Below are 57,671 nucleotides of genomic sequence, written 5' to 3'. Positions count from 1 at the left end.
TATTAAAGCCGTGTTTGCGCATAACGATGAAATGGCATTAGGGGCACTTGAAGCATTGAAGTCTGCTGGAAAAACGGATGTAGTCGTTGTTGGGTTTGATGCAACAGAAGATGCTGTAAAAGCGGTTAAAGATGGGCGTATGGCTGCAACAGTTGCTCAAAAACCGGAATTAATCGGGGAGAAGGCGATGCAAACAGCAAAAGAAATCACGCAAGGTAAAAAAGTGGACAAATCTATTCCGATTGAATTAGAGCTTATTAAGAAAAACAAATAAATATAAATTGAAAATTAGGAAGGAAGAATAACAAATGAAATTCTTTATTGATACAGCAAACATTAACGAAATTAAAGAGGCAAATGCATTAGGCGTAGTAGCTGGAGTAACGACAAACCCATCACTTGTAGCAAAAGAAGGCGTAGATTTCCATGAGCGTATTCGTGAAATTTGCAGCTTTATAGAAGGACCTGTAAGCGCAGAAGTAATTAGCTTAGAAGCTGATAAAATGATTGAAGAAGGAAAAGAATTAGCGAAGATTGCTCCAAACGTTGTTGTAAAAGTACCAATGACAACAGAAGGTTTAAAAGCAGTAAAAGCATTCTCTGATTTAGGAATTCGTACAAACGTTACATTAGTATTCTCAGCAGTTCAAGCATTACTTGCAGCTCGTGCTGGTGCAACATATGTATCACCATTCTTAGGTCGCTTAGATGATATCGGTCATAACGGTATGGACTTAATCCGCCAAATCGCAGAAATCTTTGCAATTCACGGCATTGAAACAGAAATCATTGCAGCATCTGTACGTCACAGTGTTCACGTAACAGAAGCAGCATTAAACGGTTCACATATTGCAACAATCCCAGCAAACGTAATTGCTTCATTAGTGAAGCACCCATTAACAGATCAAGGAATTGAGAAGTTCTTAGCTGATTGGGAAAAAACACAAGAGAAATAATAGAAAATCAAGAATCCTAGTTTAATTGACTAGGGTTCTTTTTTTATTTAAAAGAATTTTCATGCAATTTTGCATATTGTCTTTTAAATTTGTTATATAAACTATTTAATATATACAAATCACTCTTTATTTTTCATATTTTGATATAAGAAGATAGAGGGTCTGACCAGAAAACTGGAGGGCATGATTCTATAACAGAAAGTTTAACGTTTATAGAATTATGCCTTTTTGTCCCGCATTAACGGTCAGTAAGATTCCCACCTCAAAATTCAGCTAGAGCAAAGAAGTTAGGTGGGAAATCAACTGCCCGTAAATGCCCGATTGGTGTGGGCTAATAATCAGTGGGGATGGACAAACTCCCCACTGATTAAAGTTTCACTGTATATAGGGAGGGCAGAAAGGAGAGCTTTTGATTTAAATGCACTTATTTATCTGAATTTTAAGTTTTATAAAAGGAGAGAAATAGAATGAGAAGAAAAGCGCCATTTAAAGTGTTATCATCATTAGCAATTGCGGCAATTATCGGATGCACATCTGTAATGAGTGCTCCGCTAGCATACGCAGAAACGCCAGCAAAAGAGAAAGACAATGTATCTACAACACCAATTGATTACAATTTAATTCAAGAAGATCGTTTGGCGGAAGCGCTGAAGGAAAGAGGAACAATAAATCCAGCATCTTCTAAAGAAGAAACGAAAAAAGCTGTAGAAAAGTATATTGAAAAGAAACAAGGCGATCAGGCAAATAAAGAAATTCTTCCAGCGGATACTGCTAAAGAGGCATCTGATTTCGTGAAAAAAGTAAAAGAGAAGAAAATGGAGGAAAAGGAGAAAGTAAAGAAACCTGAAAAAAAGGTGAGTCCTGAGCAAAAACCAGAACCAAATAAAAAGCAATTGAATGGACAAGTCCCAACTTCTAAAGCAAAGCAAGCGCCTTATAAGGGATCTATTCGAACTGATAAAGTATTAGTATTACTCGTTGAATTTAGTGATTATAAACATAATAATATTGATCAAACACCAGGGTATATGTATTCGAATGACTTTAGTAGAGAGCATTATCAAAAAATGTTATTTGGTAATGAACCGTACACGTTATTTGATGGTTCGAAAGTAAAAACATTTAAACAATATTATGAAGAGCAATCTGGCGGTAGTTATACGACAGATGGATATGTAACGGAATGGCTAACTGTTCCAGGAAAAGCGTCTGACTACGGTGCTGATGGTAGTAGTGGTCACGATAATAAAGGACCAAAAGGGGCACGTGATTTAGTGAAAGAAGCTTTACATGCAGCCGCTGAGAAAGGGTTAGATTTATCTCAATTTGATCAATTTGATAGATATGATACAAATGGTGATGGAAATCAAAATGAACCTGATGGTGTAATTGATCATTTAATGGTAATCCATGCTGGTGTCGGTCAAGAAGCTGGTGGCGGTAAATTAGGCGATGATGCAATTTGGTCACATCGTTCAAAATTAGCAATAGATCCAGTAGCGGTTGAAGGTACAAAATCAAAGGTAGATTACTTTGGTGGAAAAGTAGCGGCGCATGATTATACAATTGAACCAGAAGATGGAGCAGTAGGTGTATTTGCGCATGAATTTGGACATGATCTTGGCTTACCAGATGAATATGATACGAAATATACTGGAACTGGTTCACCTGTCGAAGCGTGGTCATTAATGAGTGGAGGTAGTTGGACAGGGAAAATTGCAGGAACAGAGCCAACTAGTTTCTCACCACAAAATAAAGACTTCTTACAAAAGAATATGGGTGGCAACTGGGCAAAAATTTTAGAAGTAGATTACGATAAAATTAAGCGTGGAGTAGGAGTTCCTACATATATTGATCAAAGTGTTACGAAATCCAATCGTCCAGGCGTTGTACGTGTTAACTTACCAGGTAAAAGTGTTGAAACGATTAAACCGGAGTTTGGAAAGCATGCATATTATAGTACAAGAGGAGATGATATGCATACAACACTAGAGACACCATTCTTTGATTTAACAAAAGGAACAAATGCAAAATTCGATTATAAAGCAAATTATGAGTTAGAAGCAGAGTGCGATTTTGTCGAAGTGCATGCAGTAACAGAAGATGGAACGAAAACATTAATTGATAGACTTGGAGAAAAAGTAGTCCAAGAAGATAAAGATACAACAGATGGAAAATGGATGGATAAATCATATGATTTAAGTCAATTTAAAGGGAAGAAAGTGAAACTGCAATTCGATTATATTACAGATCCGGCTGTAACATATAAAGGTTTCGCGATGGATAATGTAAATGTAACTGTTGATGGACAAGTTGTATTTTCTGATGATACAGAAGGACAGGCTAAAATGAATTTAAATGGTTTTGTTGTTTCTGATGGGACAGAAAAGAAAGCTCATTATTACTACTTAGAGTGGAGAAACTATGCGGGATCAGATAATGGATTAAAAGCAGGAAAAGGTCCAGTGTATAATACAGGTCTTGTCGTTTGGTATGCAGATGATAGCTTCAAAGATAACTGGGTTGGGGTGCATCCAGGTGAAGGATTCATTGGTGTTGTGGATTCGCATCCAGAGGCATTTGTTGGCAATTTAAACGGAAGACCAACTTACGGTAATACAGGTATGCAAATTGCAGATGCTGCATTTTCATTTGATCAAACACCAGCATGGAGTGCAAATTCATTAACACGTGGACAGTTTAACTATTCTGGATTACAAGGTGTTACAACATTTGATGATTCAAAAGTATATAGTAACAAACAAATTGCAGATGCAGGAAGAAAAGTTCCAAACCTTGGACTTAAATTCCAAGTTGTTGGACAAGCGGATGATAAGTCTGCAGGTGCTGTTTGGATTAAGCGTTAATAAAATGGAACTTTAATCAGTCGGAGGTGTTCATCCCCAATGATTATTAGCACACACTTCCTCGTATTCGTCGAATTTCGAGGCGGGATTCTTACTGTCCGCAAATAGCGAGATAAAATAAAAGCACATTCTTCATTCGAAGGATGTGCTTTTTCTTTGTACATTAAGGTATTAATTTATCTATGTGTAGTGTATCAAATTATGTGGGGAAAAGAAGTATTTCCGAGGAAATTGTCGAAAGGATTTCTTTGTTTTTTATGAGAATTGACTCGAAGAACTTTCAGTATATCTGATGGGAATTAATTATTTTAATATGGTAAATGTTCTAATTGGAAAAAAAGTAAATACATATTTTTCAAGGTTTTACTAATTTAAGGGGTCGAAATTTAATTATTTAAAAAAAATAAAATTATATATTGCTTTTAGTTTTTGTTTTAAGTAAAATTCATAGGGAATTAATAAGATAATAGTTTAGTAGTTTAATGTAATATTCTTTCGGAAAAAGAAAAGTAGCACGTAGTAAATTTTTAATTTGTAAGTAAAGGGAGAGTAAAGTAATTGAAAGCATGGAAAAATGTATCGTTTGTTATGAAAAGTAGTATCTTTTTATTATGTTTAACTTGTATGTTTTTTATTGTGCCAAGTACAAATGCGAGTGCAGAAACAGTTAAAATTTATCTAGATCCAGGGCATGGGGGAACAGATACAGGTGCTATTGGAAATGGTTTGAAAGAGAAGGATTTAACATTAGATATTGCTTTGCGAATTCGTAATATTTTAAATTCTGAGTATACAGGTCATGAGATTAGAATGAGCCGTACAAGTGATGTGTATCCTACATTAGCACAAAGAACGAATGATGCTAATCAGTGGGGAGCAAACTTCTTCTTATCTGTGCATATCAATAGTGGTGGAGGAACAGGCTATGAGGATTACAGTTATCCGAATGTAGGTGCTCCTACTACAACGTATCACCAATTGATTCATCAAGAAATTATGAAAACAACTGATTTTGTTGATCGAGGAATGAAAACAAGTAATTTTCATGTGTTAAGAGAGACAAATATGCCTGCAATATTGACTGAAAATGGATTTATTGATCGAGCTGAGGATGCTGCAAAGCTTGCCAATGCGGATTTCAGAGAGCAGCTTGCAAGAGGACATGTAAATGGATTAGTAAAATCATTTAATTTACAAAAGAAAACATTCTTACTTCGTGTAAAGGCACCTGAATTATACTATTATAACCAACCTGATTGGAATGCAAAAGCAGGGACTGTGAAACAGGGAGATGTGTTTACTGTTGTAGAAACATTAACTGTGAATGGTTCGAAAATGTATAAATTAAAATCTGGAAATTATATAACTGCGAATCCAGCATATGTTGAAATTATAAATTAAAAGGCTATACATAGAAAGACAATGATGGAATTAACCCATCATTGTCTTTTTTACTTTGCTTTTTACTTTACTTTTTATTTTGCTTCTTACATAAATTATTCCAGCGAATGTTAATAAGAATGCAGTTCCGATAACGAAGCTGACGCTAGGGGATGCCCCGATTGCACCAACTGTAAAGGATCCAGCAACAACTCCTAATGAGAAGAAAGCATAAAACAATCCGAATGCTTTTCCGCGCTTATCATCTGTCGTATTTTCAACAAGTAATGCATTTATCGATGGGAAAAGGATAGCGAATCCAATGCCATAAATCATCATAACGATAAAGAGCATACCTTTTGTTGCGAATAATCCAAGTAAAGATAACGCGAATGCCATTACTGCAATACCAATTAGCATGAGTTTTGAACGATTAAATCGATCATAAATACGGTTTGTTGGCAGCAAGAAGAAGAGGATGGCGGTAATGCCGAATACACTTAACATCATGCCTGTTGTAGATGCTTTAAGTGCTAATGCCTCAACTTTCACTGGTAGCATATAAGTGACAATTCCTTGTGAAAACATTAGCGTGAAAGCACCAATATATGCTTGCAATAACGGTTCTGATTTCAATAGTTCAATCATATCCTCTTTGTTCATCATTTGTGTTCTTGAAGTATCTTTTCTTGATACGTTATTTGGTAAGAAGAATAGAGATACGATTGTACCAAGGACCATTAAAATAGAAATGGTAATGAACACCCACTCTATACCAGCAGTTGCTTTCATAATTCCACTGAAAGCCGGTCCTACAATTGCCGCTGTTCCAACAGCAGCACCAGATAGAGCCATTGCCTTACCTTGTCTTGCTGAATTTGTTTGTTTTGATAAAAACGTAAAGGCAGCAGGAATTAAAAATCCGTCACTAAAGCCGTGCATAAAGCGCACAACTAATAGTTGTCCACCACTTTGAACAACGGTGTATAACAAGACTATGAAACTCGTAAGTCCCATGCTTATATAAAGTATTTTTTTTGCACCAAATTTATCGACAGCAGCGCCAGCAATAATATTACCGATCATATTAGCGAATGAGTACATACCGACAACTAGCCCAATAATAAGGGGAGATCCTCCAAGACTTTGAGCGAACGTACTCATAATAGGTAATTGTGAAAATGTATCTAGAAACGCTACGATAACAATAAAGTAAATAAAATATTTCAAGCGATATTCACCTCTCCTATGCTATTATGGCATAATGCTAATTTCAACCGCAATGAAATTAGCATTCACAGATGTGGAAAAAAGTACAAAGTGACAAAATATTGAACGTTATTTGTTAAAATTTAGTGGAAATGAGATTGTTTTTTTGAAATATATGGATAGAAGTATTATAATAGATTTGTAAACTTCACCAGGTTAAGTATATACGTAGAGAGGGATGTATAAAATGAAAGCATTACTTTGGCATAATCAACGCGATGTACGAGTAGAAGAAGTACCAGAACCAACTGTAAGACCAGGAGCAGTTAAGATTAAAGTGAAATGGTGTGGTATCTGCGGAACAGACTTGCATGAATATTTAGCAGGACCTATTTTTATTCCAACAGAAGAGCACCCATTAACACACGTAAAAGCACCGGTTATTTTAGGTCATGAGTTTAGTGGTGAGGTAGTTGAAATCGGTGAAGGCGTTACTTCTCATAAAGTGGGAGATCGCGTCGTTGTAGAACCAATTTATTCTTGTGGTAAATGTGAAGCTTGTAAACATGGACATTACAATGTTTGTGAACAACTTGTTTTCCACGGTCTTGGCGGAGACGGCGGCGGTTTCTCTGAATATACAGTAGTACCAGAAGATATGGTCCACCATATTCCTGATGAAATGACGTATGAACAAGGTGCACTTGTAGAACCAGCAGCGGTAGCAGTTCATGCAGTACGTCAAAGTAAATTAAAAGAAGGGGAAGCTGTAGCAGTATTTGGTTGTGGTCCAATTGGACTTCTTGTCATTCAAGCAGCTAAAGCAGCAGGAGCAACTCCTGTGATTGCAGTAGAACTTTCTAAAGAACGTCAAGAGTTAGCAAAATTAGCAGGTGCGGATTATGTATTAAATCCAGCTACTCAAGATGTACTAGCAGAAATTCGTAACTTAACAAATGGTTTAGGTGTAAATGTGAGCTTTGAAGTAACAGGTGTCGAAGTAGTACTTCGTCAAGCGATTGAAAGTACAAGCTTTGAAGGACAAACTGTAATTGTTAGTGTGTGGGAAAAAGATGCGACAATTACGCCAAACAACCTTGTACTAAAAGAAAAAGAAGTTATCGGTATTCTTGGATACCGTCATATCTTCCCAGCTGTTATTAAATTAATTAGCTCTGGCCAAATTCAAGCAGAGAAATTAATTACGAAAAAAATTACAGTGGATCAAGTTGTTGAAGAAGGATTTGAAGCACTTGTAAAAGATAAAACACAAGTGAAAATTCTTGTTTCACCTAAATAATAGAGAATAGTAAAAAGTAGCTCTTTTCTAGAAATAGAAGAGGGCTACTTTTTTTCTATACAGAAAGGTGATAGACTTTCCTTTAACTACAGGTATTTTGTTTGGAAGGGGAAGTCTAATGCTTTCATTTATGTTGACATTGAAACGAATGCTAAAAGCTTGTTTACGAGCGTGGAAAGATAAAGAATTTCAAGTATTATTCGTATTAACATTTTTAACATTAACATCTGGTACGATTTTTTATAGTACAGTTGAAGGATTACGTCCTCTTGACGCTTTATATTTTAGTGTGGCCACGTTGACGACTGTCGGTGATGGGAATTTTAGTCCGCAAACTGATTTCGGAAAGGTATTTACAATCTTATATATCTTTATTGGGATTGGATTAGTGTTTGGATTTATTCATAAGTTGGCAGTTAATGTACAACTACCAAGTATATTATCGAATAGAAAAAAAGAGTAAAGCATGTGGATGCTTTACTCTTTTTTTACATTAGTTTAGACAATCATTCGTAGTAGCTTAACAATACTTTATTACAATATAAGTGCATTTATTCATTATATTCACTATGTATAAAGTTATAATGATATGAACATTTGCATATTTTAATTTATTGATAGAAATTTCATGAAAGGTGGGATATTCTAGTCATAGGTTAACCGGACGATATCATAGGATCCTAACAAAAGTTTACAATAATTCAATTATAAAATGGAGGATTTCAGATGAAAAAGAAAGTACTTGCTTTAGCAGCAGCTATTACATTAGTAGCGCCGTTACAAAGTGTTGCATTTGCTCATGAAAACGATGGGGGAAGTAAAATAAAAATAGTTCATCGCTGGTCTGCTGAAGATAAACATAAGGAAGGCGTAAACTCTCATTTATGGATTGTAAACCGCGCCATTGATATTATGTCTCGCAATACAACACTTGTAAAACAAGATCGAGTTGCACAATTAAATGAATGGCGTACGGAATTAGAAAATGGTATTTATGCTGCTGACTATGAAAATCCTTATTATGATAATAGCACATTTGCTTCACATTTCTATGATCCAGACAATGGAAAAACATATATTCCATTTGCAAAGCAGGCAAAAGAAACTGGCGCTAAATATTTTAAATTAGCTGGTGAATCATATAAAAATAAAGATATGAAACAAGCATTCTTCTATTTAGGATTATCTCTTCATTATTTAGGAGATGTAAACCAACCGATGCATGCGGCAAACTTTACAAATCTTTCGTACCCACAAGGATTCCATTCTAAATATGAAAACTTTGTAGATACGATAAAAGATAATTATAAAGTAACGGATGGAAATGGATATTGGAACTGGAAAGGTACAAATCCAGAAGAGTGGATTCACGGAGCGGCAGTAGCAGCGAAACAAGATTACGCTGGCATTGTAAATGATAATACGAAAGATTGGTTCGTAAAAGCAGCTGTATCACAAGAATATGCAGATAAATGGCGCGCTGAAGTTACACCAATGACAGGTAAGCGATTAATGGATGCACAACGTGTTACTGCCGGATACATTCAGCTTTGGTTTGATACGTACGGAGATCGTTAAGTATTAAAAAAAAGGTCAAATCTCACAATAGAGTATTTGGCCTTTTTATAACTAATACATGGAGGTATGAAACGTGAAAGGAAAATTGCTAAAAGGTGTACTTAGCTTTGGGATTGGTTTAGGAGTTTTATACGGAGGATCTTCAGCTCAAGCAGAAACGTCTACAAATCAAAATAATACTTTGAAAGTGATGACACATAATGTGTACATGCTATCAACAAATTTATATCCGAACTGGGGACAAAGTGAGCGTGCTGATTTAATTGGGGCGGCAGATTATATAAAGAATCAAGACGTTGTTATATTAAATGAAGTGTTTGATAATAGCGCATCAGATCGTTTGTTAGGGAATTTGAAGAAAGAATATCCAAATCAAACAGCGGTATTAGGTCGTAGTAACGGAAATGAATGGGATAAAACGTTAGGTAGCTATTCATCTTCAACTCCTGAAGATGGGGGCGTTGCAATCGTGAGTAAATGGCCGATTGTTGAAAGGATTCAATATGTATTTGCAAAAGGATGCGGGCCAGATAATTTATCGAATAAAGGATTTGTATACACGAAAATTAAGAAAAATGATCGTTTCGTTCATGTAATCGGGACGCATTTGCAGGCTGAAGATAGTATGTGCGGAAAAACTTCACCTGCATCTGTACGTACAAATCAGTTAAAAGAAATTCAAGACTTTATTAAAAATAAGAATATACCAAATGACGAGTACGTCCTATTTGGTGGTGATATGAACGTGAATAAAATAAATGCAGAGAACAATAGTGACTCAGAGTACGCATCCATGTTCAAAACATTACACGCTTCTATTCCATCTTATACAGGACATACAGCAACTTGGGATGCGACGACAAACAGTATAGCAAAATATAATTTCCCTGATAGCCCTGCCGAGTATTTAGATTATATTATCGCAAGTAAAGACCATGCGAATCCGTCATTTATAGAGAATAAAGTATTACAACCGAAATCTCCACAGTGGACTGTTACATCATGGCTTAAAAAATATACATATAATGATTACTCTGATCATTATCCAGTAGAGGCAACTATTTCTATGAAATAGTCCTAAAAAAGTTTCTTCTTAATAGGAAGAAACTTTTTTATTTTGTAGAGGAAATTTCAACTTTCTTTCCAATATGTATAAGACATATTGAAAAGAGGAGAGAAAAATGTGGATCGAGGAATTTTTAAAGAGGTTCCATTACCGTGTGCATTTTTGGATGAAGTGGCTTTAGATAGAAATATTCAATCGATTATAGAATTAAGTGGGAATAAGAAGATTCGTATAGCGAGTAAATCGTTACGTTCTGTTCCAGTTATGCAAAAGATTTTAGCTACAAATGATCGATTTCAAGGTATTATGTGTTTTTCACCTAGAGAGGCTTTGTTTTTAATTGAACAAGGATTCAATGATTTATTGCTCGGATATCCTGTTTATGATGAAAGAGCTTTACATGAAATAAGTTTACTAACCAAGAAAGGGCTTATTATAACTTGTATGGTGGATTGTGAAGAGCATGTTGTTTATTTAGAAAAAATTGCTGAGAAGTCTAATGGTTGTTTTCGTGTTTGTTTGGATATTGATATGAGTAGTCATTTTTTTCAATTTCATTTTGGGGTCAAAAGATCACCAGTAAAAGATGTGCAAAGTGCTTTGAAAATAGTGAGAAGGGTAAAAGAATCATCATGTTTAATACTAGATGGTGTAATGGGATATGAAGCCCAAATTGCTGGGGTAGGAGACAACATACCAAATCAACGAGTGAAAAGTAAAGTGATTTCGTATTTAAAGAAGAAGTCAGTGTTAGAAGTTAAAGGAAGAAGAGGACATATCGTAAAAGAAATACAAAACCTAGGTATTGAACTAAGGTTTGTAAATGGGGGAGGAACAGGAAGTATAAAAACAACTGGGCAAGATAATTCAGTTTCAGAGATTACAATAGGTTCTGCTTTTTATGCCCCGAAGCTGTTTGATTATTATAAAGAGGTGCAATTTCATCCAGCTGTCGGATTTGCTTTACCAGTTGTGCGTAAACCAGCCCCGTTTATTTACACTTGTTTAGGTGGTGGATATATTGCCTCAGGTGCAATCGGGAAAGATAAAGAACCTGAGATTTGGAGACCAAATGGTGCCAAACTATTAGCTTTAGAAGGCGCTGGCGAAGTGCAAACACCGATTTTTTATAACGGTGAGGAACGAGTAGAGATAGGAGACTCTATCTTGTTTCGCCATAGTAAAGCTGGAGAGTTATGTGAGCGTTTTCCTTTTTTATATCGTGTGAAAGAAGGAGAGATTGTTGGGGAGTATTCAACATATCGGGGGGATGGCCAATGCTTTCTATAAAGGGACAAAAATGGAGAAATTGGACAGGGAATGTAGAAGGAACGCCGCATTATACGATGTATCCAGAAAGTATACAAGATGTAGTAGAAGTTGTAGGGCTTGCTCGAAAAAAAGGGAAGAAAATTCGTGTTGTCGGTTCAGGACACTCGTTTACACCTCTTGTGCAAACGGAAGAAATTTTAGTTTCTTTAGATGAATTGAAAGGTATTTTGGATATGGATGCAGAGAAGATGGTTGCCGAAGTATGGGCAGGAACAAAGTTACATGATTTAGGGAAGTTGCTTGAAGAAAAAGGTTATGCACAAGAAAATTTAGGGGATATTGATTTGCAATCGATTGCAGGAGCGATTAGTACAGGGACTCATGGAACGGGTATTACCTTTGGAAGTTTATCAACACAAGTTATAGAGATTACCGCAGTTTTATCTACAGGTGAGAGTATAGTTTGTTCGGAAACTGTGAATGTGGAATATTGGAGAGCCTTTCAGTTGTCGCTTGGGATGCTAGGTATCATTGTAAAGATAAAATTGAAAGTTATCGGGGCGTATTCACTTGTGTATGAAAGTGAAAAACAGTCACTATCTACTGTAATGAACAAATTAGAAGAATATAAGAAGAATCGCCATTTTGAGTTTTTTGTTTTTCCTTATTCAGATGAAGTACAAGTGAAATTTACAAACGAAACAACGGGTAAAAAAAGTGACTTGAAATGGCATAAACTAAAGGTAGAGTTGCTTGAAAATAAGATGTTTTCTTTGCTATCTAAAGGATGTAAATGGTTTCCTTCTATAAGTAAAGGAGTAAGTCGATTATCGGCTAAAGCTGTACCGAATACAAAGATAGTTGGTCCGAGTTATGAAGTATTTGCTACGTCGCGTGCGGTTCCATTTTATGAAATGGAGTATAGCGTTCCTTCAAAGTATATGCGGACCGTTGTAGAAGAAATTTCAAACCTTATTGAAAAGAAAAAGTATAAAGTGCACTTCCCAATTGAATGCCGTTATGTGAAAAGGGATGATATATGGCTCAGTCCAGCGTATGGAAGGGATTCAGCGTATATTGCTGTTCATATGTATAAAGGTATGAAGTATGCGGCTTATTTTGGTGAGGTGGAGAAAATTTTTCTAAAGTATGAGGGACGCCCGCATTGGGGGAAAATGCATACGTTAACGTACGAAAAATTACAAAGTATATATCCAGAATTGCATTCGTTTCTAAAGGTGAGGAAGTTATTAGATGAAGCAGAAATGTTTTCAAACCCTTACACAGAAAAATTATTTACGATTATGAAAAAAAGCTGACAAAGTATTACTTGTCAGCTTTTTTTAGTATGATCGCATTTCTTGTTTGACTAATACGCTCGTAAAATAGTAATTTATCACGACTAAATACATGTAATAAAACATGAATAATAAATAGACCGTTAATTACAAATTGGAATAATAGTATAACTAGTAATACTAAAGGCTCTGTATGATTTAAGATAGAGCTACTCGAAAGAATATAATTGATTCCGCCTAAAATGAAATAGAATATCCCGTAACGAATGAATAATTCTTTTAGTGTAATATGCTCTGCTTGTCCTTTAATATAAATCCGAAGCAACGCTTTTCCTATTGTTCTTCCATTTGTAAAGTATGGAATGATAATAAAGTAAATTAAGATTGAACATGTAATGAAAAGGAGTTCGTATACATTTGTATAAGATTGGATGTTAGCAATAAATAGTGAATTTCCTTTATTTTTAATGAAAGGTACAACGATAGATAAGAAAATCCAATCAATTTGCATAGCGATGAGACGACGAATAAATCCAACTGGTTTCGTTTCTAAATCAATATGAATATCTAATTCACTTGTTTTCGGAAGGAAGTACGTAAATATTGGTGCAATGATAAAACCAATTACGCCGCCTAGCGTGTTTAAAAACAAATCGTCAATATCAAATAAGCGATAGGCACAATTATAAATACCATATAATCCAGTTACTTGTGTTAACTCAAAGAACAGTGAAAGGCAAAAAGAAATGCACACTGTTTGTAAGAAGCTACGTCGGAAGTAATAACGTAAGTACATACCGAACGGAACGGTTAGTAGAACGTTAAAAGCAACTTGTAAAAACGCAGATTCCTTTAATAAATAGAAGTAGGTAGCTGGCTTCGTTAAAATCGCCGAGGTATGATTACTAATCTCTTGTATGAAATAAAATGGTGATAGTTGCATATGTTGCGTATTAGCCGGTTGTAGGCTACAAGTATCATACGTTTGTGGTAACGGCAAAATCACAAGGAAATAGGCATTTAATAAGTAAAGTAATAATGAATATAAAATAAATGAACGCCATTTATTTAAATAACCGTATTTACGATAATTAAATATTAAAAAAGGGATTAATAGAAACATTGCTAAAATAGGAAATAAAATAAATGCGGTTTTTACTGGAAATAAATATGCAGTCAAAATGAAGCTCCTTTCAATGAAAATTCGTTTATCATTATAACGTTAAAAGAGTCTAAAAACAAAATTAAAATATTTCGAAATAGAAAAAATTACAAATCTCAACGGAATTAAGCTATACTAAATTTAATATAAGGATATTATGATTATCATAAGTTGAGAGAGGGTACAAGATATGCGATATGAGCTTTTTTCTGTAAGTGGGGATCATATTACAACTTTTGAAAGTGCGTGGCGTTTTCAAGAGGGAGAACAGATCTTTGTTCATGATGATCAAACAAAACGAAATTTTATTATTATCCGCCTAACGCATGATGTATTTCAACAAAATAAACATGTTATTCGTTTGTATTGTCAAGAAAAGAAAGTATACGCATAAGAGGGGCAAAGATATAAAAAAGCGAGTCATCCTAGTTTAATAGAATGACTCGCTTTTCGCTTTGTAAGTTTCACTTTATAAGAAAATAAGAGTAAGTACACCTACGATAATGCAATAGAAAGAGAAATATTTTAAATTTCCTTTTGCCATAATGTTCATAAACCATTTTAACGAAATATACGTCATAATAAATGTTGCGATAAATGCAACGACATATGGTCCGAATAATGTGTCTAGATTTGGATCTTTTGCAATGTCTGTAATACTTAGTAATAAACCACCTAAGCTAACAGGGATATATAGTAAGAATGAGAAACGAAGGGCTGTTTCTTGCTTCATACCAAGTAGCATCGCTGCTACGATTGTTGCACCTGATCGGCTTATTCCAGGAATTAGTGCGCAAGCTTGTGCTAATCCGACGATGATTGCATCTTTCATAGAAAGGTCGCCATCATTTTTACGCCCACGCAAGTTTCTAATAATCCAAAGGCCGACAGCAGTAATAAGGAGGGAAATCCCAACCATCTTCACACCTTTTAAGTACTGATCGATGTAATCTTTAAATAAAACACCAATAACACCTGCTGGAATGGTCGCAATAACAAGATAAATAATAAAGAAGAAATCTGATTTTGCGTCTTCTGCTCTTGTAAATATATAAGATAGACCATTCTTCGTTAGACGAATTAAATCATTTCTATAAATAAGTAATACAGCTAATAATGAAGCTGAATTAACAAGTAGTTCGAAGCTAAACCCTTCTATTTTTAGTCCTAGCAAATGCTGTGCTAAAACGAGGTGACCGCTTGAAGAAATCGGAATTGGTTCTGTTAGTCCTTGGAACAGACCAAGAATTAAATATTTTAAAATGTAATGAAATTGTTCCATAAAAACCTCCTTGTTTATTAGTCGAAAGAAACAACTTGTTCATTATAACAAAGATACGGATGAATATTGAGAAGAAATAAATATTCAAAATATAATAAAAACCCCTTATAGCGCGCTATAAGGGGTTTTTATTATTAATGAGAAGCCGCTGTTTCTTGAAGACCTTTAGTCAATTGAACATCGACTTTTTCGGCATCATGAATATGGTTCATAATAGTAGTATTTAATTTTTGGAACATTTGTTGTGTATTAGCGAATTCTCGTAATATATCATCATTACAAGATTTTTGGTTTTCGATAGCTTTAATAACATTTGTAGCACCATTTTGTAACGTTTGAATCATAATTAAAATATTTTCAATTCTAGCGTTTGTATCGGCACTCATTTCTACACCTTCATCGACTAAATGTAAATTATCTTTTGTGTTATCGTATGCTTTTTCAATTTCTTCTTGAATTTTTTTCGTTAAGTTGCCGATGTTTTTTGTACTTTCCGCTGTACTTTCCGCTAGCTTTCTTACTTCATTAGCAACGACAGCGAATCCTTTACCGTGCTCTCCAGCGCGCGCAGCTTCAATACTCGCATTTAAAGCAAGTAAATTCGTTTGTGCTGCAATGTTTTGAATGACTTCTACAATTTGCTCGATTTCTTTTGAACGTTCACTTAAATGATTCATACTGTTAGACGTACGCTGAGATTGTTCACCTAATTTGTTAATTACAATAAGTAAACGGTGAACAGATTCTTTTCCTTCATTAGAACAGTCAATAATTTCTTCAATAGATTGAATTAAGCTTTGTTCTTTTTGTAACATTTCGTTATTCAATTCATTGGAATGTGTAGTACGAGTTGAAACATTTTCGAAACATGAGTTTAATTGTTGAACTAAATTTTGAAGTGTATGGTGTTGATTATTTACAAGTTGATGCTCTTGAACGACGTTTTGCACACGGTCGTGAATAGAAGAAATGATCACTTGTTTTTCAGTATCTTTTTGTTTTAATTCTGCTTCTAGTTCTTGTATACGATTTTCTAATTGATCAATTTTATGTAGAAGTGATTTTTTTTGAGTAAACATATATTTATTTCAACCGCCTTTAGAAGTTATATTTTCTCTATATTTGGATTTTAGCATCTTTTATAATTTTTAAATATAGGAATTGTTAAATATTTAAGAATCTATTACATTTTATGCATAATTCCCTTTTTTTTGTCATGAAAAATAAACTGTATTTAATGGTATTGTAAACAAACTGTAAAATAAATCATGTATAACTGTATAAGAAGGGAGTCGGATTATGAACTATTTTAAGCGAATCAGTAGTCTAGTATTAGCAGGAATTATCGGTCTTTCTAGTACAGTCGCTGTAAAAGCAGAGTCAAACGACGAGAAACTTAACAACATGCAACAGCAATTGCAGCAAAACGATGCAGATATGCAAAAGAAAGAGCAAGAGAAGCAAGCTGTTAGTAAAGAAATTCAAGGTATCGAAAACGAACTACATAATTTAAATAATACAATTGCAAAAAATAAAGAGGATCAAGCTGCTATTCAACGTAAAATTGATGAAACACATAAGCAGATTGAGCAAAAAAAGAATGAAATTGTCGTTTTAGAGGATAAAGTCCTTGCTCGTAAGGATATTATGAGAAAACGTATGGTTTCTGTTCAAAACAGTTCAAATACAAGTTTAGTAGTGGAAGTTGTAGTAGAGTCAAAAAACTTTGCAGATTTCTTACAACGTATGAACGCAGTTTCTACTATTCTAGAAGCTGATAAAGAAATTTTACGTCTACAAGAACAAGATCTTCGTCAAATTGAAGAGGATAAGAAAACAATTGATGAAAAAGAAGCATCTTTAGTAGTAGACAAACAAAAATTAGCAAAAGCACAAGCTGAGTTGCAGGATAACTTGAAAAAGCGTCAAGATAACTTACAAACAGTTCAAGCTAAATATAATCAGATTGCAAGCCAACTTAATTTAGCAGCAGAAGAAAAAGCTAAAATTGAGTCAAATATGAAGGCAGTACAAGAAACGATTGCTCGTGAGCAAGAAGCAGCAAGAATTGCAGCAGAAGAGCGTGCGAAAGCAGAAGCGGCTGCAAAGGCTGAGCGAGAAGCTTTAGTGAAAGCACAAGCAGAAATTGCTGAAAAACAAAAGCAAGAGAAAGCTAATAAACCAGCTGAACCTGCTGCTAATAATAATTCGAAGGTAGAACCTGCACAACCTTCGAAGCCAACTGCTGGTGGAAGAGAAATCTATGTACATGCAACAGCTTATACAGCAGATCCAGCTGAAAATGGCTATGCGCCAGGACAACAAGTTTATTCTGCATGGGGAGGCTATAATCTAACTGCAAACCCAGGAATGAAATTAATTGCTGTAGATCCAAGTGTTATTCCATTAGGTTCTACTGTATATGTTGAAGGTTATGGACAAGCAATTGCAGCAGATACTGGTGGCGCGATTAAAGGTCACAAAATCGATGTTTTAATGCCGGATAAAGCTTCGTCTAGTAATTGGGGCAGAAAAAATGTTAAAGTTACAATTTTAAACTAAAACGTAATCCAACTTTACAAAACGTAAAGTTGGATTTTTTTGTGAAAATAATGTTAAGTTGAGTTTACATTTTGTTAAGGATAGCATACAATGATGGTAAGAGGTGGTAAATTTGACCATTTGCAATAAGGTGAAAGAATTAAGAGCTCGCTTTAATTTTACGCAAAGTGTATTAGCAGAAAAGGTAGGAGTGACGAGACAAACGATCGCTGCAATTGAAAAAGGGGATTACGTTCCTTCATTGTTACTAGCATTGACGATTTGTGATGTATTCGAGTTAAAGATGGAAGATGTGTTTGTTTTAAATAAGGAGGGGAAAGAGGATGAGTAGGATTGTTTTTTCTTATATCGTAAACGTGCTTTATACGGCTTTAGCATGCTGGACATTTGTTGAATTTTATAGTGTTATTACAGAGTTAGCAGATATAATTAAAAATGAGAAATTCCCATTTGAAGTATGGTTTAATGGGGTACCATTCATTTTATTATTTATTGGAGCTATTATAGTTACAATTTTTTATAGAATTCAAAAGAAAAAATACAAGAATTTATCTTTTTGGATGTATCCATTATTGTTTCCACTAGAAGATGAACGCGAAAAAGCGATTACGGATAAAGCTTGTCGAACAACATTTGTATCGTTATGGTTTGTGTTACCTTGTGCAGTTGGATTTTTAACTTTTTCGCCTATTATTAATGAATATCTTCCTGGATACCCATTGTATATTATATTTTCTATTTTCTTTATTCAAATGACAGTATTCCACGTATCACTATACAGAAATAAATTAGCTTAAAAAGAAACCTTCTTGCACGTGCAAGAAGGTTTCTTTTCAGCTTACACTTGTACATATAGCAATATTATCTTATCATTTTATAGAGAGTAAGATTTTGTAAGGGAAAGGAATTGTATATGAATAAGCAAAGAGTTTATAGTATAGTAGCAATCCTTCTATTTGTTGTAGGTGGTGTGTTAATCGGAAAGCCATTTTATGATGGATATCAGGCTGAAAAGAAACAGACTGAAAATGTACAGGCTGTTCAAAAAATGGATTATGAAAAACATGAGACGGCATTTGTAGATGCTTCGAAAATTGATCAACCAGACTTGGCAGAAGTAGCGAGTGCATCATTAGATAAGAAACAAGTAATTGGTCGTATTTCGATCCCGAGTGTTTCATTAGAACTTCCTGTTTTAAAATCTTCTACTGAGAAAAACCTATTATCAGGTGCAGCAACAGTAAAAGAAAATCAAGTAATGGGAAAAGGGAATTATGCATTAGCGGGACATAACATGTCTAAAAAAGGTGTTTTATTTAGTGATGTAGCCTCTTTAAAAAAAGGCGACAAAATTTATTTGTATGATAATGAAAATGAATATGAATATGCGGTTACTGGTGTATCTGAAGTAACTCCTGATAAATGGGAAGTTGTAGAGGATCATGGGAAAGATGAGATAACGCTTATTACATGTGTATCTGTGAAAGATAATTCTAAACGTTACGTTGTTGCTGGTGATTTAGTAGGAATGAAGGCGAAGAAATAAAAAAGAAGGTCAACTCTTTAAAGAGTTGACCTTCTTTTTTACTAATGTTGAGAAATAATAGAATATTTTAGTTAGTATTTAAGTATTTTTCTATTTATGTATAATAAAGTTAGAATTCAAGATTTTGGGAGGAACAAGAGTGAAACAACAGGTGAAGAAACTTCTTTTAACAACAAGTGTAGCGTTATTGGTAGCTCCAATTTCAGCCTATGCGCATCCAGGGCGTACAGATGCTAATGGGGGACATACGTGTCGGACAAATTGTGAAAAATGGGGATTACAGTACGGGGAATATCATTATCACAATAAGCCAGCTTCTAGTAGTGGTGCAACGAGTCCAACTCCTAGCCCAAATGATAATGGTGCTGTAGAAGCCGAAAGACAAGTAGAAGCGCAGCGCAATGCTGAGGCTGAAAAACAACGTGTAGCGGAGGAACAAAGAAAAGCAGAGGAAGAGAGACAACGTGTAGCGGAGGAACAAAGAAAAGCAGAGGAAGAGAGACAACGTGTAGCGGAGGAACAAAGAAAAGCAGAGGAAGAGAGACAACGTGTAGCTGAAGAGCAAAGAAAAGCAGAAGAGGCACGTAAGCGAGAGGAAGCACAGCGTCAAGCTGATATGGAAAAAGGGCAGCTTGAGGGACAAAAAAGTGGAGAGACTGATTTTAAAGCAGGGAAAAATGATGCGGAATCACATTTAGCTGGAAAATCAGATACATATAAAGAAGCATTCAAAACTGCATATGTTGCATCTTGGTCTTTAGAAGAGCAGAAGAAAACGCATTTTGAAAAAGGAAAAGAGCAAGGTTTAGCACAAGAGACGATGGAAGATAGTCAAATTGCTCCGGAGTTTAAGCCGAACTTTGCAGAAGGTTTCCAAGTAGGGAATAAAGAAAGAACAGAAAACATTGAAAAAGAGCAAGCTGAACTAGGGGAAAAGGCAGGTAAGGAACTAGCCGGAAAGAACCCTGGAAATAGAGAGAAAGATGTGTACGTGAAGGTGTATGAAACAGCTTATGAAAAGGGCTATAAGTCTACAAAAAAAGCAGTAGAAAAGGCTGGCTATAAGTATGCATTTGAAAACTATGATTTGAAAGTTCCTGCTAAGTATGAAAAAAATGAATCGTTAAAGAAATGGTTTATTGAAGGATTTAAATCAAATAAAAAAGCAGCAGAAATTAGAGAAGAAGGATATAAAAAAGGAGACAGTTGGCTTGCATTCTTCTATAAGAATTTTGTGCCAAGTGAATATAAAGAACATAAAGAGTTGTACGAACAAGCGATAGAAAAAGGTAAGAATGCATAAAAAAAGATGAGGGGAATCCCTCATCTTTTTTTAATCCATCCATTTCACTAATCTCTTAGAAATTAATAATAAAACAAAACCTAACACAATTGCTACAGCTCCGATTACTGTAAATACTTCAGCATATCCAAGTGAAGTTGTGAAGCTTGCAAGTTGTCCGCCTAAAATGTTAGCAATTCCTGAGCTTGCTAACCATACTCCCATTAATAAAGAAGCAAGTTTTACTGGGGCAAGTGCACTAACCATTGATAGTCCAACAGGTGATAAGAATAGCTCACCTAACGTATGGAAAAGATACGTAAAGACGATAAATAGTAAGTTGGCTTTTTCTGTAATGTTATGTTCATCACTACCTGTTTTTAATGTAGCGATAACGAGAATGATATAACCGATACCAAGCAAGATCATACCAAGTCCCATTTTAGTTGGGATTTTTAAATCCCCGCGCTTGCGAGTTGCAAGTTTTGCCCATAACGCTGAAATGACTGGAGCAAGTAAAATAATAAATAATGGATTGACCGATTGGAACCAAGATGTTGGAACTTCCCATCCGAACACAGAGCGGTCTACAAATTTGTTTGTATATAATGTTAAAGAGCTACCAGCTTGTTCAAAGCCAGCCCAGAAGAAGACAACGAAGCATGTTAAAATGACGATAACTGCGGTACGTTGTTTTTCTTTTTTTGTTAACGGTGTATCTCCTACTGATGGTTCTCCATCTGTTGTTTGCAAATCACGAGTTGGTTTTTTACCGATATCACCAAGGAAGCGATTTGATAATGTTGTAAATAAAATTTGTCCAATGATCATTCCGATTGAAGCGGCTAAGAAACCGTAACGGAATCCAAAGTGAACAACGCCATCCACTGTTGTTTTGAATAAATTTTCTGATAAAAATCCGCAAACGAGTGGAGCTAAAAATGAACCGACGTTAATACCCATATAGAAAATCGTAAATGCACTATCACGTTTTGGATCGTTCTCTTCGTATAATTCCCCAACCAGTGTAGAGATGTTCGGTTTGAAGAATCCGTTACCGATAATAATAAGCGCTAATCCGAGGTATAGGCCGACTTGGTTTTGCATGGCAAATAGTGTAAGGTTACCGATTGCCATTGTTATACCACCAATTGTGATCGCTTTTCGTCTACCTAGGAACCGGTCTGTTAAGTATCCACCAATCATTGGTGTGAAATAACAGGCTCCAGTGTAAAATCCGTAAATGGAGAGTGCCCACGCAGGACTAAACCCAAGACCACCGCTTACTAAAGCTGTCGTTAAATATAATGTTAATAATCCTCGTAATCCATAGTAACTAAATCTTTCCCACATTTCTGTAAAGAAGAGTAAGTATAAACCTGGAGGATGTTTCTTTTTTCTTTGTTGTTCTCTTTCTAGTTGTATCGTTGATTCCATGTTATTTTCCTCCTGACACAAACAAAAACAAAGTTAATAATTTTGTACATTTAATATTTTACCTTATTAACTATTATAAGTCAATAAAGGTTGATTTTTCAGAAGAAATTGGAAAAGAGGGATAGCTATAGAATGGGTGTTTCTTTTATGTTAGACTATGGACTATGTTTTCTTTGTTAGGAAGCGGATTATTGCACTTTTTTATATGTGAAATTGATTTCATAAAAGATGAAATTAAAGAAGGAGAAACAAATGAAATTGTTACAGAAAAAAGAAATTTTACTGATTAGCCTTATGTTATTCTCGATGTTCTTTGGAGCAGGGAATCTTATATTCCCACCTTTCCTTGGGTATGAAGCAGGAGAACATGTGTGGATTTCATTAATAGGATTTATTATATCAGCAACAGGTCTTCCTATATTGGGGGTTATCGCTATTGCGAAAGCGGGAAGCTTTCAAACGTTAGCGGGTAGGGTTCATTCTTCATTCGCCATTATTTTCCCCTGTATCGTGTATTTATTTATTGGACCAGGTCTTGGTATACCACGTGCAGGAAGTTTAGCTTTTGAAATGGGACCAGGTCAGTTCTTCACAGAATCGGGAAGTGTAGTTTTATTATGTTACACGGTTATTTTCTTTAGTATTGTGTACTGGTTAAGTTTATTACCGTCTAAATTAATGGGGTTGTTCGGAAAAGTTTTAACACCGTTATTATTAGGTATGATTGCCCTTATTTTTATAAAGAGTATGTTTACATCAGTAGGCAGTGTGAAAGAGGCTGCTGGAAACTATGGACAAGCTCCTATGTTCCAAGGCTTTTTAGATGGATATTTAACGATGGATGCGCTAGCCGCTTTAATTTTTGGGATTGTTATTGCAAATGCTCTTCGTGCAAAAGGTGTTGAAGATGATAAAGGTTTAGCGAAATATATGAGTATTGCTGGAATTGGTGCAGGACTATTATTATCTATTATTTATGTCATACTTGGATATGTTGGTTCAATTAGCGGTTCGTTAGGTACATTTGATAATGGGGCGAACGTGTTAGCGCAAGTGATGACTACATTATTTGGACAAGGCGGAGTCGTTTTATTAGGTCTTATTTTTACGATCGCGTGTTTATGTGTGTCAATCGGACTTGTTACGTCTTGTAGTCAATTTTTCGCAAGTGTATTTCCGAAAGTAGCGTATAAAGTTTGGGCATTTATATTGAGTTTTGTTAGTATGATTTTAGCTAATTTAGGATTAACACAAATTTTAAAAGTATCAGTACCGATTCTTGGGTTTATTTATCCAGTTGCATTAACGCTTATTATTTTAGGGTTATTCCATAAGTATATTGGAAAGTATGCATACGTATATGCAGTAACAGTTGGGATTGTAGCGGTATTTAGTGCAATTGATATTTTCAATAAAAATGTGATGATGAATCAGTGGACGCCAATATTGAAATACATTCCGTTTTATACAGAAGGTGTTGGGTGGATTTTTCCAGCTATTATAGGTGTTTGTATAGGCGTTATCGTGAGTAGCGTTCTAAATAAGAATAAATGAGTAAAAAGGTGTTTTCCTATTTTGGAAAATACCTTTCTTTTTTTTGGAAAAATGGTATTGAAAATGAATAGACTAAGAGTATGATAAAGATAATTGGTAATATATAGATTTTGAATGAATGATGAGGGGGGAGCGTATGAAGGAGGATTTAAATAAGAAAATAGAAGCGCTCGAAACGGCAATTGAAACAATTCAAGAAGCGCTTTTTGAATTGAAAGCAAAACAAAAAGAAATAGAAGTAGAAAATGCTCAGCGACATGTTAGTAAAGAAAAGAAAGAATATATTGAAACGGTGATGGAGGAAAAACCAAAAGAAGAAGTAGTTACAATAAAAGAGCCTGTGCAAGAACGTGAGGTAAAACAAGTGGATATATCTGCTTTTAAACCAGAACCATTTAATATTATTAAGTTTTGCCAAACTTGGTTACCACGCATATTTGTTGGCATTATGTTACTTGGAGTAATCTGGTTATTTAAAGCAGGGGTAGATGCTGGGTTATTAACACCTGCAATACGAATTGTGTTTGGTATTGTCCTATCAATCGGTTTTTATTATATAGGTGATATTCAAATTAAACGAGAGCGGCAAGCGTTGGGTTTAGTATTAGCAGGAGGAAGTATTACGGGTATAGTTTTAACAACATTTGCGGCGCATTATTTATATGGGTTTATTCCAGCAAGTGTTGCGTTTGTATGTAATATTGCATGGGTCATTTTAGGTATTTATGTAGCAAAGAGGTATCAATCGGAATATCTTACTATCTTCGTAGCGGTAGGAGCTTTCTTCGTACCCTTCTTATTAAATAGTACGACTCCTAATCCGTATATTTTCTTTGGATATGAGACGATACTGACACTTAGCTTATTATGGTATGCGTTGAAAAATCGTTATCAGTATTTATATATGATTTCTTATGCTGTTGCTGCTATTGTCCTTTTTGTCTTCTTTGCTATTATGTCAATGTTAGTAGAGGATTTGCAAATACAGTTAACAGTTGCTTATGGTTTAATTCACTTACTATTATTTTGGCATATGTTTACGGAGAGAAGTTTTATAGTAGAGCCACGCTTGGCGATATTTAGTGCGAATGCAGTTCTCTTTATATTAGCCATTTCAAAAATACCTGAATTTACAACATGGGGATTAATGATTAGTGCACTCGTGCACGCTACTATGTTCGTGCTTGAATATAGGAAGAATAGACATTCTACATTTACAAATCTTTTATTTGGTTTCGCAATGGGTGCATTTAGTTTAGCGATTTTATATGAGTATAGTCTAGTGAATGCAGCGATTGTATTATTATTACAAGGTTTCCTCGGTATGGTGACTGCTATTAAAGTAAAACAACAGATAAAATTGTATGTTAGTGCGACGGTTTACGCGATTGGAATGATACAAACTATTTTTAGTCCGTTTGATCATTTCATTTCAGCTGGGTTCGTTGCTCATATTATTTTAATAGGTACATTTTATTACTGCATGAAGCAAGCGAAAGATGTGTTAATGAGTTTTGGAAAATATGTTTATTCTATAACGCTCTATTGGTTTATGGTTATCGTATTTATTGTAATTACTAGAGTCGGTGAAGTGCTTTCTACAGATGGAAGTATAATAAGCGTATCGGTATCATTATTATGGATGGTATATGCATTATTTTCCGTTTGGCTTGGACGGAATAAAAATATGAATGAAATATTGTATGCCGGCTTAGTCGTGTTAGTCGTAACGATAGGGAAGCTATTCCTTCTGGACTTACCAGAAGTATCGATGATGATCAGGGCAGTGTTATTCTTAATAGTAGGTAGTATAGGTATCGTTATTTCAAGAATGTTTTTCTCAAAAGAAGAGAAGTAAAAAGAAGGCAATCCATATCCGGATTGCCTTTTTCATTATTTCTTATTAATTATTACAGCTTCATTGTATTTCGCTGTCGTATTTTGGCGTAGACGAAGCGTTGCTTGTCCAGCTGTATTTGAATCGATTTGTACGTTCACAATTTTCTCAGCAGTACCTAAGCTGTTTGTTGTGAAAGAGAATGCACTACTATATCCAAAAGTAGATGGCCAAGTACCATTTGTATTTTGAACCTTTGCTACTTGTGTTCCACCAGTCGAGAAGATACCTAAAGAATAGTTATTATAAGTTGTATTAGGTAATAAGTTGTTTACTTGAATCTTTATTTGGAACACTTCATTGTTTGGTAGAATGCTAGGGCGTGTAATCACATAATCATTTGCTGTTACGGCGCCGTTATATCCGTATGAACCAGATTTAAATGTATTTGTATTAAACCATTGGTAACCCGCGTTTGGTGCACTCCAAGGTTCAGGTTGTGGTTCTGTTGATAAGCTTGGTTGTTCGAATGTTTGTAAAGCAGTAGGTAGATCAAGTTGTAAACCATTAACTTGATCTAAACTTGTAAATGTCTCTTTTTTCGATAACCAATTTACGATATTTTCTAGTAAGATAGCATCGTTTTCTTCTTTATATCCATCGTAAGTTTTCTTTGTTTGGCCAGAATCTTCACGAACGTATTTTGGCGATGCATCTTCAACTGGAGAAGAATCACCGATAAAGGCAGCTTTTCCAAGTCCTACTTTTGCGATTGCAGCATATGGACCTTCTGCAACGCCACCGCCGTTATAAACACCACTATCAACAGCGTTATTCCATTTTGACGGATTTTCTGGAAGATAAACAAGTCCTTTTGCTAGTTTTGGGTTTGTAATTGCTAGAGTAGAACCAGCGTGCATTGCTACAGATGAAACACCTTTTGTAATTCCAAATGATTGTTCAGGCGACACAATATTTTTAGCTGCAACATCACCGATTGCATTGTAGCGGAAGCGAATACCGAAGTTGTCAGATAGCCAATCAGAGCTTTCTACTCCTTGCATAGCTTGTGAATTTACTTCCTCACTAGACATTCCTTTTGCAGGATTATCCCAAGCACCGCGTCTGTATCCATTAAATACTTCAGAAGAGTCCCAGCGATTTTTATTACGATCTGCATTATAATGATCAGCAATGAAGAAGATACTACCGCCATTTTTCACGTATTGTAGCATAGCATCTTGTTCAGATTTTTTGTAAGGAATATTTGCCTCTGGAACGATAAACACGTTGTAATTTTTTAAGTCGTCGTATGTAATAGGTGTTGATTTACGAAGTTCTTTTACATGATATCCATTTTGGGCAATGCCGTTTCCGAAATCAGAAAAGCCACCATCAATAACCCAGTCAGCAGTCCCGGCCGTTTGACCGTGTGTATTATCGAATAATACTTTCTTCCCGCTATTTTGATTTACAACCTTTGCAGCAATTTCAGGAGCTGGGTCTACAGAGCTTTCTGCATAAGTAGACGGTATGAACGAACTCCCCATACTAAGTGTAATTGCTGTTGCTAAAGAAAATGTAATCCACTTTTTATTCTTCATAGAAGAATCCCCCTAATAATAAATATATGTGCTTTAATAATGTAATTTATTTTTCTGAAAAAATAAAGACGGAAAACGTAAAAAATATTAAAAAATTGTAAAAATACCGTGAATTTTGTTGAGAAATATTTATATAGACAATAAAAAATCCCTTCCAATTAATAAGGAAGGGATAGCTTGTTTAACTAATCTTTGAATTAGGTGTTTCATCAATCTTATGAAATCCTTTCATGTAATACACAATAGCTAAACCAATAAGCCAAATTGGGCCGACAATCAATGCGATTCTTGTATCTTCTGAATACGCCATTATACCTAATACTAGTGCAAGGAAAGCGAGTGAGAAATATGAACTTAATGGATGTAAAGGCATTTTATATGTTAGCTTGTCCTTTTTATCAGTTTGCAATCCTTTACGGAATTTAATTTGAGCGACTAATATGATGCCCCAAGTCCAAATTGCCCCGAAAGTTGAAATACTAGTAAGCCATGTAAATACCTTTGCAGGTACGAGATAGTTTAATATAACGCCAATGAGTAAAACGATAGCAGTTGCTACAATTCCTTGACTCGGAATACCGTTTTTATTTAAACGACCGAATCTTTCAGGTGCTTTCTTTTGCTGTGCCAATGTAAATAGCATACGGCCTGTACTAAATAGACCGCCATTACAAGAAGAAAGAGCTGCTGTTAATACGACAAAGTTAATAATACCTGCTGCTTTTGCGATACCGATTTGCTGGAATGTTAATACAAATGGACTTCCTTTCTCACCAAGTTCGTTCCATGGATAAATTGCCATCATAACGAATAGAGCCCCAACGTAGAACAGTAATATTCTCCAAAATACGTTATCGATTGCTTTTGCGAGTGTTTTTTTCGGATTTTGAGCTTCACCCGCTGTAACACCGATTAATTCAACGCCTAAATAAGCGAATAACACCATTTGTAAAGAGAGCAGTAACCCAGAAAAACCATTTGGGAACCAGCCACCATGTGACCAAAGGTTTGAAATGCCGGTAGCGATACCGCCGTTTCCGAATCCGAATAAAATAATACCAGCTCCAACAATTATCATACAGATAATTGTGACAATTTTGATGAGAGCGAACCAAAATTCAAGTTCCCCAAATACTTTTACGGATAAGAAGTTAAAAGCACTCATTAATAATAGAGCGAGTAAAGCCCAAGTCCAGCGTGGGATATCTGGGAACCAGTACTGCATGTAAATGCCAGCTGCCGTAATTTCAGCCATGCAAGTAACAACCCATAGGAACCAGTAGTTCCAACCGGTAATATAGCCAGCTAGTGGTCCAAGGTAATCATAAGCATATTTACTAAAAGAACCGGCAACAGGTTGTTCAATTGCCATTTCTCCGAGTGCTCGCATAATGAAAAAAATAACGAGTCCAGCGATCATATAACCTAGTAGAATAGAAGGGCCAGCTAGCTTAATAGCAGAAGCAGATCCTAAAAATAGTCCAACGCCAATAGCTGAACCGAGTGACATTAAAGTAATGTGTCGTTCTTTTAAACCACGGTTTAAAGTTCCAGATTTGTTTGTGTGCTGCATAAGAAGAATCCCCCTTGTAGAATGAGCTGCCTAAATATTTAACTATTTCAAATTATAAAACATTTTTATCTGTTATGCTACAAAAATAATCGTGACGAGCTGTACTACATCTGTACTTGTCAGACTTAAACTTAAAATTCGAACTATTAGTGAATATATTGACTCTTCTTTTTATTGATTGTTAAGATTAAGTATTATATTTTCTCACATACTAGTAAGAAAAGAATGTGTGATAATAATTCAGATGTAGGAAGGGTACATAACCATGTTTCAATTACAAAAATATAACACTTCTGTGAAGCAAGAGCTTTTAGCTGGCATCACAACTTTTTTTACATTTGCGTATATTCTTGTCATCAATCCGAAAATATTATCTGATGCAGGTGTACCATTTGATCAAGCTTTTACGGCAACTATTATTGCGACGGTTGTAGGGACGCTATGTATGGCGTTTTTAGCTAACTATCCAATTGTTATTGCTCCAGCTATGGGAATGAATGCGTATTTTGCTTATTCTGTTGTTCAACAGGCAGAGGGGATTACATATGTCATTGCGTTTTCAGCAGTATTTGTAACAGGTATTATTTTTCTTTTATTATCTTTCACTTCATTTAGGCAAAAGCTAATTGTCGCAATTCCTGACAGTTTAAAACATGCGATTGCAGGTGGAATTGGGTTATTTATTGCTTTTATTGGATTACGTCTATCTGGAATTATCGTTGATCATCCATCTAACTTAGTTACGATTGGTGACTTCCATTCTCCAGCTGTTATTTTAACTCTAATTGGTTTAATATTAGCGGCGGTATTAATGGCATTGCGTGTGAGCGGTGCATTATTTATTAGTATGATTGTGACAGGAGTTATCGCCTTCTTTACAGGGCAACTGAAGTTCACGGATAAAATTGTTGCGATGCCTCATTTACCAGAGGGTATTATCGTTTCAAATCCAATCAACGCCTTTTCAGATGTAATTGAATACGGATTATATGGCGTTGTATTCTCATTTTTACTTGTACTGTTATTTGATACAACAGGTGCATTACTCGGTTTAATTAAACAAGCAGGTTTAATTACAGATAATACAGAGAAACGTTTTGGTAAAGCGTTTATTGCAGATGCAATCGGCGGGACTACAGGCTCTATCTTTGGAACAAGCCCAACAGCAGCGACGATTGAATCGTCAGCTGGTATTGCCGCGGGTGGTAAAACAGGATTAACAGGTATTGTAGTTGTCGGTCTAACGATTATAACGGCATTCTTCAGCCCTGTAATTGCTTCTCTATCAAGTGTAGCCGCTATTACAGCTCCTTCATTAATTATTGTAGGTAGTTTAATGGCACAAAGTCTTCGTGATATTAATTGGAATGAATTTGAAGATGCATTACCAGCATTTTTAATTTTCGTTGGTATTCCGTTAACGTCTAGTATTGCGAATGGAATTGCGATTGGATTTTTAGTGTATCCAGTCTTAAAAATTGTGAAAGGGAAAGGGATGGAAGTACATCCGTTACTATACTTATTTACAATTTTATTTGGATGTCATTTATTCTTATAATATAGATATAGGAGAGGGGGCTTCTTATGAGAGGCTCCTTTTTTGTGTATAATAAAGTGAAACTTAAATCAATTACGTAAATTATAAATTACTTAATGGAATATATATGTTACACTAAGAGTAGAGGAGGAACATGAATGGCTGTAAGTAAAATAAAAGTCGCGCGTGTTCAGTTAGATTTAACACAGCAACAATTAGCAGAAAAAGTAGGCGTTACAAGGCAAACGATTAGTTTAATTGAGAAGGGGAAATACAACCCGTCTTTAGATTTATGTTTAAAAATTTGTTATGCGGTAGATAAAACATTGAATGATTTGTTTTGGGAGGACAAGGAGTGAGGGGATGAAAATCGTGAAAGATGAACGTTTAATGATTGAGGGGCTAAAACATATTAGATTAGTTTTTATCTTACAAAATATTATCATACTAGGTATTGTTTTTTATCGCTACGTTTTGCAAGGTGCAGGATATGAAAGTGTTTCGGATTTATTAATGGTATTTATGGGCGGGATAATAGTTATAAACTTTTTAAATCTGAAAAATTCAGTGGAAGTGTATGAGCATACAGGGGGAGTATCGCGCAGTTATTTTATGAAGTTATTATTCATTCCAGTAGGTATTGTTATTGGGATTTTAGCTATTTGTATTATTGTAACACCAGATATTTCGATAAAGGAAATTAGTATGACAGGGCTTATTATGTTTGCTTGTTTTTTAGTTCCTAGTTTGTTTATATACATATATATGAAAAAAATAAAAAGTGAAGATTGAAATATAAGAAAAGCTTTCCCATATTGCGGAAAGCTTTTCTTATATCTTTTTATACAGTACTTTATGAAGGCCAATCGGTTCAATTTCAAATATCTCACCATGTTCTTGAAAGCCTAAGCGCTTGTAATAGTCAGCTACAGTAACTCGGCCATTACACCATAAAATATTTGCTTGACGTTCTTGCAAGATTTGTTCCGCCTTCTGAATTAATGAGCTTCCAGCACGGTTATTGCGAAACTCAGGTAATGTTGCCATTCCTCGTAGACGATAATGCATACCTGCTGGTAAGTCAGGGTATATTTCTTTTGAGAAGGAAGCGATACTAATAAGTTCATCGTTTATAAATGCGCCTAAGTGAAAGGTATCTGTTTCATAGTCGGAAGAGTATTTACAATCTGTTAACGTTTGACTCGGGCGTAAAATTTTTTGACGTAATACGTAAGTTTCAGATCCATCAATATTTTTCACAGTAATCATATTAACATCCTTTCCTATAAGGCTTTTTCTGTTAGTTGTATAAAGAAATAGGCAGGTGCGGCGAAAAGTCCGAGTATGCTAGCAGTTCCGAGAAGGAGTGAAAGTAGGAGGCAAGAGTATTTTATTCCATTTGATTTTTTCCATCCGTAACTACAAATTTCAATGCTAACACCGATGAGAATAATGGCAACGAGTACTTCCGCTAATAATAAGAGAGCTAAAGTTACAATAGACATAATGTGATCCATCCTCATAATATATGATAGTAACATTTTACCATATAAAATGGAAAAAAATGCCCCTCAATTATGTGAGGGGCATTTTTCTATTCTAATATGCTTTTTAGTGTATCGATGTGTTCTTTTGAGCCAGTTACAAGTAATGTATCGCCGTGTTGTAGGCTTGTATCACCATGTGGGATTAATGCTTTATTCCCACGATAAATTTGAATGACGAGTACATCGCCTAAAAATGGAAGGCGACGAAGTGCAACGCCGTTATATTTATTACTCCGTAGTTCCACTTCACGGACTGTTTCGTTTGCTGTTGTAATTAAGCGAACGAGACTCGGTTTATCAATTAGTGCACGTAATAGAATACGTGTAGAGTTAATTGTTGAGAATACGGCGATATGTTCTTGCGTTGCTTTTTCTTGTAGAAGTGGATCTTCTACACTTGCAATAACATGTTCAACACCTAGCTCTTTTGCATGTTCTGCTAATAATAAGTTTTGTTCATCATCGCTTGTTGCAACAACAACGCGGTCTGCATGAAACGCTGTTTGTTCAGTTAATGATGCAATTGTGATGTCATCTAATTTCACGATAGGGAAGTCATGCGATTTCGCTTCCTCATCATTTATTTTATTTTGACGCATCATATATAGTGTCACGTCATAATCTTCTCGTTTTAAATCAAGTGATAATGGAAGTGTAATTCTGCTCGCACCAATAATAGAAACTTTTGGTTTTGGTGTTTCTACTTTCGGGAACATCTTTTTAAATAATATAGGTGCGAAAATACAAGTAATAACTGCGCTTAAAATAAGGGAAGCAGATAAACTTGGACTGATGATTCCTAGTTTTTCACCAATTTGTGCAGCTGCAATAACTAAAGAAAGTGTCGATGTTAATAAGATGGCACTTCCCAGTACGATATTACGTGGATACCATTTTCGTAAGACGAGTGATGGTAACAGTTTTGAAATAAAGAGTCCCACAATTAAAATTGGGATCATGAGCATACTAGAAGGTTCTTTGAAAATAGACCAAACCTCTAAATTTACACCAACCATTACGAAGAAAATAGGGATGAAGAAACCGTAGCCGATGGAATCCAGTTTTTCAACCATATCTTCATTTGGTGATAATAACGATACAAGTACACCCGCTAAGAAGGCACCTAAAATATTTTCAGCTCCAACAGATTCAGATAACCCGACTAATATTAAGATGAGTGCAAAAACAGCTCGTGTATCAATTTGTACACTACCAGCTTTTAAGCTATCTAAGTATGGAATGTTTTTAAAGCGTTTTGCAACGAAGTAAATAACAATACCAGCACCGAATAGAAGAAGAAGGAGCCACATGCTTTGGCCGCTTTCGGAATTTAATCCGACGAATACAGCGAGTAAAATCATTGTAACTAAATCTGCAATAACAGCAACTAATAAAATGATTTGTCCGATTGCCGTTTTTCCTAAGTTATTCTCTTTTAATGTTGGTACAACAACACCTAAAGAAATAGTTGAAATAATTAAAGTCATAAACATTGCATTATCTACGAATCCTAGCCATACGAATAGTAATGATAGAGCATAAGATAAGATGAAAATAAATAAGAAGATAATGCTTGCTGCTTGGAATGTGTTTGGTTCGTTTGTCGTATTCTTTTTCCCTTTTTGTTTAAAGATCGAAAAGTCAATTTCTAGACCACTTAAGAACATTAGGAAGATAAATCCTAGTGTTGATAAGACTTGAAGCCACATATCTGGCTCAATGATGTTAAATCCACTTTTACCTACAAAGATTCCTGCGATGATTTCTGCAACAACGACAGGAAGTGCTTTTAATTTAAAGCGTTGTAACAAAAGGGGAACGAAAAACGCGATTGCAACGACAACCATAAGTGATAGAACAGAAGTGTGATGTTCCATTGCGTTCTCTCCCTTCAAATAAATATAGTAACTATTTAGCCATATAATAGGTAGAAAAGCAACGCATATGGATTCGATTTCATAAAGAAAGAGTTTTCTTAACATTTGTCATAATAAGTATATTTTTCATGATTCTGTTGTTAATTCCGTAATGTGGATGTAATAGGGGAGGGGATAAAGTGAAACTTTAATCCGTGGGGGTCTTACTGCTCGTTAATGGGGATAAAAAAAGACTGCTGAGGAATCTCAGCAGTCTTTTCATGTACATTACATTGAGAAGAAGATCCATACAGTTAAACCAACTGTTGCAGTTGCAACGAAGAAACTGTATATCATTGTAAGAATTTGAACTCTTCCTTCTCCTTCTTTTAAGTGCATGAACATGATTAATTGTAACAACGCTTGCGCAACAGCCATTACGATAATAGTTGTTAAGATCGTTGAAAGTGGCAGGCTTGTGTAAAGTGCCACGTATAGCGCTAGGAACGTTAGTGCAAGCGATAAAATAAATCCGAAAACGTGTGACCAAGGGAATCCGCTATGCGCATGCCCGTTTGCTTGGTTGTTATTTTGACCCATTTACGCCACCATCCCGTTCAAGTAAACTAGTGTGTAAATAAAGACCCAAACAAGATCAAGGAAATGCCAGTATAAGCTGATAATGAATACTTTACGAGCTGTAACTGGTGTTAAACCTCGTTTTAAAATTTGGATAATAACACAAGTTGCCCAAATGATACCGCCTGTTACGTGGGCTCCGTGCGTTCCAAGAAGAACGAAGAATGCAGATAGGAAAGCACTTGTTTGAATTGTTGCGCCTTCACCGATGTACATAATGAACTCTTCGATTTCAAAGAATAGGAAACCTGCACCTAAAAGTAATGTAAGGATGAACCATCCAAGCATTGCTTTTTGGTTGTGCTTACGCATTTCGTGAATTACGATACCACATGTGAAACTACTTGTTAAAAGTAGTAATGTTTGAATTAAAAGCGTTTTAAGTTCAAACAGTTGCGCTGGAGTTGGGCCATCTGCCGTACGACCAGCAAGGACTAGATAAGAGGCGAAAAGTGTTGCGAACAGCATAATTTCAGCCCCAAGAAAAATCCAGAATCCTAGGATATTCAATCTGCTTTGTTCGGATTGATATTCCAAAGGTAAGCTTTTATCTAAAGCCGCCATGTCATTTCACCTCTCATGCTATATGTTCTGTTTCTTTAATTTCATCAACACTTACGTAGTAACCATCGTCATAATCGAATGAACGATAGATTAAGCAAGCTAAAATACCAACGCCGCCGATTGCTGCAAGCCAGAACCAGCTAAATACTAATGCGAAACCTGCAAGACCGAAGAATAAAGACGCAATAATAGGCACACCAGAGTTACTTGGCATGTGAATTGGTTTTAAATCTTCTGCTGCTGGTGTAACTGTTTCTCCGCGTTTTTTCATGTACCAGAAAGCATCAGCTTCTTTAATTTCAGGAAGCTTCGCGAAGTTGTAATGTTGTACAGGAGATTGAGTTGCCCATTCAAGTGTACGACCATCCCATGGATCTCCAGTTGTGTCACGTTCACCGTGACGTGCACTCCAAATTACGTTGTAGCAAAGAAGTAGGAAGCCAATACCCATCATTACCGCACCAACAGATGCGATTTGGTTTAGCCATCCCCATCCAAGACTTTCAGAGTAAGTGTACATACGACGAGTCATACCGTCTAAACCTAAGAAGTACATTGGGAAGAAACAGATGTTGAATCCGCTCATAAAGATCCAGAATGTCCATTTACCTAGGCGTTCATTTAACATATGACCAGTCATTTTTGGATACCAGAATGTGAATCCAGCAAGCATAGCGAATACTGTACCTGCAATTAATACGTAGTGGAAGTGAGCGATTAGGAAGTAGCTGTTATGGTATTGATAATCAGCTGCTGCCATTCCAAGCATAACCCCTGTAACCCCACCGACTACGAAGTTTGGAATAAATGCCAATGACCAAAGCATTGGAACTGTAAAACGAATACGTCCTTTATACAGTGTAAACAACCAGTTAAAGATCTTAACCCCGGTTGGAATCGAAATCGCCATTGTCGAAATCGAGAAGAATGAGTTAACCGCTGGACCTGCACCCATCGTGAAGAAGTGGTGAAGCCATACGACGAAACTCAGTAAAGAAATTGCAACCATTGAGTATACCATCGCACTGTAACCGAATAGACGTTTACGTGAGAATGTACTAATGATTTCAGAGAAAATACCGAATGCCGGTAAAATAACGATATATACTTCAGGGTGACCCCATACCCAGAACAGGTTGGCCCATAACATCGGCATACCGCCGCTCGCCATCGTAAAGAAGTGAGCATCGAATAGACGGTCAAATGTCATTAATGCAAGAGCAACTGTTAATACTGGGAAAGCGAAAATAATGATAATTGTTGTAATTAAGATTGACCAAGTAAACATTGGCATTCTCATTAAAGTCATACCAGGTGTACGCATTTTTAAGATAGTAACAAGGAAGTTAATACCGGTCATTAGCGTACCGAGACCTGAAATCTGTAATGCAATTGCGTAGTAGTTATTTCCTACACCAGAAGTAAACTCTGTACCTGCCATTGGGAAGTAAGAAGTCCACCCAGCGTCTGGAGAACCACCAATTACGAAAGCGATGTTGAATAACATTGCTCCGACAAAGAATAACCAGAAACTTAAAGCATTTAAGAACGGATATGCAACGTCACGAGCACCAATTTGTAATGGTACTACAAGGTTCATTAACCCCATAACGAATGGCATTGCCATGAAAAGAATCATTACTGTACCATGTGTTGTGAAGATTCCGTTATAGTGTTCAGCGTTTAAATAAGTTGTTTCTGGGAATGTTAACTGTGCACGGATCATTAAACCATCCATACCACCACGGAATAACATGATAACCGCAGAAATAATATACATGGCGCCGATTTTTTTATGGTCAACAGTTGTTAACCATTCGTCCCAAAGCCATTTCCATTTTTTATACTTTGTTAGTACGAAAATGATTGCTAATGTCACAAGAACGATAGAAGCGTCTGCACCGTAAATAATCGGGTCACCTGTGACAAAGAATTCATCAAGCTTCACTGTGTTCACTCCAATCTGTTGGAATTATAGCTATTATTTTTTTTTGTTTTTGTAGTAGTTGTAATCACAATATTCAAGTGATTTTGGATCTACATAACTTAAGTGGTGACTAGAGAATGTCATACGACCAACTACACCAGGTTTAACAATTTCGTTGTACTTATCTTCTGTTAGTTTAGGAGCAGTTTGTTGTACTTCTTTAACCCACTTGTCATATTTCTCTTTAGTTTTTGCTTCAACTTCGAACTCCATGTGAGTGAATCCTTCACCAGAGAAGTTCGCGCTACGGCCTAGGTAAGAACCTGGCTTATCAGCTTGTAAATAAAGATCCATAATCATGCCATCCATTGTGTACTTCATACCACCAAGTTCTGGTACCCAGAAAGCATTCATTGGGCCGACAGAAGTCAGTTTGAATTGAATTGGTACACCAGCTGGGATGTTTAAATAGTTAACGGTTTCAATTTTTTCCTCTGGGTAACTGAATAACCATTTCCAGTTTGCAGATGTAACATAAATTTCAACTGGTTTAATATGTTTGGACTCTTTCGGAACCTCTTCCGAAGCATAAGTTGCTTTTACTGTTGGGATCGATAATGCGATAACGATAATAACAGGAACAAGCGTCCAAATAATTTCTAATAATGTGTTACCGTGTTGTTCAGGTGGCTCGTAGTCCATATTCTCTGGTTTTTCACGATAACGAATCAAGATGACTGTAAACAAGATGAATACAATTGCGATAATTAATGACATAAGCAAGAATGACCAAACAATTAAATCATACTGTGCTTTTGCAACAGGTCCTTGCGGATTTAATACTGCGAGTTTCTTATCACAGCCGCCTAGGAACAGAAGTAATGATAACGGAAGAAGCGAAGCCAGCTTCCAAAACGTTTTCTTTAGTTGCACGATTGAAAATCTCCTTTCTCCTTGGATTGAAACTATGCCAATAAAACAATATAAACCTATTAATTTATAGATGGCAATAGTTTTTGCGATATTGTTAAAAAATAGACACAAATGCACACTTTTTAAGGTGAATATCATTTGTAACTTGATAACATTGTAAACTATTTTCCAATGAAAAACGTGATTGTGAAAATTTTAAGATAAATAAAGTTATACCAAGATATCCAATAAATAGAAAAAAGCTATCTTATTATAAGGAAGATAGCTGAATATTTTGTATATTTAGTTTATTTCTTGTTTTATATTTATTTGTTGTTCAAGTGTGACAATTTTTTTATATTTAACTTGATATAAAATGTAACAAATGATCATAAATGGAATACCGCAATAAAGAGCGATTCTCTGATCTGGAATGAAAGCTAAACTAACAAATGTAATGAAATTGAGTGAGAATGCTACGATTGGAACTATTGGATAAAGTGGTGTGCGATATTTTAAATCATTAATGTCCCCGCCGTTTTTTAAGAAGTTTCTACGGAAGAAAAACTGCGAAGCTGCGATTGACATCCAAACTACGACAGCAGCCATAGCTGCAATAGATGTTAAAACTAAAAAGACAGTATCTGCCGCAAATATACTTGTTAATAGAGACAAACTTGCAAAGATCAGACTGAAAATTAATGCGTTTAGTGGCACACCTTTTTTAGTTAACTTCGTAAAAGCTGGACTTGCCATTCCTTGTTTTGCCATCGCCCAAAGCATACGAGAATTTGCATATAGGCCAGAGTTGGCTACGGATAATACCGCTGTAATAATAACAAAGTTCATAATGTCTGCTGCATATGGAACACCAGCCACATCAAATACAAGTACAAATGGACTTTCGACTAGATTAGCTTCTTGCCACGGGAGTAAACCTACAACAACTGATATTGCTAGGACGAAGAAGAAGAGAGTTCGCCAAATGGTATTTTTGATTGCTTTAGGGATTGTTTTTTCGGGATTTTCACTTTCTCCCGAAGCAATTCCGATTAATTCTGTTCCTTGGAAGGAGTAATTTACTGTAATCATCGTAAGAAGAACAGCTAATGCACCATTTGGAAATAATCCGCCATTTTCAGTGAAATTGTGAAGCATTGGAGCTGGTTTTCCGTTAAAGTCTAGTAGACCGAACATAACTGCACCACCGAGTACGATGAAAACAACAATAGTTGCGACTTTTACACTTGCGAACCAAAATTCTGCTTCTGCATATGCTTTTGCTGATAAAGCGTTTACAAGGAAGAGTGCTGCTGCAAATGTAACACACCAAATCCACGAAGAAACGTCTGGAAACCAGCGTTTCATTAAAATACTTACAGTTGTTAACTCTACTCCAACTGTAACCGCCCAATTTAACCAATACATCCAACCGACAACAAACCCAAAACCAGGTGAAATAAATTTGCTTGCATAGCTTTGGAATGAACCTGCTTCTGGCATAGCAACAGATAATTCACCAAGACATAACATCGTTAAATACATAACAAATCCACCGACTAAAAATGCAAGAATAGCACCACCAGGACCAGCGTTATGGACGATTTGACCAGAGCCCATAAATAGGCCGGTTCCGATAACACCACCAAGTGCAATCATAAATAGGTGTCTACTTTTCATTGTTCGTTTTAAATCTGTTTGTTCTACTTGTTGATTCATATGCCCTCACCCCGTTATTTTCTTGTATGTATAGACAGCTTTTCATTCCGAGTTTTTAATCATTAGTGGGGGATGTGACACATACTCGGCTTATTTATTATGAAACGAATGGAGTATGTAAAAATACGAACTATGACTAAATACTCTAAGAATGTTTATTAACAAGGTAATATCTTCACTATGTTAATTATTTTGATTTTAGCAAAAAAATTCAGAAAAGTATATTGTTTTTTCTTTTTATTAAAAATAATTAGAATTTTAAAACGATAAAAGTGTGAACAATAATTCACAGAATCTTTCTAGCAAACTAGTAAGAAGAAAGGTACAATGATAGGAGGTATGTCTGTAAAATAATAATTAATGGAGTTTTGTTTAAAATGAAAAAGTTAAAATATCTTTTTGTTTTTGGAATTATATTTGCTGCCGCGTTTTTTATAGGGAAAGATAAGATTATACAAAAGGCACAAGTGCTACGCTTAGACTTTCTATCTGAAATGAAAGAAGCGGCTATGATTGAAAATGTTCCGTTTATAAATCAGTTACCAGAATTACCTCGTGGATGTGAAGTGACAAGCTTAGCTATGTTGTTACAATATAAAGGTGTACAAGTAGATAAGATGCAACTTGCTAGTGAAATTCATCGTGTTCCATTTGAACAAAATGGTTTGCGTGGAAATCCTTATGAGGGATTCGTTGGAAATATTTATACGAAAGCTGAACCAGGATATGGTGTATACAATAAACCAATCTTTAATTTAGCAGAAAAATATGTTCCTGAAAAAGTAATTAATTTAACAGATAGAGACGTGAAAGATCTATATAAGGTAATTAGTTCTGGTTCTCCAGTATGGGTTATTATTAATACAACGTTTAAGCCGCTAGCTGAAAGTAGTTTTGAAACATGGAATACAAGTTCTGGTGAAGTGAAAATTACATATTTTGAGCATAGTGTAGTAGTGGTTGGATACGATCAAAACTTTGTATATGTAAATGATCCTCTAAAAAATAATCCACGTTTCGCTGTTCCACGAGCAGAGTTTGAGAAGGCGTGGGAGCAAATGGGGAAACAAGCGATTACTATTTTATAATAATGAAAAAGCCATCTTTTTGATGGCTTTTTATTTTTAAGTTATTATAACGGAAAATTCAGAAGATTCTTTTAAAAGTTAACAATTCACGTTATAATAACATTTAACTTGGTGAAGAAGGGGAGAAGAGAAATGGATGTTGCGAAGGAACTGGTTTTATCGAAAAATCAATTAATTGAGTGGAGAAGGCATTTTCATAAATATCCAGAGTTATCTTTTCAAGAAGAAAAAACATCACAGTTTGTATTCGATATACTTCGGAAAATCCCATGTTTAGAAGTATCAAGACCTACTAAATATAGTGTAATGGCAAGGTTGATTGGTAAGCAACCTGGTAAAATAGTTGCGGTTCGAGCTGATATGGATGCTCTTCCTATTCATGAAGAAAATGAGTTTGATTTTATTTCTACATACCCAGGTGTGATGCATGCATGTGGTCATGATGGACATATAGCGATATTACTTGGAGTTGTACATAAGTTAGTAGAAGAAAGAGAAAAGATTAAAGGGGAGATTCGTTTTCTATTCCAACATGCTGAAGAAAACTTTCCTGGTGGTGCAGAGGAAATGGTCGCAGCAGGTGTAATGGAAGGTGTGGATTATATTATTGGTGCTCACCTTTGGGCGTCGTTAGAGGTTGGGAAAGTAGGTGTAATTTATGGTCCTGCAATGGCTGCCCCAGATGTTTTTAAAATTACGATAGAAGGAAAAGGTGGACATGCTGGAATCCCTCATGAAACGGTTGATAGTATTGCAATCGGCACACAAGTTGTTGCACAAATGCAGCAAATTGTATCTCGCCTCACGAATCCGTTGGACTCCCTTGTAGTATCTGTTACGCAATTTCATGCTGGGACAACCCATAATGTGATTCCAGAACAAGCGGAGATTGAAGGGACAGTGCGGAGTTTAAGACATGAGTTGCGAGAAGAAACAGTGAAAAGGATTGAACAGATTGTAAAGCACGTGACAGAAGCTTACGGAGCGAAATATACGTTTTCTTATGAATATGGATATCGTCCAGTAGTAAATGATTATGAAGTTACAGAGATTATTGAGCAAACAGCATTACAGCTTTATGGAAGGGAACGAGTTACTCGTTTACAGCCGACGATGGCTGGAGAAGATTTTTCAGCGTTTTTACAAAAGGCGCCAGGGACATTCTTTTTTATCGGAGCAGGAAATAAAGAGAAAGGAATTATATATCCTCACCATCATCCTCGTTTTACGATTGATGAAGATGCATTACCGATTGGCGTGGAAGTCTTTGTATCATCGATTATGAATTTCATAAGTAAAGGAGAATGAGATGAAGAAAATACACGTATTAGCGCTTATTCCAGTTTTTTGTTTAGTTGTTGGACCCGTATTTGCTAATTCAGTTACTCCTTACATATTAGGGATGCCATTTTTATTATTTTGGGTATTATTATCAGTGCTCATTACGTCTCTTTGTATGGGGATTGTGTACGTATTTGATCCTGCTAATAAGGGGGATGTAAAATGACCGCATTACTTATCATTATTTTATTTTTGTTTCTCGCACTATTTTTAGGAATTCGAGCACAACATGGAAAAGATATGAATTTAGAGCAATGGTCAGTTGGAGGAAGAGGATTTGGCACTATTTTTGTTTTTCTTCTTATGGCAGGTGAAATTTATACGACGTTTACATTTTTAGGTGGAAGTGGATGGGCGTATAGTAAAGGAGCACCTACTTTCTATATTTTAGGTTATGGTGCATTAGCTTATATTTTATCTTACTTTTTATTGCCGCCAATTTGGAAGTATGCGAAAGAGCATAATCTTGTTTCGCAGCCAGATTTTTTTGTGAAGAAATATAGGAGTCAGACACTTGGCATTATCGTTTCTATCATTGGAGTTATTTCGATTATCCCCTACCTCGTTTTACAGTTAAAAGGATTAGGAATTATCGTTTCGGAAGCGTCGTACGGAAGGGTGTCACCAGTTATCGCAGTGTGGATTGGCGCAATTGTTATAACGATATATGTAATGGTTTCAGGTATACACGGCTCTGCTTGGACGGCCGCTTTGAAGGATATTATGATACTGTTTATCGTTATGTTTTTGGGTATATATTTACCGTACCATTATTACGGAGGATTTCAGCCGATGTTTGAAGCTGTAGAAGCAGCAAAACCAGGATTTTTATCTTTACCTGATGAAGGAATGAGCATTTCTTGGTTTGTTTCTACTATTGTATTAACAGCTCTCGGTTTCTATATGTGGCCCCATACATTCGCTTCTGCTTTCTCGGCAAAAAATGAAAAAGTATTTCGTAAAAATGCGGCCATTATGCCACTGTATTCTTTAGTTTTACTTTTCGTGTTCTTTGCAGGGTTTGCAGCTATACTGCAAGTTCCTGGATTAAAGGGAGGGGATGTAGACCTTTCGTTATTCCGTCTGGCTCTTCAAACTTTTGATCCTTGGTTTATTGGTATTATTGGTAGTGCGGGAGTATTAACAGCATTAGTTCCAGGTTCCATGCTTGTTATGGCGGCATCTACGTTGTTAGCGAAAAATATTTACCGAACAATGGTCCCGTCTGCTTCAGATAGACAAGTTGCTAAAGCAGCAAAATTATTTGTGCCTGTAGTAACACTTGTTGCAGTATTGTTTACATTTAAAGGAGGAGAAACAATAGGAGCTCTTCTTTTAATGGGATACAGTATAGTGACACAACTTTTCCCTGCACTTGTATGTAGTTTGTTTCCACGTCAAGTTATTACGAAGCAAGGTGCAATTGCAGGAATGGGGATTGGGTTGTTAGTGGTCGCATATATTACTTTATCTGGTTCAACTATAGCTACGATGTTTCCTGATTTCCCTCAATATATAAAAGATTTAAATGTAGGAATAGTCGCATTGTTAATGAATATGATTGTGATGTTTATCGTTAGTGGATTTACGAAAAATGTGTCTATAAAAGCAGACAATATAATAGTAGAAAAGTAATCCGTGTGCTAGAGCTATCTTTAAAAAGAGATAGCTCTTTTTTTGTATATATTTTCTTCTATTAGCGAAATCTAACTAAAAACTTGTTGAAAAGGAAGTTAGGTGGGGGACTTGTTAGAGTTAAAAGGTAACTTATTTGAAGTTATGAAAGAAATTAGGGATGAGTTAGGTTCGCCTAATGATTTAACAATTAGGGAAGTTGCCCTCGCTGGTAGTTTTACACGCTGTGCTGTTATTTTTTTATGTGGGTTAACAGATAAGGATAATGTTTATAAATATGTAGTTCATACACTTCAATATGAAGAAGTACAAAAAGAAGAGGCTGTTGTTCAAACGTTATTGGATCATTTTATTTCTATTGCAGAAGTTGGTAAGAAGACGACGTTTCCGGATATTATAAATGCGATTTTAGCAGGAGATACAGTTATATTAATTGATAATATTCAAACCGCTATCGTGATTAATAGTAGAGCTTGGGAAAAAAGAAGTTTAGAACCGCCAGTAACAGAAGACTTAATACGTGGACCGAGGATTGGATTAAATGAAGATATTAATGTGAATAAAATGTTAATCCGACGTGGTTTGCGCGATCCAAAGTTGAGGTTCCAATCTTATATTATGGGGAAGCGATCGCAGAAAGAAGTAACCTTAGTATATATAGAAGATATTATTAACCCTTATATTGTGAAAGAGCTAGATCGGCGTCTTCAATCAATAGAGACAGATGTCGTTTTTGAGACGGGTACGATTGAGCAATTAATTCAAGATAATAATTTGTCACCGTTTCCGCAGTTTTTGAATACAGAAAGGCCTGATAATATTGTGGCCTCGTTAGCGAAAGGAAAGGCAGCTATTTTGGTGGACGGATCACCGTTTGCCCTTATAGCTCCGCTAGTATTTGTTGATATTTTTCAATCTGTAGAGGATCATTACGAGCGCTGGGTGATTGGGACGTTATTGAGGATTTTGCGAATGGTCTCTGGTATTATGGCGGTTTTATTACCAGCGACGTATGTAGCGCTAGTTTCATACCACCAAGGGCTTATTCCATCTAAACTAGCTTATTCTATTGCGGGAGCGAGAGAAGGGGTACCGTTTCCTGCATATATAGAAACGTTAATGATGGCATTAACGATGGAGTTAATACGAGAAGCGGGAATTAGGTTGCCAAAACCGATGGGGCAAACAATTGGGATTGTAGGTGGTCTTGTAATTGGAGAAGCTGCGGTGAACGCAGGGATTGTAAATCCGTTTTTAGTAATTATTATTGCAGTTACTGCAATTGCTACATTTTCACTTCCTGTATATAGCATAACAATTACGTTTCGAATTTTACTTTTTGTCTTTGTATTAGCAGCGACTGCTTTTGGGTTGTACGGAATCATTTTAGCTCTTATTGCACTTGCGATTCATATTACGAATTTAAAGAGTGTTGGGGTGCCATATACAACGCCTATTGCTCCTGCATTTTATAAAGATTGGGAAGAAGAAATGATCCGCTTGCCAAAATCAATGTTGAAAGAAAGACCAGAGTACTTACAAACGAAAGATTCTACAATACGTCCAAAGGAGCGAGAGTAATTGAAACCATTTGAATATGGGGATGAAGAAATTGGATCTCGGGAACTTGGTTTTGCGGTATCGTCAACAATTATCGGTATAGGTGCATTATCTATGCCGCGAGATATTGCTACGCAAACTTTATTTTCGGACGGTTGGATTATTTTGCTTTTGGGTGGATTAGTCTGTGCGGTTTTAGGGTGGTTTGTAACGAGGGTAGCTATTTTATTCCCAAAACAAAACTTTGTTCAATATACGAGTGCACATTTGACGAAGCCTGTTGCATACACAATTAGTAGCATTTTAGTATTAACGTTTGCTGCTTTGACAGCATATGAATCCCGAATGATTGCAATTATTTCACAAACGTATTTGTTTAGTGATACACCAGTGCAACTATTGTCTTTCTTTTTCCTATTAGTTGTTATTTATGGAATAGCAGGATCGAGAGCAGCTTTAGTAAGGCTAAACGTTTTGTTTTTACCTATAGTTTTAATTGCGATAGTGCTGCTTTCTTTATTGAATATAAATTTAATGGAGATAAATAATTTACTACCAGCTTTTCAAACGGACGTCAGTCAATATGCTGTAGGAGTTAAAAACTCTATTTTCACATTTATCGGATTTGAGGTAGCTCTGTTTTATGCTGTGATGTTGAACGATAAGTCAGTGAAAAAGGCACCGATGGCAGTTGCAAAAGCGGTGATGGTAAACGTGTTGTCATACATTTTAATTTATGTAACTTGTATTAGTGTTTTTACTTATATGACAACCCGTGGATTGACGTATCCAACAATTGAATTAGGGAAAGAAATTGAAATTGGAGGAGGGTTTTTAGAAAGATTTGATGCAATTTTTTTCACTACTTGGATTATTACTATTTATAACACGACAGCAATGTATTATGACGTCGCATCTTTATTGTTTTGTGCTATGTTTCCGAAAGTGAAGAAACATATTTTTATTTTCGTAAGTGCCCCGATTATTTTTATGCTGAATATGATACCTAGTAGTTTGAAGGACTTATCAAATTACGGAACTTATTTAGCTTGGATAGATATGGGCTTTGTCGTGTTAGCACCTTTGTTAGTTTTTATTGTATATAAAATAAAAAGAAGGAATGGTAGAAATGAAACACCTTCTTAAAATCATAATGCTTATAGTTTTAGTTGGATCTATAAGTGGGTGCTCTGAGTTAGAAGAAATAGAAGAAAGAGGATTTGTAGTAGGTGCAGCCTATGATATTGTGAAAAAAAAGAAAGCGAATCCAATTATGAAAGGGACGTATCAGATGGTACTCCCCAGTAAATTGTCGCAACAAGGTGGACAAGGTGGTGGAGATAGCGAAAATTATATTAATGTGAGTGCGAAGGCAGATAGTGTCTTTGAGCAAATACGAATTATTGCCAAAAAAATTAGTCGCTCACTATTCTTTCCGCACATACAAGTGATAATTTTCTCTAAAGATTTATTGTCGAATCCATATGTTTTACAAAATACGTTAGATGTATATATTCGTGATCATGAGATGAGAAGAAATATACGTTTGTTCGTTTCTAAGAAAAATGCAGAAGCTATTTTGAAGCAGAGCGCTAAACCTGAAAATTTACCGGCGCAGTATATTGATATGTTAGCTGAACATCCTCCGAAAAATGCTCAAATGATTGAGGCTTCAAGAATTGGTGAAGTTCAGGAAAAGATGATTTCCAACCGAAGCTTCGTATTACCTATTCTTGAATTAACAAAGCAAGGGGTACAAATGAACGGGGCAGCGTTGTTTCGCGGGAAGGATAATAAGTGTGTAGGTAGTTTGAATGGAGAAGAAACATTTGGAATAAATTATATAATAGGTAAGAAAATTGGAGGATTCTTTACCATTCGTAAAAAAGACCAGCTTATTACATATGAAATTCATAAAATGCGTCGAAAGATTAAAGTATCTACAGAAAATGCTACAAAACCGAAGTTCGATATTCACTTGTTTTTGGAAGGAACATTGGCTGAGTTGCATTTTAGTGATCATAAACAAATTATGAACGAAAAGCGATTAAAGAAAAACATCACGGAGGAAATGGAGAAGCGCATTCAAAAATCGATTAAGCTTGTTCAAAAAAAATATAAGGTAGATGTATTAGAGTTAGGGGAAGTATATAAGCGGCATAATTATAAAGAATGGAAGAAGATAGATAAGAATTGGGATCAAGGTGAAAATTACTTTAGTAATGCTGAGATTACTGTTCATGTTCATCCGACAATTGAGCATTCAGGTTCAGCTTTACCAAAAAGAGTAAAGTAAGGTGATGGAAGGTGTTTACTGGATTAGGAATTAGTTGCACAATATTAATGGCAATTCTTCCGGGGGCCATATACTACATACATAAAAAAATCACAACGTATGGAGCACAACCTTGGAATACTGATATACAAAAAAAGAAACCTGAATAAATTCAGGTTTCTTTCGTGCAAAGCAAATGAAGGGGGATACCTTCTATGTATGCTTTGCTTTTATACAAGCCCTAACCAATGTACCAATTGTGTAGAGAGGAATGTCACAACAATAGCGATAACGGTAGGGATTGCAAACGATAAGAATGTCCATTTTGCACTTTTTGTTTCTTTATATATGTTAACCAGTGTTGTTCCACATGGGAAATGAAGAAGTGAGAACAACATTGTGTTTAACGCTGTTAACCAAGTCCAACCATTTTCTAAGAATAGATTTTTAATTTGGTTAAAATCATCTATTTCAGTTAAAGCTCCGGTTGATAAGTAAGACATTAATAAAATCGGGATAACAATTTCATTCGCTGGTAGTCCAAGAATGAATGCAGCTAAAATAAATCCATCAAGTCCTAACATTTTAGCGAACGGATCTAGGAAGTTTACAAAATACATAAGTAAGCTCGTGTCACCGATGAAAATATTAGCAAGTAACCAAGTTAATGCAGCCGCAGGGGCAGCTACAACGATAGCTCGTTTTAAAACATAAATTGATTTATCGAGTGTTGCACGTACAATTGTATTCCAAACTTTTGGCTTACGGTACGGTGGTAACTCAAGAGTGTAGTGAGTTGGCACGCCTTTTAAAGCTGTTTTTGATAGTACCCAAGAAACAGTTAATGTCATAATAACACCAATTACAACCATTCCAACTACGACACCTGCAGTAACTAATGTTTGCATACTACCTGTATAACCAGCAGCCATAAATAATGAAGCCATTAAAATTAACATAGGCCAGCGACCGTTACAAGGAACGAAGTTGTTTGTTAAAATTGCAAGCATTCGTTCACGTGGTGATTCAATAATACGTGTTGACATAATAGCGGCTGCATTACAACCAAACCCCATTGCCATTGTTAAAGATTGTTTGCCGTGTGCACCGGAGCGTTTGAATAAGCGGTCCATATTAAAAGCGACACGTGGTAAGTATCCGTAGTTTTCTAATAGTGCGAACATAGGGAAAAAGATTGCCATAGGTGGTAACATAACGCTAATAACAGCACCGATACCGCGGAATAAACCAAGTATTAAAATGCCATGTAACCATTCGGGTGCATGTGCTGCCTGGAACCAAGATGTTAAATACCCTTCGGCCCATCCGAAGAACTCAGCAATCATATCAGAGGGTACGTTAGCGCCTGCAATTGTAAGATAAAAAATAATAGATAAAATACCGAGCATAATTGGGAATCCCCAGATGGGAGATGTGAAAATTTTATCTAGTTTTTCAGAACGATACAATTTATCAGTATTTGTATATTGAACAGACTCTTTACATATGCTTGCAGATGTTCGATAAATATCTCCGACAATATCATCTCGTATATCGTCTTTTGATAGTGCTTGTGCATGTTGAATAATATAGTCCAATGGAAGAGCTTTACTGGCTGAGTGAGATTCCATTTATTACGACCTCCCTTACAAGTGGTTCATTATGGTGTTTTTGAAGTGTAGTTAAGAAATTTTTATCTCCATCTAATATACGTAACGCAATCCAACGTGCTGGATACGCATCACCGAACACTTTATAAATTTGCGGTTCTAATTCCTGAATCATGCTTTCGATTTTTTCGCTGTAAGAAATTTTAATTGGTGTTGGAATTAGTTTTTTATTTGCTACTTTAGCGATCACATTTAGCAAATGTCCAATGCCTACTCGGTTACGAGCAGAAATCTTAACTACAGGTACACCGAGTGATTTGGCTAATTTTTTTTCATCAATAACGATGCCTTTTTTCTCAGCTTCATCAATTAAGTTAATACAAATGACTACGTTGCTCGTCATTTCCATCACTTGGAGTGCTAAATTTAAATTTCTCTCCATAGCAGTTGCGTCTATAACAACTACAGTTACTTCTGGTTTTTCAAATATAATATAATCCCTCGCTACTTCTTCGTCCGCAGAATTTGAATATAGTGAGTAAGTTCCAGGTAAATCAATTAATGTATATTTACTTCCGTTATGTTCATATTCCCCTTCAGCTTTTAAAACAGTTTTTCCCGTCCAGTTTCCAGTATGCTGTTTTAAGCCTGTTAAAGTATTAAATAATGTACTTTTCCCGGTATTCGGGTTGCCAGCTAAAGCAATGCGATGTTTGCTCATCTGAAATCATCTCCTATTAATACCCCGAAAATAAGGGAACTTTCTTCCTTGCGTAGTGCAATAGTGGTGTTGCTTACTTGATAAGCGACAGGATCTCCAAGTGGACTGCGTTGTAATACTTTAATCGTTGCCCCAGGGATAAATCCTAAATCTAATAAACGTCGTTTCATAGTTCCTTCTAATTGTATCTTCTCAATTTGTACAAACTCTCCTGTCTTAAATTCGGAAAGTGGTTTTGTATTAGCCGATACCATAAAAGTTACCTCATCTCTATATTGTTAGTTTAAGTTTAAAAAGTTTCCTTAGGTAAACTTTTTGTTAGTAATATAGTAGACTACATTGGATGATGCTGTCAATTGGTACTTTAAAAATATTCATTTATTTTTAGAATTGTTCCAATTTATTTAGTTGTACTAAAAAATATTACTGAAATTTTATTTAATGTAAATGAAGTAAGAGTGTAAAAGTAAAAAATACAAAGGATTTGTAAATGTATTTTTAACTAAAAGGGGAAAAGAGCGAAAAACATTTACATTGAGTTTACATTGTTAAGAATAAATTTACATTACAGCTTAATTAGTGTGGATTTTGTTGGGTTCTTTAACTATAAATCTTGGGATTCCTAGCTTTTAAGGGTTATTATCGTTATTTACTTAAAATTAAAGATTGCTTAACACTCACATAATATTGCTGTCCTACAATGAATTTGTGTTCGAAAGAAAATGAATTCGAAAAGTGATAATCCAAATGGGGGTACAAGACATGGTTATGAAAAAAGGTATTAAATTTTCTTTAGCGGCTTTAGTGGTAGCAGGAGCGTTGGTTGGATGTGGGAAAGCGGAAGATACAGCTAGTAAAGAAAGTGCTAAAGGAAGCGATAATACAAAACAAGAATTATCAGGCACGATTGCAGCAGCTGGTTCTACGGCTCTTCTACCTCTTGCGGAGGAAGCTGGAAAGAAATTCATGGAAAAAAATTCGAAAGTTTCTATTCAAGTTCAAGGTGGCGGTAGTGGAACTGGGATTAACCAAGTAGCATCGGGTGCAGTACAAATTGGTAATTCAGATGTTCCGTCTGGAGATAAAATAAAAGATGCTGAAAAAGCGAAAGAATTAGTAGATAACAAGGTAGCGGGTATTGCATTCGCACTTGTCGTAAATAAAGATGTAAAAGTTGATAACTTAACAGTAAAACAAGTACAAGATATCTTCACTGGAAAAGTAACAAACTGGAAAGAGGTAGGGGGGAAAGATGAAAAAATCAACGTAATTAACCGTCCGGCTTCATCTGGTACACGTGCTACGTTTGAAAAGACAGTTATGAAAGAAGCGAAAATTAATGATGGAACTGGTACAACACAAGATTCTAACGGTGCAGTAGAGCAAGCGATTAACTCTACTCCAGGTTCAGTAAGTTATTTAGCGATGTCTTACATGGTTGGCGATAAAAAAGGTGCGCTACAAACAGTGAAAATTGATGGTGCTGAACCAAAAGTTGAAAACATTTCGTCGGGTAAATATCCATTCTGGTCTTACGAGTACATGGTAACAAAAGGTGAGGCAAAAGAAGCAACGAAAGCTTACATTGACTATGTAAAAGGTAAGGATTTTGAAAAGCAAGTAGAAGATATGGGTTACATTCCTATGTCTAAATTAAATAAATAAGAAAGTTTTATGGGGCTGGCTGCAAGGCCAGTCCTGTTCATTTCAATCTATGAAGTGGGGTCTGACCTGTGATGAAGGGGAAAAAACAAATTAATTACGTAAAAAGTGAATATATAGGAAGATCGCTTGTTACGTTTTGTGGTATTTTTATTGTTTTAATTACATTAGCTATTATTGCGTTTATTTGCGGTAAAGGTATTCAATCTTTTACACAAAGCGGTATCTCATTTACTGAGATGTTAACATCGACAAAATGGAATCCAAATGCTGACGAAGGAACCTTTGGGGCTTTGATTTTCATTGTAGGTTCAACAGTGGTTTCGTTAGGTGCGGTTATTATTAGTGCGCCAATTGCTATAGCTCTTGCTATATTCATGAATTTAATTTCGCCGAAGTTTGGGAATAAAGTATTGAAGCCTGTTTTAGAATTATTAGTTGGTATTCCTTCGGTTGTATACGGATTATTAGGGGTTACGATTTTAGTGCCGCTATTACGTGATTCGTTCGGGGGAGTGGGCTTTAGTTTAATTGCAGGTATCGTTGTATTAAGTATTATGATTTTGCCTACTATTGCTAGTATCGCTTCTGATGCAATACGCTCTGTTCCATTTGATTATTTAGAAGCTTCTTATGGTCTAGGATCAACGAAATGGCAAGCGATTAGCCGAGTGATTGTTCCTGCTGCGAAAAAAGGGATTTTAACAGGTGTTGTTTTAGGTTTAGCACGTGCTTTTGGTGAAGCGTTAGCGGTTCAAATGGTAATTGGAAACACAATTAAATTACCAGAAGGAATATATAGTCCGACAGCAACGTTAACTGGTATTTTGACAATGGACATGACAAATACATTAAACGGAACTGCTTGGAACAATGCGCTATGGAGTTTAGCGATGATTTTACTTGTTATTTCATTCCTGTTTATTTTAGTAATTCGAGCGATTGGGCAAAGAGGTGAGCGATAATAATGAACGCAAGAACGGTAAATAAAGTTTGGACAGGTATCTTTTATGCAGTTGCAGCTTTAGTTGTAGCTCTTCTAGTATTCTTAGTGTTTGAAATTCTGCAAAAGGGATGGGGATTTTGGGATCCTAATTTCTTGTTTGGAGAACCAAGTAATACAAGAGCTGGTGGTGGGATTGGTCCGCAGTTATTCAATTCCTTCTACATGCTTGTTATAACGCTTGTTATATCTATTCCTCTTGGATTAGGTGCTGGGATATATTTAGCAGAGTATGCAAAACAAGGACGTTTCTTAAACTTTGTTCGTTTATGTATCGAGACAATGGCGTCTTTACCATCTATTGTTGTTGGTCTATTCGGTTTGCTAGTGTTCGTTACTATGACAGGTTGGGGATATACAGTAATGGGTGGTGCCCTTGCTTTAACGATTTTAAACTTACCAGGTTTAACACGTGTTTGTGAAAATGCGATTTCAGAAGTGCCTCATAATGTAAAAGAGGCGAGTCTTGGATTAGGTGCAACGAAATGGCAAACAATCGCTCGTATTATTATTCCGTCGTCATTACCGCAAATTATTACTGGTATTATTTTAGCGGCGGGTCGTATATTTGGTGAAGCGGCAGCGTTAATTTATACAGCGGGTTTAACATCCCCGATTTTAAATTCAGCAGCGGACTTCTCAAGTCCTGCGCATCCTTTAAATCCATTTAGACCAGCTGAAACGTTAGCGGTTCACATTTGGAAGTTAAATTCTGAAGGAGTTATTCCGGATGCAAAGTTGATTGCGACAAAATCTGCAGCTGTATTAATTATTATGGTATTACTATTCAACGTTATTTCACGCTTGGTAGCATCTATCTTGCACAAACGTTTTACAGGAACGAAAAGAAAAAGTAAAACGACGAAGAAAGTAAAAGCGGCATAAATTATAAAGAGGAACTCTCTACTTATAAGTAGGGAGTTCTTTTTGTATTTTAATATAGAAGGAATGGATGTAATGATTGTTGAATTTGTAATTGATTATATAGATGAATAGGTACGGATGAGAGGGGAAGTTAATTTGTTTTTTCTGCAAATGTCAGGTTTTCCTGGATCGGGAAAATCGACAGTTTCTAAGCATATAGCGAAGTTAACAGGTGCTGTAATTGTAAATCATGATGTTTTGAAATCGGCATTGTTACAATCATTAGAAATGAAAGGGATTGAATCGACGATTGTTGGAGGAGTATCATACGATGTTGAATGGGCATTACTTAATTCTTATTTAGGACAAGGGCATAGTGTTATATTGGATAGTCCATGTTTATATGAAGATATGGTTGAAAAAGGAATTAAGCTTTCTAATAAACATGGTGTGAAATATAAATATATTGAGTGTTATCTGAATGATATGGAAGAGATTAATAATAGGTTACAAACACGTAAGCGTATGGTCAGTCAAATTGAAAAGGTAGAGTCGGAAGTAGCTTTTAAAAAGTGGTTAGATGGTAGTAAAAGACCTCTAAATAGTGAATATCTTATTGTGGATTCTAGTAAACCTCTAGAGCAATATGCGGAAAAAATGATGGATTATATGTGTAGGTAGAGAAAAAAGCGTTATCTTCATTCGTGAAGATAACGCTTTTTCTTTAAATATCAGGTGTTTCTGTAGAAGTGCTTATTTTTCTGCGAGAGCGTCTTTTTCTTCCGATTTTATCTAATAGTTCATACATAACTGGAACAACTACTAATGTAAGAACTGTTGAAACTGCTAAACCACCGATGACAACGACTGCCAAACTTTTTGATACCATACTTCCTGCTTGGGATTGGCCGAATAGGAGTGGTAGCATAGCGACGATTGTCGTTATAGCTGTCATAATAATTGGACGTAATCTAGTGGATCCTGCTTCTAGTAAGGCATCTCTTGTTTCCATTCCATGTTCCCGATTTTGTTGCACTCTTTCTATTAATACAATAGCGTTTGTAACGACAATCCCGATTAACATTAATGCGCCGATCAAGGAATTTACATCAACGGGTGTTCCTGAAATGATTAATCCTAAAATACCGCCAACAGCAGCTAATGGCAGGGAGAACAAAATTGCAAAAGGAGCCCGCGCCTGTCCGAAGGTGATAACCATAATTAAATATACAATCCCGATTGCAATCCCCATAATTTTGAATAAATCTTTGAAGTTCTCTTGCATAGATTCAGTTGCACCTGCAATAGTTACTTTTGCGCCGCTAGGTAAGTCTAAGTTAGCTATCGTTTCGTTTACTTCTGCGCTTACTTTACTTAAATCTTCATTTGAGGCCTCGGCAGTAATTTGAATCGTTTCTTTTCCGTCTTTATGGAAGACTTCTGTTTGAAGTTGCTTTTCTGAAATAGTTGCAATGTCTTTTAAAGGAATTGGTCCATTGATAGGTGATAGTATGTTTGTGTTTAAAATGTCTTCTTGTTTAGTAATGTTTTCTTTTTTGTGTTCTATTATAATAGTTGTTTTTTCATTATTAATTGAAACTTCACCAATAGGTGATTTCTTCATAAGGAATGCTACTTGTTGTGCTGCTAATTCTGGTGTTAAGCCTAGTTGTTCGGCCTTTGTTTGATCAACATGGATTTGCCATTCTTTCTTAGAGTCTTCTAAATTTGTTTTTACTTTAGAGAGAGCAGCCATATCTTTTAGTTTTGTTTCGGCGATAGTAGCAGCCTCTTTTAAAATCGTTTCGTTAGTTGCTGTTACGTTAAATTGCAAATTGTTGCCACCACCAGAGCTTGAATAACTTGTTTTTATATAATCTAGTTCAGCAGGCTCAAAAGCTTTATGTTCTTTCTTTAACTCTTTAATATATTGATCAATATCAGAGCCTTTCTTGAAGACTACAAATATACTGGCAAGATTATTTTTTGTCGTTTGTCCCCATTGTGCATCTTCTGCGCTAGATCCCATTCGTAAAATAACATCTGTTACATCCGAATTAGAAAGTAATTTCTTTTCGAAATCGAAGGCTTTTTGTTTTTGCGTTTCAGGAGCGTAATCAGCTGGGAAAGTCATATTAATAGATAACATTGTGTCGTCTTCAGATTTTATGTTCGCTTTCGGTAGTAATACATAGGCTGCAATTGATCCTGCGAATAATAAAAAGGCGGTAAGTAGAATAATAAATTTATGCGAAAGAGCCCACTTTAATGTAGCGACATATCGTGGTGAAGAACTTGGCTTTTTGTGTTTTGTTTTTTTGAGTAGTAAAAACGCCATAAGTGGAACAACTGTTAGTGCAACGATTAAGGATGATAGTATAGAATATACAACTGCTAATACCATAGGTAACATTAATTTTCCGATTACTCCTGATACGAGGCCGATAGGTAAGAAAACAGCGACTGTTGTTAAAGTAGAAGAAGTAATTGCGACGGCGACCTCTTTCGTTGCATCGAGAATAATATCTTTAGAGAAAGATTCTTTTTGTAAACGACGGAAAATATTCTCGATGACAACGATACTATCATCAACGAGACGTCCAACTGCAACTGCTAAACCACCAAGCGTTAAGGTGTTAAGTGTGATGTTAGATTGGTGTAGTAAAAAGAGTGTTAATAAAATAGATAATGGAATACTGACAACGGCGATGAGTGTCGTTCGGAAGTTACGCAAAAAGATTAAGATAATTAGAGTTGCAGCAATTGCTCCAAGAATTACTTCTTTGCCCATACTAGTAACAGCATTTTCAACTTGCTCATGAGTTGAGGCTAAAAGTTTAATAGAAAACTGATCTTTATATTGTTTACTTATATCTTTGATTTTCTTATCAATTTCCTTTCCGATTGCAACTGCATTTTTACTTGGCTCTTTCATGATGATTAATCCGGTTCCTTCTTCTCCGTTTATATGCGAGATTGTATCGTAGTGTTGTTTAAGTTCAATTTGAGCAACATCTTGTAATTTTACTTGAGGTGCAACGGTTATGTTTTTCATATCATCTACATTTTTTATATCCCCAATGACACGAAGATTATATTCTTCTTTATTAACGGTAATTGCTCCAGCTGGAGTGGAAGTTTCCTTTCCTTGTAAAACCTTTAATATTTGTTCTGTTGTTACGTTTTTATCTTTTAATTGGTTTGGGTCTAGTATGATAGATAATTCAGAGGTTGATTTTCCGAAAAACATAACGTTGGCAACACCATCAATGCTTTCGAGTTGTGGTACGATTTCTTTTTCAATTTGTTTTTCATCTGCTTTTGAAAATCCGTTTTGCTTCTGGATAGCAATTTGAGCGAGTGGAATCATAGAAGTATTTAGTTGGCTAACTACGGGTTTCGTTGCATCTTTAGGTAATTTAATTGTATTAATGGTTTTTTCGACTTCACGTGCTGCGTCTTTCATATCTGCTTTGGATGTATATGTAATGTCGATACGTGATAATCCTTCGTGTGTGGAGGAAGTGATGCCATCAATATGTTCTAAATTACGAAATTGTTTTTCGAGGGGATCAGTTACTTCCTTGGTCATCGTTTCAGCATCAAGCCCTTGAGATAATGTCGTGACAGTTATTGCGGGATTATCGATGCTTGGCAAAAACTCCATCGGCAATTTAGAACCAGAATAAACGCCGAGTATGGAAATGAGAAAAACCATGATAATAATAGCGGCTCGGTTTTTTAATGAAAACTTTGTTAACCTATCCATAAGATAATTCCTCCATTAGTATTTATAGTTTTGTGGGCACTTTCTTACTATATAACAAAAAATGGATATTTTTCATTAATTAAATGTAAAAAAATTCTAACAATAATCTTAAGTTAATGTTTTTGTTGGAATTTCGTTATTTATTCTGCTATTCGCCGAGCGATAAGACTATTACCTAATCGAGCTGTCTGTTAAACAACCGATTCGTTCAATTAATAGTTTGTGTGGAGGAACAAAACTAAAAGTCGGCATGTTTGCTTTATGTAGGAAGTGGTGAATCTATTTTTTAGTTTGGATTGATTTGTTTTTATATTGTTAGTCTATAGAGAAGCAAATGATCAGGACGTTAATATAGAAGAGAATGAAAATCTAGGAAGGGGTTATGAAATACAGTTTGGTTAACTAGAGTGTATTGGTATACAATTTAAATAGCTGTTTTCCGTAGATGGGATGAGGCGTCTCTATATAGAAGAAAGTAGGATGGATATTTTTTTGTTTTTTTTTAAAAAACACTTGTTATTTAAAAATCATGATGGTATATTAATAAACGTCGCTGATGCGGAAACGCAGAAAACGACAAAAAAGAAATTTTAAAACGTAGTTGACATCAAAAAACGAAGATGTTAATATGATGAAGTCGCTTTTGGAGTGGCAGACAAGTTCTTTGAAAACTGAAC

50 protein-coding genes and 1 pseudogene (1 of these 51 running past the window's edge) are annotated in these 57,671 nt (G+C 35.6%); 32 read left to right on the top strand and 19 right to left on the bottom strand.

The genetic code is table 11. The features are described from left to right. From rbsB to DN392_RS08155, 4 genes are all read left to right on the top strand, one after another. Window positions 1-274 carry the 3' end of a ribose ABC transporter substrate-binding protein RbsB gene (gene rbsB / locus DN392_RS08175; RefSeq protein ID WP_000758981.1) on the top strand. The gene continues 653 nt to the left of window position 1, outside the view, so the window shows 274 of its 927 coding nt (coding positions 654-927); its start codon lies beyond the left edge, outside the window; the stop codon is at window positions 272-274. A gap of 34 nt (window positions 275-308) precedes the next feature. Continuing rightward, window positions 309-956: a fructose-6-phosphate aldolase gene (gene fsa / locus DN392_RS08170; RefSeq protein WP_000667669.1), complete on the top strand. Its 648-nt coding sequence runs from the start codon at window positions 309-311 to the stop codon at window positions 954-956. A 467-nt stretch (window positions 957-1,423) separates the two neighbouring features. Then, window positions 1,424-3,823 (top strand): M6 family metalloprotease immune inhibitor InhA2, encoded by a 2,400-nt coding sequence (inhA2, locus tag DN392_RS08160; RefSeq protein WP_001252965.1) that lies wholly within the window; start codon window positions 1,424-1,426, stop codon window positions 3,821-3,823. A gap of 624 nt (window positions 3,824-4,447) precedes the next feature. Then, window positions 4,448-5,224, top strand: coding sequence for an N-acetylmuramoyl-L-alanine amidase (locus DN392_RS08155; protein ID WP_048567124.1), 777 nt, complete (start codon window positions 4,448-4,450; stop codon window positions 5,222-5,224). Window positions 5,225-5,254: 30 nt separating this feature from the next. Here the strand turns inward: DN392_RS08155 and DN392_RS08150 are convergent, their stop codons facing one another. Continuing rightward, entirely contained in the window at window positions 5,255-6,433 is a 1,179-nt protein-coding gene (locus tag DN392_RS08150) for an MFS transporter (protein WP_088321539.1), read from the bottom strand. A 226-nt stretch (window positions 6,434-6,659) separates the two neighbouring features. Here DN392_RS08150 and bdhA point away from each other — a divergent pair, with 226 nt between their 5' ends. The 6 genes from bdhA to DN392_RS08120 all read left to right on the top strand — a co-directional run bounded on the left by bdhA (window position 6,660) and on the right by DN392_RS08120 (window position 12,947). After that, window positions 6,660-7,712, top strand: a complete 1,053-nt coding sequence (bdhA, locus tag DN392_RS08145) for a (R,R)-butanediol dehydrogenase (protein ID WP_000645832.1) — start codon at window positions 6,660-6,662, stop codon at window positions 7,710-7,712. Between the two features lie 118 nt (window positions 7,713-7,830). Continuing rightward, entirely contained in the window at window positions 7,831-8,175 is a 345-nt protein-coding gene (locus DN392_RS08140) for a potassium channel family protein (RefSeq protein ID WP_064057354.1), read from the top strand. Between the two features lie 263 nt (window positions 8,176-8,438). After that, window positions 8,439-9,290: a phospholipase CerA gene (gene cerA / locus DN392_RS08135; RefSeq protein WP_000731008.1), complete on the top strand. Its 852-nt coding sequence runs from the start codon at window positions 8,439-8,441 to the stop codon at window positions 9,288-9,290. A 73-nt stretch (window positions 9,291-9,363) separates the two neighbouring features. Next, window positions 9,364-10,365, top strand: coding sequence for a sphingomyelinase C (gene sph / locus DN392_RS08130; RefSeq protein ID WP_088321538.1), 1,002 nt, complete (start codon window positions 9,364-9,366; stop codon window positions 10,363-10,365). 108 nt (window positions 10,366-10,473) lie between these two features. Continuing rightward, on the top strand, window positions 10,474-11,646 hold the full coding sequence (locus tag DN392_RS08125; RefSeq protein ID WP_000373767.1) for an amino acid deaminase/aldolase: 1,173 nt from the start codon (window positions 10,474-10,476) through the stop codon (window positions 11,644-11,646). Further along, entirely contained in the window at window positions 11,634-12,947 is a 1,314-nt protein-coding gene (locus DN392_RS08120) for a D-arabinono-1,4-lactone oxidase (protein ID WP_064449771.1), read from the top strand. The genes DN392_RS08125 and DN392_RS08120 overlap by 13 nt, the downstream gene beginning before the upstream one ends. Window positions 12,948-12,954: 7 nt before the next feature. Here DN392_RS08120 and DN392_RS08115 read toward each other — a convergent pair whose 3' ends face one another. Then, on the bottom strand, window positions 12,955-14,106 hold the full coding sequence (locus tag DN392_RS08115; RefSeq protein ID WP_000128051.1) for a VanZ family protein: 1,152 nt from the start codon (window positions 14,104-14,106) through the stop codon (window positions 12,955-12,957). Between the two features lie 172 nt (window positions 14,107-14,278). Here DN392_RS08115 and DN392_RS08110 point away from each other — a divergent pair, with 172 nt between their 5' ends. Further along, window positions 14,279-14,482 (top strand): hypothetical protein, encoded by a 204-nt coding sequence (locus DN392_RS08110; protein WP_001268332.1) that lies wholly within the window; start codon window positions 14,279-14,281, stop codon window positions 14,480-14,482. A gap of 75 nt (window positions 14,483-14,557) precedes the next feature. On the opposite strand, the gene DN392_RS08105 is transcribed toward DN392_RS08110, so the two are convergent. Further along, on the bottom strand, window positions 14,558-15,370 hold the full coding sequence (locus DN392_RS08105) for an undecaprenyl-diphosphate phosphatase (RefSeq protein ID WP_071743377.1): 813 nt from the start codon (window positions 15,368-15,370) through the stop codon (window positions 14,558-14,560). 134 nt (window positions 15,371-15,504) lie between these two features. Then, window positions 15,505-16,023: pseudogene (locus DN392_RS31155) on the bottom strand (methyl-accepting chemotaxis protein); the annotation flags it as partial. A 646-nt stretch (window positions 16,024-16,669) separates the two neighbouring features. On the opposite strand from DN392_RS31155, the gene DN392_RS08095 reads away from it, so the two are divergent. The 5 genes from DN392_RS08095 to DN392_RS08075 all read left to right on the top strand — a co-directional run bounded on the left by DN392_RS08095 (window position 16,670) and on the right by DN392_RS08075 (window position 20,781). Beyond that, the gene (locus DN392_RS08095; protein WP_001105801.1) at window positions 16,670-17,932 is read left to right on the top strand and encodes a 3D domain-containing protein; all 1,263 of its coding nucleotides are present in this window, start codon (window positions 16,670-16,672) and stop codon (window positions 17,930-17,932) included. Between the two features lie 112 nt (window positions 17,933-18,044). Then, window positions 18,045-18,263, top strand: coding sequence for a helix-turn-helix transcriptional regulator (locus DN392_RS08090; protein WP_000150858.1), 219 nt, complete (start codon window positions 18,045-18,047; stop codon window positions 18,261-18,263). Further along, window positions 18,256-18,729 (top strand): DUF2178 domain-containing protein, encoded by a 474-nt coding sequence (locus tag DN392_RS08085; protein ID WP_064057353.1) that lies wholly within the window; start codon window positions 18,256-18,258, stop codon window positions 18,727-18,729. The genes DN392_RS08090 and DN392_RS08085 overlap by 8 nt, the downstream gene beginning before the upstream one ends. A 116-nt stretch (window positions 18,730-18,845) precedes the next feature. Beyond that, the gene (locus DN392_RS08080; RefSeq protein WP_061673526.1) at window positions 18,846-19,478 is read left to right on the top strand and encodes a class A sortase; all 633 of its coding nucleotides are present in this window, start codon (window positions 18,846-18,848) and stop codon (window positions 19,476-19,478) included. Between the two features lie 139 nt (window positions 19,479-19,617). Further along, window positions 19,618-20,781, top strand: coding sequence for a YHYH domain-containing protein (locus DN392_RS08075; protein ID WP_149238010.1), 1,164 nt, complete (start codon window positions 19,618-19,620; stop codon window positions 20,779-20,781). A 30-nt stretch (window positions 20,782-20,811) separates the two neighbouring features. Here the strand turns inward: DN392_RS08075 and DN392_RS08070 are convergent, their stop codons facing one another. After that, complete coding sequence (locus DN392_RS08070) at window positions 20,812-22,197, bottom strand: peptide MFS transporter (RefSeq protein ID WP_061673486.1); 1,386 nt, start codon at window positions 22,195-22,197, stop codon at window positions 20,812-20,814. A 252-nt stretch (window positions 22,198-22,449) separates the two neighbouring features. Here DN392_RS08070 and brnQ1 point away from each other — a divergent pair, with 252 nt between their 5' ends. Beyond that, complete coding sequence (gene brnQ1 / locus DN392_RS08065) at window positions 22,450-23,751, top strand: branched-chain amino acid transport system II carrier protein BrnQ1 (RefSeq protein ID WP_061673485.1); 1,302 nt, start codon at window positions 22,450-22,452, stop codon at window positions 23,749-23,751. Window positions 23,752-23,887: 136 nt separating this feature from the next. Continuing rightward, the gene (locus DN392_RS08060) at window positions 23,888-25,609 is read left to right on the top strand and encodes a DUF2339 domain-containing protein (RefSeq protein ID WP_064449769.1); all 1,722 of its coding nucleotides are present in this window, start codon (window positions 23,888-23,890) and stop codon (window positions 25,607-25,609) included. A 35-nt stretch (window positions 25,610-25,644) separates the two neighbouring features. On the opposite strand, the gene DN392_RS08055 is transcribed toward DN392_RS08060, so the two are convergent. Continuing rightward, window positions 25,645-27,192, bottom strand: coding sequence for a hypothetical protein (locus DN392_RS08055; protein WP_064472321.1), 1,548 nt, complete (start codon window positions 27,190-27,192; stop codon window positions 25,645-25,647). Window positions 27,193-27,373: 181 nt separating this feature from the next. Further along, on the bottom strand, window positions 27,374-28,765 hold the full coding sequence (locus tag DN392_RS08050; RefSeq protein WP_016089272.1) for an amino acid permease: 1,392 nt from the start codon (window positions 28,763-28,765) through the stop codon (window positions 27,374-27,376). Window positions 28,766-29,030: 265 nt separating this feature from the next. On the opposite strand from DN392_RS08050, the gene DN392_RS08045 reads away from it, so the two are divergent. The 3 genes from DN392_RS08045 to DN392_RS08035 all read left to right on the top strand — a co-directional run bounded on the left by DN392_RS08045 (window position 29,031) and on the right by DN392_RS08035 (window position 31,094). Then, window positions 29,031-30,323, top strand: coding sequence for an NCS2 family permease (locus DN392_RS08045; RefSeq protein ID WP_000487208.1), 1,293 nt, complete (start codon window positions 29,031-29,033; stop codon window positions 30,321-30,323). A 137-nt stretch (window positions 30,324-30,460) separates the two neighbouring features. Continuing rightward, the gene (locus tag DN392_RS08040; RefSeq protein ID WP_000301180.1) at window positions 30,461-30,661 is read left to right on the top strand and encodes a helix-turn-helix transcriptional regulator; all 201 of its coding nucleotides are present in this window, start codon (window positions 30,461-30,463) and stop codon (window positions 30,659-30,661) included. Window positions 30,662-30,665: 4 nt separating this feature from the next. Next, the gene (locus DN392_RS08035) at window positions 30,666-31,094 is read left to right on the top strand and encodes a hypothetical protein (protein WP_000706642.1); all 429 of its coding nucleotides are present in this window, start codon (window positions 30,666-30,668) and stop codon (window positions 31,092-31,094) included. 39 nt (window positions 31,095-31,133) lie between these two features. Here the strand turns inward: DN392_RS08035 and DN392_RS08030 are convergent, their stop codons facing one another. From DN392_RS08030 to DN392_RS07995, 8 genes are all read right to left on the bottom strand, one after another. After that, window positions 31,134-31,571, bottom strand: a complete 438-nt coding sequence (locus DN392_RS08030) for a GNAT family N-acetyltransferase (RefSeq protein WP_000633763.1) — start codon at window positions 31,569-31,571, stop codon at window positions 31,134-31,136. 14 nt (window positions 31,572-31,585) lie between these two features. Further along, window positions 31,586-31,843: a DUF4022 family protein gene (locus tag DN392_RS08025; RefSeq protein WP_071743379.1), complete on the bottom strand. Its 258-nt coding sequence runs from the start codon at window positions 31,841-31,843 to the stop codon at window positions 31,586-31,588. Between the two features lie 53 nt (window positions 31,844-31,896). Further along, window positions 31,897-33,726 (bottom strand): monovalent cation:proton antiporter family protein, encoded by a 1,830-nt coding sequence (locus DN392_RS08020; RefSeq protein ID WP_000399985.1) that lies wholly within the window; start codon window positions 33,724-33,726, stop codon window positions 31,897-31,899. 267 nt (window positions 33,727-33,993) lie between these two features. After that, window positions 33,994-34,305 (bottom strand): cytochrome aa3 quinol oxidase subunit IV, encoded by a 312-nt coding sequence (gene qoxD / locus DN392_RS08015; RefSeq protein WP_000531383.1) that lies wholly within the window; start codon window positions 34,303-34,305, stop codon window positions 33,994-33,996. Beyond that, a complete protein-coding gene (qoxC, locus tag DN392_RS08010; protein ID WP_000729314.1) occupies window positions 34,306-34,908 on the bottom strand; it encodes a cytochrome aa3 quinol oxidase subunit III in 603 nt (200 codons plus the stop codon). A gap of 13 nt (window positions 34,909-34,921) precedes the next feature. Continuing rightward, window positions 34,922-36,856, bottom strand: coding sequence for a cytochrome aa3 quinol oxidase subunit I (qoxB, locus tag DN392_RS08005; protein WP_000762376.1), 1,935 nt, complete (start codon window positions 36,854-36,856; stop codon window positions 34,922-34,924). Window positions 36,857-36,889: 33 nt separating this feature from the next. Continuing rightward, a complete protein-coding gene (locus tag DN392_RS08000; protein WP_001176182.1) occupies window positions 36,890-37,768 on the bottom strand; it encodes a cytochrome aa3 quinol oxidase subunit II in 879 nt (292 codons plus the stop codon). A 282-nt stretch (window positions 37,769-38,050) separates the two neighbouring features. Continuing rightward, window positions 38,051-39,466 carry an amino acid permease gene (locus DN392_RS07995; protein ID WP_001076075.1) on the bottom strand — a complete coding sequence of 472 codons (1,416 nt, stop codon included), beginning with the start codon at window positions 39,464-39,466 and terminating at the stop codon, window positions 38,051-38,053. A 377-nt stretch (window positions 39,467-39,843) separates the two neighbouring features. On the opposite strand from DN392_RS07995, the gene DN392_RS07990 reads away from it, so the two are divergent. From DN392_RS07990 to DN392_RS07960, 7 genes are all read left to right on the top strand, one after another. Beyond that, window positions 39,844-40,554, top strand: a complete 711-nt coding sequence (locus DN392_RS07990) for a C39 family peptidase (RefSeq protein WP_002108792.1) — start codon at window positions 39,844-39,846, stop codon at window positions 40,552-40,554. Window positions 40,555-40,686: 132 nt separating this feature from the next. After that, complete coding sequence (locus DN392_RS07985; RefSeq protein WP_000382107.1) at window positions 40,687-41,862, top strand: amidohydrolase; 1,176 nt, start codon at window positions 40,687-40,689, stop codon at window positions 41,860-41,862. 1 nt (window position 41,863) lies between these two features. After that, window positions 41,864-42,061, top strand: coding sequence for a DUF3311 domain-containing protein (locus DN392_RS07980; protein ID WP_000719859.1), 198 nt, complete (start codon window positions 41,864-41,866; stop codon window positions 42,059-42,061). Further along, window positions 42,058-43,530: a sodium:solute symporter family protein gene (locus DN392_RS07975; protein ID WP_000125904.1), complete on the top strand. Its 1,473-nt coding sequence runs from the start codon at window positions 42,058-42,060 to the stop codon at window positions 43,528-43,530. Before DN392_RS07980 ends, DN392_RS07975 begins: the two co-directional genes overlap by 4 nt. 102 nt (window positions 43,531-43,632) lie before the next feature. Beyond that, on the top strand, window positions 43,633-45,111 hold the full coding sequence (gene gerLA, locus DN392_RS07970; RefSeq protein ID WP_141669293.1) for a spore germination protein GerLA: 1,479 nt from the start codon (window positions 43,633-43,635) through the stop codon (window positions 45,109-45,111). After that, window positions 45,112-46,236 carry a spore germination protein GerLB gene (gene gerLB, locus DN392_RS07965; protein ID WP_000802033.1) on the top strand — a complete coding sequence of 375 codons (1,125 nt, stop codon included), beginning with the start codon at window positions 45,112-45,114 and terminating at the stop codon, window positions 46,234-46,236. Continuing rightward, window positions 46,220-47,386, top strand: coding sequence for a Ger(x)C family spore germination protein (locus tag DN392_RS07960; protein WP_048567089.1), 1,167 nt, complete (start codon window positions 46,220-46,222; stop codon window positions 47,384-47,386). Before gerLB ends, DN392_RS07960 begins: the two co-directional genes overlap by 17 nt. A 209-nt stretch (window positions 47,387-47,595) precedes the next feature. Here the strand turns inward: DN392_RS07960 and DN392_RS07955 are convergent, their stop codons facing one another. Genes DN392_RS07955 through DN392_RS07945 form a run of 3 tightly spaced genes read right to left on the bottom strand, consistent with a single transcriptional unit; the run spans window position 47,596 to window position 49,950 of the window. Next, entirely contained in the window at window positions 47,596-48,996 is a 1,401-nt protein-coding gene (locus DN392_RS07955; RefSeq protein ID WP_000443584.1) for a nucleoside recognition domain-containing protein, read from the bottom strand. Next, window positions 48,974-49,696 carry a FeoB small GTPase domain-containing protein gene (locus tag DN392_RS07950; RefSeq protein ID WP_000033853.1) on the bottom strand — a complete coding sequence of 241 codons (723 nt, stop codon included), beginning with the start codon at window positions 49,694-49,696 and terminating at the stop codon, window positions 48,974-48,976. Before DN392_RS07950 ends, DN392_RS07955 begins: the two co-directional genes overlap by 23 nt. Continuing rightward, window positions 49,693-49,950 (bottom strand): FeoA family protein, encoded by a 258-nt coding sequence (locus DN392_RS07945; RefSeq protein ID WP_000252989.1) that lies wholly within the window; start codon window positions 49,948-49,950, stop codon window positions 49,693-49,695. The genes DN392_RS07950 and DN392_RS07945 overlap by 4 nt, the downstream gene beginning before the upstream one ends. A 508-nt stretch (window positions 49,951-50,458) precedes the next feature. On the opposite strand from DN392_RS07945, the gene DN392_RS07940 reads away from it, so the two are divergent. From DN392_RS07940 to DN392_RS07925, 4 genes are all read left to right on the top strand, one after another. Next, on the top strand, window positions 50,459-51,361 hold the full coding sequence (locus tag DN392_RS07940; protein WP_000245104.1) for a phosphate ABC transporter substrate-binding protein PstS family protein: 903 nt from the start codon (window positions 50,459-50,461) through the stop codon (window positions 51,359-51,361). 71 nt (window positions 51,362-51,432) lie between these two features. After that, window positions 51,433-52,323, top strand: coding sequence for a phosphate ABC transporter permease subunit PstC (gene pstC / locus DN392_RS07935; RefSeq protein ID WP_000676673.1), 891 nt, complete (start codon window positions 51,433-51,435; stop codon window positions 52,321-52,323). Window positions 52,324-52,325: 2 nt separating this feature from the next. Next, window positions 52,326-53,246 carry a phosphate ABC transporter permease PstA gene (gene pstA / locus DN392_RS07930; protein WP_000994145.1) on the top strand — a complete coding sequence of 307 codons (921 nt, stop codon included), beginning with the start codon at window positions 52,326-52,328 and terminating at the stop codon, window positions 53,244-53,246. A gap of 135 nt (window positions 53,247-53,381) precedes the next feature. Beyond that, complete coding sequence (locus tag DN392_RS07925) at window positions 53,382-53,906, top strand: P-loop nucleotide/nucleoside kinase family protein (protein ID WP_048567088.1); 525 nt, start codon at window positions 53,382-53,384, stop codon at window positions 53,904-53,906. Between the two features lie 43 nt (window positions 53,907-53,949). Here the strand turns inward: DN392_RS07925 and DN392_RS07920 are convergent, their stop codons facing one another. Next, on the bottom strand, window positions 53,950-56,994 hold the full coding sequence (locus tag DN392_RS07920) for an efflux RND transporter permease subunit (RefSeq protein WP_000375565.1): 3,045 nt from the start codon (window positions 56,992-56,994) through the stop codon (window positions 53,950-53,952). Window positions 56,995-57,671 lie beyond the last annotated feature (677 nt).

Origin of the sequence: Bacillus sp. BB51/4 (genome assembly GCF_008368845.1) — a bacterium.
Taxonomy (GTDB): Bacteria; Bacillota; Bacilli; order Bacillales; family Bacillaceae_G; genus Bacillus_A; species Bacillus_A wiedmannii.
This window is presented reverse-complemented; position numbering and strand designations above follow the sequence as displayed.

What these genes read in the sequence shown, in the direction of transcription:
- fsa (WP_000667669.1), top strand. Translation starts at nt 309, where the DNA reads ATGAAATTCTTTATTGATACAGCAAACATTAACGAAATTAAAGAGGCA.
- inhA2 (WP_001252965.1), top strand. Translation starts at nt 1,424, where the DNA reads ATGAGAAGAAAAGCGCCATTTAAAGTGTTATCATCATTAGCAATTGCG.
- DN392_RS08155 (WP_048567124.1), top strand. Translation starts at nt 4,448, where the DNA reads ATGTTTTTTATTGTGCCAAGTACAAATGCGAGTGCAGAAACAGTTAAA.
- bdhA (WP_000645832.1), top strand. Translation starts at nt 6,660, where the DNA reads ATGAAAGCATTACTTTGGCATAATCAACGCGATGTACGAGTAGAAGAA.
- DN392_RS08140 (WP_064057354.1), top strand. Translation starts at nt 7,831, where the DNA reads ATGCTTTCATTTATGTTGACATTGAAACGAATGCTAAAAGCTTGTTTA.
- cerA (WP_000731008.1), top strand. Translation starts at nt 8,439, where the DNA reads ATGAAAAAGAAAGTACTTGCTTTAGCAGCAGCTATTACATTAGTAGCG.
- DN392_RS08120 (WP_064449771.1), top strand. Translation starts at nt 11,634, where the DNA reads ATGCTTTCTATAAAGGGACAAAAATGGAGAAATTGGACAGGGAATGTA.
- DN392_RS08110 (WP_001268332.1), top strand. Translation starts at nt 14,279, where the DNA reads ATGCGATATGAGCTTTTTTCTGTAAGTGGGGATCATATTACAACTTTT.
- DN392_RS08105 (WP_071743377.1), bottom strand. Translation starts at nt 15,370, where the DNA reads ATGGAACAATTTCATTACATTTTAAAATATTTAATTCTTGGTCTGTTC.
- DN392_RS08095 (WP_001105801.1), top strand. Translation starts at nt 16,670, where the DNA reads ATGAACTATTTTAAGCGAATCAGTAGTCTAGTATTAGCAGGAATTATC.
- DN392_RS08085 (WP_064057353.1), top strand. Translation starts at nt 18,256, where the DNA reads ATGAGTAGGATTGTTTTTTCTTATATCGTAAACGTGCTTTATACGGCT.
- DN392_RS08080 (WP_061673526.1), top strand. Translation starts at nt 18,846, where the DNA reads ATGAATAAGCAAAGAGTTTATAGTATAGTAGCAATCCTTCTATTTGTT.
- DN392_RS08070 (WP_061673486.1), bottom strand. Translation starts at nt 22,197, where the DNA reads ATGGAATCAACGATACAACTAGAAAGAGAACAACAAAGAAAAAAGAAA.
- brnQ1 (WP_061673485.1), top strand. Translation starts at nt 22,450, where the DNA reads ATGAAATTGTTACAGAAAAAAGAAATTTTACTGATTAGCCTTATGTTA.
- DN392_RS08060 (WP_064449769.1), top strand. Translation starts at nt 23,888, where the DNA reads ATGAAGGAGGATTTAAATAAGAAAATAGAAGCGCTCGAAACGGCAATT.
- DN392_RS08055 (WP_064472321.1), bottom strand. Translation starts at nt 27,192, where the DNA reads ATGAAGAATAAAAAGTGGATTACATTTTCTTTAGCAACAGCAATTACA.
- DN392_RS08050 (WP_016089272.1), bottom strand. Translation starts at nt 28,765, where the DNA reads ATGCAGCACACAAACAAATCTGGAACTTTAAACCGTGGTTTAAAAGAA.
- DN392_RS08045 (WP_000487208.1), top strand. Translation starts at nt 29,031, where the DNA reads ATGTTTCAATTACAAAAATATAACACTTCTGTGAAGCAAGAGCTTTTA.
- DN392_RS08040 (WP_000301180.1), top strand. Translation starts at nt 30,461, where the DNA reads ATGGCTGTAAGTAAAATAAAAGTCGCGCGTGTTCAGTTAGATTTAACA.
- DN392_RS08035 (WP_000706642.1), top strand. Translation starts at nt 30,666, where the DNA reads ATGAAAATCGTGAAAGATGAACGTTTAATGATTGAGGGGCTAAAACAT.
- DN392_RS08030 (WP_000633763.1), bottom strand. Translation starts at nt 31,571, where the DNA reads ATGATTACTGTGAAAAATATTGATGGATCTGAAACTTACGTATTACGT.
- DN392_RS08025 (WP_071743379.1), bottom strand. Translation starts at nt 31,843, where the DNA reads ATGTTACTATCATATATTATGAGGATGGATCACATTATGTCTATTGTA.
- DN392_RS08020 (WP_000399985.1), bottom strand. Translation starts at nt 33,726, where the DNA reads ATGGAACATCACACTTCTGTTCTATCACTTATGGTTGTCGTTGCAATC.
- qoxD (WP_000531383.1), bottom strand. Translation starts at nt 34,305, where the DNA reads ATGGGTCAAAATAACAACCAAGCAAACGGGCATGCGCATAGCGGATTC.
- qoxC (WP_000729314.1), bottom strand. Translation starts at nt 34,908, where the DNA reads ATGGCGGCTTTAGATAAAAGCTTACCTTTGGAATATCAATCCGAACAA.
- DN392_RS07995 (WP_001076075.1), bottom strand. Translation starts at nt 39,466, where the DNA reads ATGAATCAACAAGTAGAACAAACAGATTTAAAACGAACAATGAAAAGT.
- DN392_RS07990 (WP_002108792.1), top strand. Translation starts at nt 39,844, where the DNA reads ATGAAAAAGTTAAAATATCTTTTTGTTTTTGGAATTATATTTGCTGCC.
- DN392_RS07985 (WP_000382107.1), top strand. Translation starts at nt 40,687, where the DNA reads ATGGATGTTGCGAAGGAACTGGTTTTATCGAAAAATCAATTAATTGAG.
- DN392_RS07980 (WP_000719859.1), top strand. Translation starts at nt 41,864, where the DNA reads ATGAAGAAAATACACGTATTAGCGCTTATTCCAGTTTTTTGTTTAGTT.
- DN392_RS07975 (WP_000125904.1), top strand. Translation starts at nt 42,058, where the DNA reads ATGACCGCATTACTTATCATTATTTTATTTTTGTTTCTCGCACTATTT.
- DN392_RS07960 (WP_048567089.1), top strand. Translation starts at nt 46,220, where the DNA reads ATGAAACACCTTCTTAAAATCATAATGCTTATAGTTTTAGTTGGATCT.
- DN392_RS07955 (WP_000443584.1), bottom strand. Translation starts at nt 48,996, where the DNA reads ATGGAATCTCACTCAGCCAGTAAAGCTCTTCCATTGGACTATATTATT.
- DN392_RS07950 (WP_000033853.1), bottom strand. Translation starts at nt 49,696, where the DNA reads ATGAGCAAACATCGCATTGCTTTAGCTGGCAACCCGAATACCGGGAAA.
- DN392_RS07945 (WP_000252989.1), bottom strand. Translation starts at nt 49,950, where the DNA reads ATGGTATCGGCTAATACAAAACCACTTTCCGAATTTAAGACAGGAGAG.
- DN392_RS07940 (WP_000245104.1), top strand. Translation starts at nt 50,459, where the DNA reads ATGGTTATGAAAAAAGGTATTAAATTTTCTTTAGCGGCTTTAGTGGTA.
- pstC (WP_000676673.1), top strand. Translation starts at nt 51,433, where the DNA reads ATGAAGGGGAAAAAACAAATTAATTACGTAAAAAGTGAATATATAGGA.
- pstA (WP_000994145.1), top strand. Translation starts at nt 52,326, where the DNA reads ATGAACGCAAGAACGGTAAATAAAGTTTGGACAGGTATCTTTTATGCA.
- DN392_RS07920 (WP_000375565.1), bottom strand. Translation starts at nt 56,994, where the DNA reads ATGGATAGGTTAACAAAGTTTTCATTAAAAAACCGAGCCGCTATTATT.